The following is a 55,925-nucleotide window of genomic DNA, read 5'->3' as shown; positions in this document are numbered from 1 at the left end:
AGCGCACGACGGTCGCCTGGTCACCGGTCCCGGCCACCGGCTCCGACTTGGTGTTCTTGGCGCCGGTCACGGACCGGGCCTCCTGCACCTGGCTCGCGTAGTACGCCGCGGCCTGCTTCTCGCCGGAGCCGCGGTTGCTGTCCGAGTCGAAGCGGAGGAAGGCGATGTTGAGCCAGCGGAACTGGGAGCCCTTCACGCCGTTGTTGTCCAGGCTGCTCCAGGAGCAACTGCCCCGCGTGGCCACATCATCCGAAGCGCCCTTCTTGCCCGACTTCGCGCCCTTCGGCACGAGCGCGGTGAGCGTCTCCTTCGACAGCACCGCACACGGCTCCGGCAGCTTCCGGTACTTGGCCGCCTGAACGGTCGGCGAAGGCGCGGCCGCGGAGCCGGAGGGAGTGGTGGCCGGATTCGAGCCGCCGCCCGTCTCCTTCGCGGCACTGTCGGAGTCCGAGGAGCAGGCCGTCGCGAACAGCGCCACCGCGGGGACGGCGGCCGCACAGACGAGGCTGCGGCGCAGGCGCCCCGCCCGTCGCTGTGCGTTCCGTTCGTTCCGGGCACGCTGGTCGTCTCGCTGGACTGCTGCTCGCTGCATGGTTCCTTCACTCATACGCTCGGGGTTCCTGCGGTCGGATCGGGTCCGAGGGGCCACGGTACGCGGTGAGGGAGCTGTGCGGTTTCGGTTCGCGGGCTTTGCGGGCGGGGTGGAGAGGGCGTGCCCGGGCGCTCAGCTGTTGAGGTCCTCGGCCAGTCGGGCGGCCAGATTCTGGGCCCTGTCCTGCATTTCCTTGCTGTCCGGGACGGTCCCGGTGGCCATCGGCTGCTCCTCGTACTCGATGGTCACCACGACGTTGGACGTGCGGAACACCACAGTCACCGTGCGCTGTTCGGCCGTCGACCCCGAGCCGCTGAGCTGGTCGTCGAGATACGCCTCGTCGCCGAGATCGGTGAGGGTGCGGGGCTGCAGGTCGGCCGGGGCGGTCGAGGGCGAGGCCGAGGTGGACGACGACGTCGACGCCGAGCCGGAGGGGCCGGTGGATCCCGAGGGCGACGTGGACGAGGAGGCGGACGGTGACGGCGTCCCGGACGCCGACCCCGAGGGCGACTCCGACACGGTCGCGCTCGGGGGCGCGGACTCGGGGATGTCGGCCGCCGACTCCCTCTGCGTGTAGATCGTCTGCGCCTCGTTGTCGTCGCTGACCGCGTTGTCGTAGGACACCACGCGCTCGAAGTCGACGGACAGCCGGTCCGTGGCGTCGGTGGACTCGACCTTCCAGTGGCAGCCGACCTTGCGGTCCGTGTCGTAGGTGAGCGTGGCCTCGCCCTCGTACGCCTTGTCGCGCTGATCCTGGTCGGTGATCTGGGCGATGCCGGGGAGCAGGGAGTCGAGGGTGTCGTGACTGACCGCGCCGCAGGGCTCGGGGAGGGTGCGGTACTTGCCGGGCTGGGCCGCGACGGTGGAGGTGCCGGTGTCCGCGTTCTTGTCGGTGATGTCGTCCCCACCGCTGGAACCGCTCGTGCAGCCGGCCAGCAGGGCCGCGAGGAGGGCGGCGGTGCCGGTTACGTACGCCTTCCGCTGCACGGGCAGGCTCCTTTCCGTTCACTGGGTCGCTCGGTCCTGCTCCAGTGTCCCCGCTGGTTAATCGCTTGCCGCGGCGGGGCGTCCCCTGGAGACAATGTGTATCGCACGCACTGCGGTGAACGCCGGTTCCATGTCTGATTTGGTGCCCTTGGTGACGCATTTGCGTTCTGCTGGAATTAAGTATTTTTGTCCTTTTTGTTTTGTCGTTCACGGGGGAATGAGGAAGTCATGTCGTACGTGGAGATGCCGGGCGCGAAGGTGCCGATCCGGATGTGGACCGACCCGGCGGCCGTCGAGGACGTGGCGCTCCAGCAGCTGCGCAATGTCGCGACCCTGCCGTGGATCAAGGGCCTGGCGGTCATGCCGGACGTCCACTACGGGAAGGGTGCGACGGTCGGGTCGGTCATCGCCATGCAGGGGGCCGTGTGCCCGGCTGCGGTCGGCGTCGACATCGGCTGCGGGATGTCGGCGGTGAGGACGTCACTGACGGCCAACGACCTGCCGGGGGATCTGTCGCGGCTGCGGTCGAAGATCGAGCAGGCGATTCCGGTGGGGCGGGGGATGCACGCGGATCCGGTGGAGCCGGGGGACTTCCACGGGCTGGCGACGGCCGGGTGGGGGGAGTTCTGGGGGCGGTTCGACGGGGTCGCGGAAGCGGTGAAGTTCCGTGAGGGGCGGGCGCATCAGCAGATGGGAACGCTTGGCAGCGGCAACCACATGATCGAGTTGTGTCTCGATCAGTCGGATTCGGTCTGGCTCATGCTGCACTCCGGTTCCCGGAACATCGGCAAGGAACTCGCCGAGTACCACATCGGCGTGGCCCAGAAGCTTCCGCACAACCAGGGGCTGGTCGACCGTGACCTGGCGGTGTTCGTCTCGGACACCCCGCAGATGGCGGCCTACAGGAATGATCTCTACTGGGCGCAGGAGTACGCCAAGTACAACCGTGCGCTCATGATGGCACTCCTGAAGGACGTGGTCCGCAAGGAATTCAAGAAGGCGAAGCCGACCTTCGAGCAGGAGATCTCCTGTCATCACAACTACGTCTCGGAAGAGCGGTACGAAGGCATGGACCTGCTCGTGACCCGAAAGGGCGCGATCCGGGCCGGCTCCGGTGAGTTCGGGATCATCCCGGGTTCGATGGGCACCAGCTCGTACATCGTGAAGGGGCTCGGAAACGAGAAGGCCTTCAACTCCGCGTCCCATGGCGCGGGTCGGCGTATGAGCCGTAACGCGGCGAAGCGTCGCTTCACGACCAAGGATCTGGAGGACCAGACGCGGGGTGTGGAGTGCCGCAAGGACTCCGGGGTACTGGACGAGATTCCGGGCGCCTACAAGAACATCGACCAGGTCATGGACGAGCAGCGGGACCTCGTGGAGGTCGTGGCGAAGCTGAAGCAGTTCGTCTGTGTGAAGGGCTGACAGGCGAGTCCTCAGATGTTCGGGTGGCGATCGGGTGGTCGACGAGGTTCGCCGTGTGGATTACCCGTCGCTCACTTCGCGTGCCGGACCGCGTAGATCATCACGAACGCGAGGACGTGGATGCCGAAGAGGAAGTAGGCCAGGAAGTACCAGACCTGGCGTTCGTTCCTGGTCTCCTGCTTCAGGCGGCGTTCTTCCAGTTGCCTCTCCAGGGCGGCCGCCGGGTCCTCTTCCGGACGGTCGGGCATCACAGTTCCCGGTGGACCTTGGAGTTGGAGGCCTGGGCGCGGGGGCGCACCACCAGGAGGTCGATGTTGACGTGGCTGGGGCGGGTCACCGTCCAGGTGATGGTGTCCGCCACGTCGTCGGCGGTGAGGGGCTCGGCGACGCCCTGGTAGACCTTCGCCGCCTTCTCCTCGTCGCCGCCGAAGCGGGTCAGCGCGAACTCGTCCGTCTTCACCATGCCGGGGGCGATCTCGATGACCCGGACCGGCTTGCCGACGATCTCCAGGCGGAGCGTCTCGGCGAGGACATGGGCGCCGTGCTTGGCGGCGACGTAGCCGGCGCCGCCCTCGTAGGTGCCGTGGCCCGCGGTGGACGAGACGACGACCACCGTGCCGTCGCCGCTCGCCTCCAGCCCGGGCAGCAGGGCCTGGGTGATGTTGAGGGTGCCGATGACGTTCGTCTCGTACATCGTGCGCCAGTCGGCCGGGTCGCCGGTGGCCACCGGGTCGGCGCCGAGGGCTCCGCCGGCGTTGTTCACCAGGACGGCGACCGTCTTGAAGGCGGTCGCGAACTCGTCCACCGCCGCGCGGTCCGTCACGTCCAGCGGGTAGGCGGTCGCCTGGTGGCCGGCCTCGTTGATCTCCTTGGCCAGCGCCTCGATGCGGTCCTCTCGGCGGGCGGTGAGGACCACGCGGTAGCCGGCCTCGGCGAGCCTGCGGGCGGTGGCGGCGCCGATTCCGCTGCTTGCGCCGGTGACGACCGCGATGGGGGAGGGGGCCATGGGGATGTGCTCCTCGGCGGGTTTCGGTGTGCGGGCCTGTAGTGGCAAGGATAAGTGGGGTGAGGATTCGGGGCCGCGCCGTCAGTTTCTGGGTGCCCACATGATCACCGCCATGCCCACCAGGCAGATCGCCGCGCCCGTGAGGTCCCAGCGGTCCGGGCGGTAGCCGTCGGCCACGACGCCCCACAGGATCGAGCCGGCGACGAAGATTCCGCCGTACGCCGCCAGGATGCGGCCGAAGTGGGCGTCCGGCTGGAACGTGGCGACGAAGCCGTAGGCGCCGAGGGAGAGGATGCCGCCGGCGATCCAGAGCCAGCCCCGGTGCTCCCGTACGCCCTGCCAGACCAGCCAGGCGCCGCCGATCTCGAAGAAGGCGGCGACGACGAACAGGGCGGCGGAGCGGAGGATCAGCATGCCCGCAGCCTGCCACGAGGTCCGGCTGTCACCTGTTGGAGGGCGCCTGGGGCGGGGTTCGGGTGGCATACATCCGTACGAACGCCGGAGACGGACGGGACGGACGGGACGGACGGGACGGGTGGCATGGCGATGCGTCGTTGCGGGCTTGCGGTGGTCGGGGCGGTGGCGGTGGGCGCGCTGGTGGTCGGGGCGGGGGGTGCCGCGTGGGCCGGGGACGCCGATCTCGAGGTGCACGGGTCGGCCGTGATGATCGGGGATCTGGTGGAGGTCCGGGTGACCCCGCGCGATCTCGGGCCGGAACCCGTGTCCGACGCCACGGTGCGGCTGAGCTGGTCGGCGGCGCTGGCCGACGCGCAGCAGCTGCCCGCCGCGTGCGCCCGCACCGGCGACCGGGAGGTGGTGTGCGGCACCGGGGCGCTCGCCGTCGACATGCCGGGCGAGCAGCTGGTGGTTCCGGTACGGCTGCGGGAGCGGCCGTCGGAGGTGACGCTGGCGGTCGACGTGGCGTGGGGCGGGGGCGCGTTGGACCACGGCCGTACGAACGACGAGCAGCGGGTTCTGGTGCTGGCGACCGGGGACCCGTACGCCTTCTGACGGGAACGGCTGGGGGGCTCGCGCGCCGGAGGACCGCGCACGGCGGTTCGCAGCCGCTCTCCTCGCCGCCGGAAGGGAGCTGGTGACAGATACGGCCGCGGTGGGTGGTGGTGCCGCGGCGGGCCGCTCGGCCGGAGGTGCGGCCGACTGGGCACGGGCCAGCAGGACGCCGATCACTACGGCGAGGCAGGTCACGAGCACGGCGGAGGCGAGGACGACGGATCTCGCCTGCCGGCGTCGGCGTCGGCTGCGGTCGCGGCTGCGGCTGCGGGACAACCGGCTTTGTGGCATGTCGGAAGGCTCCTGTCTGCTCCCCTGGCGGTGGCTTCTTGAGGGGGGACCGGAGCGGTTGGTGCCGGACAACCGAAACGTCAGAGGTCGGCCGCGTAAGCCGTCGGTGGGACGCCGACCGTCGCCTTGAAGTCTCGGATCAGGTGGGCCTGGTCGGCGTAGCCGAGTTCGGCGGCCAGGGCCGCCCAGTCGACGTCTCCTTCCTTTCCTTCCCTCCCCGCCCGTTCCAGGGCCTCGTGGATCCGGTGGCGGAGGATGGCCCACTTCGGGGTGATGCCGACGTACGAGGAGAACAGGCGTTGCAGGGCTCGGGTCGACAGGCCCTGGCTCTCGGCGAAGTCGGCGACCCGGCTGACCGTGCGGTCGGAGCGGATGCGGTCGGCCAGGGCCATGGCCCGGTCGGCCTGGGGGTCGGGCGCCGGTGCGCGGGCGAGGAGGAAGGCGTCCAGGGCGGCCACCCGGTCACGGTCGTCGGCCGGGGTGACGATGTCCCGGGCCGTGGCCGCCGTGGCCTGTGGAAACACCTCGTCGGCCCGGACCGCCCGGCCCGTCCAGTGGGAGACCGGGTGGGCCGGGGCGTACGGCCGGAAGCCGCCCGGGCGGAACTTCGCGCCGCACACCCGGCCGCGGCCGGTCAGCTTGCGGGCGTAGAGGCCGAGCGCGACGCCGGTCAGTTCGGCGTAGGGCGGTGCGTCGTCCCTGTCGGCCCCGTCCCAGTGGAAGGTGAGGTTGACGGACGGATGCGGGACCACGTGGGAGACGTACGGCTCGGGCAGGTCCCAGTCGATGAACCAGTACGTCTCGATGTGCCGGCGCAGCGGTTCGGCGGGCCGGTGGCGGCGGAACCGTACGCGGGACAGGAGTCCGGCGGGGTCGACGATCCCGCGGGTGTCGTGGACGGAGGCGGCGGCCATGGCCGGATCGTACGTCCGGACGCGGCGCGTCGCGTTTGTTCAAGAGGGGCACCGGTGCGCGTTCGTACGGTCGTCGCCATGGAGACGAACACGAACAGTGCGAAGCAGTACGGCATCGGTGAGCTGCTGGGGAGGGCGGTGGACGGGGCCCTGCCGGTGGTGCGGGGCGTCCCGGACGGGGCGCTCGCGGGGCCCACGCCCTGTGCCGAGTACGACGTGAAGGCCCTGGTCAATCATCTCTTCCACGTGGTCGTGGAGTTCCGGAAGCTGGCCGAGAAGGGGTCGGTGGACTTCACGCGGACACCCGATCGGGTCGGGGAGGGCGCGGACTGGCGGCAGCGGTTCGCGGAGGCGGCGGAGCGGCTGGTGACGGCCTGGTCCGCGCCCGGGGCGGAGGACGGTACCGCGGGGGCGATGGACATGCCCGCGCGGACGCTGGGCTCGATGGCGCTGCTCGATGTGATCGTGCACGGATGGGAACTGGCGCGGGCCACCGGGCAGCGGGAGCCGTCGGCCGACCCGGCGGTGGTGGCGGAACTGGCGGGGCAGGTCGCGGGGCTGGCGCCGACCGCGCGGGCGATGGGCATGTTCGGGGAGCCGGTGGCGGTGTCGGAGGGGGCGCCGGCGTTCGAGCGGCTGCTGGGGGTGACCGGGCGGGACCCGGGTTGGAAGGCGTGAGGAACGGGGGTGGGGAATACCGGTGGGTGGGGTCTCGTTCTCCGGGTATAGTTGAATCGTAAACAACCTGGAGGGTGAGCGAGCATGCAGTTCGGGATCTTCACGGTCGGCGATGTCACGCCGGACCCCACGACCGGTCGGACGCCGAGCGAGCGGGAGCGCATCAAGGCGATGGTCGCGATCGCGCTGAAGGCCGAGGAGGTCGGGCTCGACGTCTTCGCGACCGGTGAGCACCACAACCCGCCGTTCGTGCCGTCGTCGCCGACGACCATGCTCGGTTACGTCGCCGCGCGGACCGAGAGGCTGATCCTCTCCACCTCCACCACCCTGATCACCACCAACGACCCGGTGAAGATCGCCGAGGACTTCGCGATGCTCCAGCACCTGGCCGACGGCCGGGTCGACCTGATGATGGGCCGCGGCAACACCGGCCCGGTCTACCCCTGGTTCGGCCAGGACATCCGGCAGGGCCTCAACCTCGCCATCGAGAACTACGCCCTGCTCCACCGGCTGTGGCGCGAGGACGTCGTCGACTGGGAGGGCAAGTTCCGCACCCCGCTGCAGGGCTTCACCTCCACACCGAGGCCGTTGGACGGGATCGCCCCGTTCGTCTGGCACGGCTCGATCCGCTCGCCGGAGATAGCCGAGCAGGCCGCCTACTACGGCGACGGCTTCTTCCACAACAACATCTTCTGGCCCGCCGACCACACCAAGCGGATGGTCGAGCTGTACCGGGCCCGGTACGCCCACTACGGGCACGGCACGCCCGAGCAGGCGATCGTCGGCCTGGGCGGCCAGGTGTTCATGCGCCGCAACTCGCAGGACGCGGTGCGCGAGTTCCGGCCGTACTTCGACAACGCGCCGGTCTACGGCCACGGGCCCTCCCTGGAGGACTTCACCGACCAGACCCCGCTGACCGTCGGCACGCCCGAGCAGGTCGTCGAGAAGACGCTGGCCTTCCGGGAGTACGCCGGTGACTACCAGCGCCAGCTGTTCCTGCTCGACCACGCGGGGCTGCCGCTGAAGACGGTCCTCGAGCAGATCGACATGCTGGGCGAGGAGGTCGTACCGGTGCTGCGCAAGGAGTTCGCGAACGGCCGTCCGGCGGACGTCCCGGAGGCGCCCACGCACGCCTCGCTGCTCGCCGCTGCCGCCGTGGAGTCGGAGAAGAAGGAGGTCGGGGCATGAAGCTGGTCGTCGTCTCGGCGGGACTGAGCGTTCCGTCGTCCACGCGGCTGCTGGCCGACCGGCTGGCGGCCGCGGTGGGCCGGCAGGCCGCCGGTGTCGAGGTCGAGGTGGTGGAGCTGCGCGACCTCGCCGTCGAGATCGCTCACAACTTCACGAACGGCTTCCCGGGGCGCAGGCTGGCGGCCGCGCTGGAGGCGGTGACGGAGGCGGACGGCGTGATCGCGGTGACGCCGGTGTTCACGGCCTCGTACAGCGGCCTGTTCAAGTCGTTCTTCGACGTGCTGGACAAGGAGGCGCTGGTGGGCAAGCCGGTGCTGATCGCGGCGACCGGGGGTACGGCCCGCCACTCGCTGGTGCTGGAACACGCGCTGCGGCCGATGTTCGCGTACCTGCGGGCGGTGGTCGCACCGACGGGCGTGTACGCGGCGTCGGAGGACTGGGGCGCGGAGGGCCTGGAGGACCGGACCGAACGGGCGGCGGGGGAGCTCGCGGCGCTGATGGCGGGGCTGAGCGGTGCGAAGCGGGAGGCTCCGCCGGTGGTGGTGCCGTTCGAGGAGCAGCTGGCGAGGCTGGCGGCGAGCTGAGGTGGGGCTGGGGCGGCGGGGTCTCGCTTACCGGCGCCGGCAGGTGCCGCCTGCGCCCTGGCAAGTGTGCCCGCGCTGTAGCGACCCTTTTGGGGGCGCGGGGTCGTATCGATGTGCGGCTACGGCCGCGTGGGCGCGACCAGCCCCCACCGGCCCCGCACCTGAAATGCGACGCGCCCGGTTGCCTCTGTGACGGTGAGAGGCAGGTAAAAAGGGTGATCGTAGGCCCGCTCACCCCGGCCGAACCGTCGGCGGCCTTGGCAGACTGGGTGGGTGCCCCAGACTGTGCTGCTCGCCGAAGACGACCGCGCCATCCGACACGCCCTGGAGCGGGCCCTCTCCCTGGAGGGATATGAGGTGACGGCGGTCGCGGACGGTGTGGAAGCCCTGGCGCATGCCCACCGTGACCAGCCCGACGTCCTCCTCCTGGACGTGATGATGCCCGGCATCGACGGCCTCCAGGTCTGCCGCGTCCTGCGCGCCGAGGGCGACCGCACCCCCATCCTGATGCTGACCGCGCTGGTCGAGACCGCCGACCGGATCGCGGGACTGGACGCCGGCGCCGACGACTACGTCGTCAAGCCCTTCGACGTGGAAGAGGTCTTCGCCCGGCTGCGGGCCCTGCTGCGGCGGACCACCCCGGTGACCACCGGCGGCGGCTCGGGCGGCACCGCCCCCGACCCCGGCCGTGAACCCCTGATCTCCGACCGGCAGGTAGAGGCCGCCGGCCTGCGGATGGACCTCCAGGCCCGCCGGGTCTGGCGCGGCGGGCGCGAACTGGAGCTGACCCGCACCGAGTTCGAGCTCCTGGAGCTGCTTGCCCGCAACGCAGGGATCGTCCTCGACCACTCCACGATCTACGACCGTATCTGGGGCTACGACTTCGGCCCCGGTTCGAAGAACCTCGCCGTCTACGTCGGCTACCTGCGCCGCAAGCTCGACGAGCCGGGCGCCCCGCAGCTGATCCACACCGTCCGGGGCGTGGGTTACGTGCTGCGGGAGGACTGAGTGGGCCGTCTCCAGCGGCTCCGGCGGGTGCTGGTCAGACGTCGGCCCAGGCTCGTCTCCCTGCGCACCACGTTCGTCGTCTCCTTCGCGGCCGTCACCGCCACCGTCACCATCGTCGTCGGCATCCTGTCGTACAACGCCGCCGCCCGGCTGGTCCGCGTGGACGAGCAGTCGGTGTTCACCCAGGTCGTCTCCGACGTCCAGGACGAGGTCAAGCAGCACCGGATGGTCCCGGAGGACTTCTTCTCCTCCCGACCGGGACATGACCTGGTCCGGCCGCCCCGCACCGATGTCCAGGTGCTCGGCGAGCACGGCGAGACCGTCGACCGCGGCAGCCCCGTGCTGCCCGTCACCGACGCGGACCGGGCGGCCGCCATGGCCAAGAACGCCGGGACGACCGCCCAGCACAAGGACGTCCGGGTCGGGGACGACCTGTACCGGATCGCCACGGTGGCGCTCGGCGACGGCCGGGGCGCGGTGCAGGTGGCGCAGGAGTTCAGCGACACGGAGGACCTGTTGCGCGATCTCCAGCAGCGGACGCTGGCGCTGATGGCGGCGGTGGTCGTGGCCGCGGGGCTGTTCGGCTGGTGGCTGGCCCGCCGGATCACCCGGCGGCTGGTGATCCTCACCTCGGCCGCGGAGGACGTGGCCCGTACCCGGCAGCTCGGCATCCAGGTCCCGGTGACGGGACTCGACGAGGTGGGCCGCCTGGGCAGGGCCTTCGACCGGATGCTGGGGCGGCTGGCCCAGTCCGAGGAGGACCAGCGACGCCTGGTCCAGGACGCCGGCCACGAACTCCGTACCCCGCTGACCTCCCTCCGTACGAACATCTCCCTGCTCCGCCGTATCGACGAACTCCCGCCCGCGACCCGCGACGAACTGGTCGCGGACCTGGGCCAGGAGGCGCGCGAGCTGACCGACCTGGTCAACGAGCTGGTCGACCTCGCGGCCGGGCAGTCCGACTCGGAGCCGCCGCAGCGCGTGGACCTGGCCGACATCGCGGAGGACGTCGCCGGGCTGGCCCGCCGCCGTACCGGCCGCGAGATCCTGCTCCACGCCAGCGGCGACACCACCACCGACGGCCGCCCCGGCATGCTCCAGCGGGCCGTCTCCAACCTCATCGAGAACGCGGCCAAGTTCGACCGGGACGGCAAGGCCCCCATCGAGATCAACGTCACCGGCCCCGCCCGGCCGGGCACGGTCCGCGTCGAGGTCCTCGACCGCGGCCCCGGTATCGCCGAGGGCGACCTGATCCGCATCTTCGACCGCTTCTACCGCGCCGCCGACGCCCGCTCCCTCCCCGGCTCCGGCCTCGGCCTCTCCATCGTCCGCGAGGTCGCGATGGCCCATGGCGGAGCCCCCTTCGCCTTCCGCCGAGAGGGCGGCGGCGCGGTGATCGGCTTCACGGTGGGCGGGGGGGTCGCGGGGGGCGGAGCGCCGCGCGCGTGAACCACCTGCGGTGGGCCGGCGGCCGCCCACCGCCCGTCGCTTCCGCTCCCGCGATGGCTCGAAGGCCGCCGTGGCAGCCCCCGGCCCTCTCCGGCCGTGACCGGATCGCCGTGGCTGGGGAGCCGGCGGCCGCGCCGCCCCTCATACGGGAGGTCGGTGGGGGTCGACCAGCCGAAGTCGTCCGAGTCGCCCTCCCGTCGAGTCCCCCGCCTGGTCATGACCCCCAGGGAATCGTGAGGAACCCCTCCGCCCGGGCGCTCGCCAGGCCGATCTGCGGGATGTCGCTGCTTCGCGCGAACAGCAGGTAGCGCGGTTCCCACACCGGGCGGTACTTCGCGTTCGCCCGGTACAGGGACTCGATCTGCCACCAGCGGGAGAAGAAGGTCAGGATCGCGTGCCAGAGGCGGAGGACCGGGCCGGCGCCGAGGCGGGAGCCGCGTTCGAAGACCGCGCGGAACATCGCGAAGTTCAGGGAGACCCGGTCCACCTTCAACTCGGCGGCCCTGAGCAGGAGTTCCACGACCATGAACTCCATCAGGCCGTTCTCGGAGTCGCGGTCGCGGCGCATCAGGTCAAGGGAGAGGCCCTGTTCGCCCCAGGGGACGAAGCTGAGGAGGGCGCGGGGCACGTCGTCGGCGTCCCGGCACTCCAGCATCACGCAGCGGCCGTCCGCCGGGTCGCCGAGGCGGCCCAGGGCCATCGAGAAGCCGCGTTCCGTGGTGCCGTCGCGCCAGTGGTCGGCCCGGTCGATCAGAAGGGACATCTCCTCGGGCGGGATGTCCTCGTGACGGCGGATGCGGACGGTGTAGCCGGCTCGGCGGACGCGGTTGTGGGCCTGGCGGACCACCCGCATCGCACGGCCTTCGAGGGTGAAGTCGGCGATGTCCACGATCGCCTCGTCGCCCAGTTCCAGGGCGTCCAGGCCATGGCGGGCGTAAATGGTCCCCGCCTCCTCGCTCGCGCCCATGACCGCGGGCGTCCACGCGTGTTGCCGCGCCTCCGTCAGCCACGCGTCGATCGCGCCGGGCCACGCCTCCGGGTCGCCGATCGGATCGCCGGAGGCCAGGCTGACGCCGCCCACGACCCGGTACGTGACCGCCGCCTTGCCGGTGGGCGAGAAGATCGCCGCCTTGTCGCGGCGCAGGGCGAAGTAGCCGAGGGAGTCGCGGGCGCCGTGCTTGTCCAGCAGGCACCGCAGCTTCGACTCGTCCTCCGCGCTGAGCAGGCGGCGGCCCCGCGGGGAGCGGAAGCCGGCGTACAGGACGAGGCAGAAGGCCGCCGCGAGGAGGACGTTGATGATGATGTCGGTCCAGCGGGGGGCGTGGACCGCGGTGACGTGGTCGGCGAGCGGGCCGACGCTGATGCCTCTCAGGAGCGTGTAGGCGATCTCGTCGAAGAGCGTGGCGCCCGGGAACTTGTTCGTCGCGTGGACCAGGAGCGTGCCCAGGACGCCCGTGACGGTGACGCCGCCCACGCCCACCGCCAGCGCCAGCCTCGGGTTCGACGGGTCGCCCACCGCGTTGAACTCCCGGCGGCTGATCAGCAGCGCGGCCACGAAGAGGCCGGTGAGGGCGGCCGAGACCCAGTTGAAGACGTGGGCGCGGTACTCGTGCTGGGTGAGGGCGAGGACGTAGAGGGCGAAGAGCGGGGTGGACAGCAGTACGTTGACCACCCACGCCGCTCGCTTACGGCGGCGCATCACCAGGACGAAGAAGATCGCCAGGGCGGCCGAGACCAGGCCCGCCGTGGCCAGGTACGGCGTGAAGAACTGGCCGGAGTGGTGCGCGTGATGCCGGTGGAGGGTGATGCGGCCGTTGTTGTGTTCGTCGACCTCCTGGCGGAACGGGAGCGACATCACCGCCACTATGTTCAGCACGGCGATCAGGCGCAGGTACCAGACGGTGGCGTCGGCGGCCCGTCTGCGCAGGGCCCCGCCGGACGCGGCGGCGGCGCGGCGGTCGGAGGACGCGCGCGCGGGGATCAGGGTCGACAGCTGTGGGGGCATGGGGGCCGGTCACCTTGGGGACGGGGAATGATGACGAAGGGGCTGACCCTACGGTCAGTAGGGTAACTGTGGGGGGCGGGGGAGAAGCCTGCCGCGGTACGGAAAACGGTGTGAAACGGGGGCGTGGCCCTTACGGGAAACCGGCGCTCGGCTTACGGACACTCCCGCTCGGCCCGCCACCGGGCCACCAGCACCCACGCCAGGTTCCCGATCGCCGCCCCCGCCGCGACGGCCGCGACGATCACTCCGCCCGTCGCCAGCCCGTCGCTGAACAGGTGCGGGCGCCGGTCGAGGCTGTGCAGGCCGAAGCCGGACAGCTCGTACACGCCCACGGCGGCGATCAGCAGGCTCGCCACCAGCACCGCCACCGTGGGGGTGAGGCTGCGCCGTGCCTCCTGTGTGTCCGTGCCCTGCATGAGTACCCCCGATGAGCTGACGAGCCGCCGTGGCCGTTGGGGAACCTACAATACGTAGGGTCTGGATAACCTCAGGACGTGCGTATTTACATCAGCGTGGACATGGAAGGCATCACCGGGCTCGTCGACCGGGACGATGTGCAGCCCGACGGCCGGGACTACGAACGCGGCCGGTCGATGATGGCAGAGGATGTGAACGCCGCCGTACGCGGCGCGGTCGCCGCCGGGGCGACGGAGGTTCTCGTCAACGACGCCCACGGTCCCATGCGGAACCTGCTCCCCGAGGCCCTGCACCCCGCCGCCCGCCTGGTGCGCGGCAAGCCGAAGCGGATGAGCATGCTGGAGGGGCTCACCGACCGGCACGACGCCGCGATATGTGTCGGCTATCACGCCAGGGCCGGCGCCCTCGGTGTCCTCAGCCACAGCTTCATGGGGCACGAGATCGAGGACATCTGGCTGGACGGGAGGCCGGCCGGCGAGATCGGGCTCGCGCACGCCACCGCCGCCGCGTTCGGGGTCCCCGTCGTGGCCCTCACGGGTGACGACGCGGCGTGCGCCGAGATGACGGCATGGGACGAATCGGTCGCCACCGTCCCGGTGAAGTACGCCCGGGACCGGTTCGCCGCCGAGCTGCGTCCGGCCGAGGAGGCCCGCCGGGCGATCGAGGAGACCGTTGCCGAGGCCCTCTCGCCCGCGCCCGAGCGGCCGGCCCCGCCGGACGGCGACGTCACCCTCGCCGTCCGCTGGCAGTCCGCCTCGGTCCCCGCCGTTCTCCTCGGCATCCCGGGCGTCACGGCCACGGACAGCCGTACCGTCCAGGCCCGTGGCCCACTGCCCGCGCTCTACCGGCAGTTCGGCGTCTGGATGCGGGTGGCCGCCTCGCTCACCAACCAACCCCCGTACTGCTGAGCCGGCTCAGCCGAACCGGCCCGCCACGTAGTCCGCCGTCCGCTGGTCCTGCGGGGAGTTGAAGACGGCCTCCGTGGCGCCGTGCTCGACGATGCCGCCCGGTGTGCCCTGCTCGGCCAGGAAGAACGCGCACTGCTGGGAGACACGCGCCGCCTGCTGCATGTTGTGGGTGACGATCACGATGGTCACCTGGCCGGCCAGGTCCTTGATGGTCTCCTCCACACGGCGGGTGGAGGTGGGGTCCAGGGCCGAGCACGGCTCGTCCATCAGCAGCACCCGGGGGCGGACCGCCAGCGCCCGCGCGATGCACAGTCGCTGCTGCTGGCCGCCGGAGAGGGCGCCGCCCGGCTGCCGGAGCCGGTCGCGGACCTCCTTCCACAGGCCCGCGCGGGTCAGGGACTCCTCGACCAGCTCGTCCTTCTCCCGGCGGTTCACCTTCGTGCCGGTCAGCTTAAGACCGGCCACCACGTTGTCGTAGATCGACATCGCCGGGAACGGGTTCGGCTTCTGGAAGACCATGCCGATCCTGCGGCGCGCGTCGGTCAGGCGCCACGACGGGTTGTAGATGTCCTCGCCCTCGAAGAGCACCTCACCGCCGAACTGCGCCGAGGGGATCATCTCGTGCATCCGGTTGAGGGTGCGCAGGAACGTCGACTTGCCGCAGCCGGACGGCCCGATGAGCGCGGTGACCTCGCCCGCGGGCATGGTCAGCGACACCCGGCTGAGCACCTGGTGGGAGCCGAACCAGGCGGAGACGGCACGGGCTTCGAGGGTGGCGGGGGCGGGGCCGTCCACCACCGGGACGGCGGCGGGCAGTACGGCGGTGTCGGTCGTCGCGGTGTCGGTCACGGCGGTGTCGGTCGCGGCAGTTTCGGTCGTCGCGGTCTCGGTCATCTCATTCACCTGGTTCACAGCAGATTCGGCAGCAGTTCGGTGGTCCGCGTCGCGACCTGGAGGCCGAGCACCGCGACGACCGGGGCGAAGACGATCCACGTCTGGTGGCGGCCCCAGCGGTGCCAGGTCCAGACGGCGGCCACGGCGGTGAGCAGCAGCGCCTGCAGCCACATCACCAGCGGCCACGGCACCCCGGAGGGGCGGGCGAGGGGTTCCTCGGAGGCCGGCAGGGTGCCGGCGCGGATCACGGCCGAGGGGGTCTGGAACGCCTCGGAGACCAGGTCGGCGTCGACGCGCAGGATGCCCGAGGGGGCGAACTTCGGGCCCGTCGCCGTGATCAGTACGAGGCGGCTCTTGCCGGCGGCGAGCGCGGTCGGTGCCGGGTCGCCGGCCCGTCGTACGTCGATGACCTGGTAGTTCGCCTTGCCCTGGCCGGTGACCACGGTGAAGGTGTCGCCGCTGGTCAGCTCGGAGAGCCTGCCGAACGGGCCGCCGTACGCCGCCGCCCGGCCCATCAGCACGCTGGTGCCGGCCTGGCCGGGCATCGGGGTGTCCCGGCGGTGCCCGGGGCCGTCGGTCAGCACGGAGGAGTCGGTGCCCTCCAGGACGACCTGGCTCAGACCCAGCTTCGGGATGTCGATGAGCGCGAGCGGTGTGCCGGGTGCCAGCAGCTTGCCGTCCTGGCCGGTCTGGGCCACCGGGGCGGTGCCGAGGGCGAGTTCCTCGCGCAGCTGGTCGAAGTCGGCGTGCTGCGCGGAGTGTTGCTGGGCGCCGCTGACCACCAGCAGCTGCACGGTGATGCCGAGCAGCAGGGCGGCGAGGCTGAGCAGTCCGCCGCGCGAGAGGTGGCGGACGAAGGTGAGGCTGCGGACGGGCCTGCGCGGCACGGCCGCAGCCAGAGCTTTCGGTGTCGTTACGGCGACGGTCACGGGGCCCGCCTCCTTCGGAAGACGCGTGCGGGGCCGCCGGGAGCCGCGAGGCTCCCGGCGGGCCCGTCAGGGGGTTACTTGGAGGTGATGCTGAAGTTGGCGCCGGTCTTCGAGTTCACGGTCGAGGAACCGACGTAGAAGGCGTGCAGGGTGTGCTTGCCCTTGGCCAGCTTCGGCAGGGTGACGGTGACATGGCCGCCGCTCAGGGTGCCGGTCGCGATGACCTTGGAGCCCTGGTAGATGCGGACGGTGCCGCCCGGGGTGGTGCCGGTGGCGGTGACCTTGACGGTGACCTTGCCCCGGGCGGTGTGGCTCACCGAGGTCGGGTGCGAGGTGGAGACCGACGCCGACGCCTTGGTGATCTTCAGCGAGACGAGCGTGGAGGACGCGTTCAGCTTGGAGGTGCCCGCGTAGGAGACCGACAGCGAGTGCGTGGCGACCTTCAGGTGGTTCGACAGGCCGATGGTGACCTTGCCGGACGAGTCCAGGGTGCCGGTGCCGAGGACCGTGGTGCCGTCCTTGACGGTGACCTTGCCGGTCGGCTTGACGCTGTGCGAGCCGGTGACGGTGACGGCGACCTTCGGCGTCTTGCCGTAGGCGGTGGTGGCGGTGGTGGCCTTGGTGGTGCTGGCGTACTTGACGGCACCGGTCCAGGTGGCCGCGGCGCCCGTGCCGTTGAGGTTGTTGGCGGTGACGGTGGCGGTGTAGGTGCCGGTGGCGAGACCGGTGAAGGAGGACGACGTGGTGGTGGCCGCGACGTCCTTGACGGCGACGACACCGCCGTCCGCGTCGGTCAGCGTGATCCGGTAGTCGGTGACCGGCAGCGCGGGGGCGGCCGGCGCGGTCCAGGACAGCTTCAGGCTCGCGTCGCCGACGGTGGACTTCAGGGTGGGCTTGGCCGGCACCGAGGCGTCGACACCGGACTCCTCCAGGCCGCCGAGCTTGGCGTGCTTGGCGACGGAGATCGAGCCGTTGTAGGACTCGTTGACGAAGCCGAAAGCGGAGATGACCTTCTCCGCGTTGTCCGACGCCATCTCGGCGGTGTGGCTGCCGCTGGTGACGAAGACGTCGTACAGGTCCTTGTCGAAGAAGATGCTGGCGGTGTCGATCGCCCGGCTCGGCACGACGTTGTACACGTCACGGCCGAAGGTCGAGTTCTCGTAGTAGGCGGTGACCGGGGCCAGCTTGCCGTTCACCGTGGTGAGCGGGCTGGTGGCGCCGGTGTCGCCGGGCAGCTGGACCGAGGCCAGGTGACCGCCGGCGGCGGCCGCCGCCTTGCTGTAGTCGGGGGAGACGCCGTTGATCTGGGCGATCCAGGAGCCGACGGAGAACGGGACGAGCGCGCCGTCCTCGGTCAGGGCCGCGTCGGCCTGGTTCTCCTGGACGGTGGTGACGTTCGGGGAGAGCGTCGCGTCGGTCAGGCCGATCGCCGCGAGGAAGAACTTGCGGGTGCCGGAACCCGACTGCGGGATCCGCGGGTGCACGGTCTGACCGTTCACCTCGGTCAGCGTGCCCGAGTAGATGTCGTGCAGCTGGTCCACCGTCAGCGTGTCCAGGGCCGAGCCCTTGACCGCGACACCGACCGCGTCACGCGCCATCGGGATGTAGGTGAGCGCGGTGCCGGAGACGGACGGGCCGCCGGAGGAACGGGCGAAGTCGACCTGGCCGCTGATGGAGACACCGGCGCTGGTCGGGTACTTGTCGCCGGTCAGCGCCTCGCTGAGGGCGAGTCGGCCGTTGCCGGAGCCGTTCGGGCGCAGGAAGGACGGGCCGTCGGAGCGGGTGACGATGGTGGAAGTGGTGGAGCCGGTGCCGGGCTGGATCGCGTCGTAGGACGCGATGCCCGCGCCGTCCGTCGACTTCACGGCGGTGGCGGAGTAGCTGGTGCCGTTGACGCTGTCGCCGGCCAGGGCGTTCAGGACGTCCTGGGTGGTGTCCGAGCCCACGCCGACCAGCTGGCGGAAGGCACCGGCGTTGGGGTCGGCGATCGCAGGGGTGGCGAGGGCCAGGCCACCGGCCACCACGGCGGCGGCTACGAACGCCGCCTGAGAGCGCAGTCTGCGCATCGAGAGTCTCCTGACGAGAGCTAGCTAGCTGGGGTGTTGCCAGAGGATCTGGCAGGGTGGTACGGGCCGTCCGCCCCGACTGCCTTTCGGGGCGGGCGGCCGTCTGTGGGAACACCGGGTGGTGTTCCGGTCCGTGGGGAGCGCGCGAGGCGCTCGGGGTTACGGGAGCAGTCGGCGCAGTCGCCGCGACAGCTCCGGTAGTTCGGGTACGACGGTCACGGTCCGCCCGCCGGGCAGCGGGAGGCGCAGCGGCAGCCGCAGCCGGTTGCCGCCCGCGAAGGGCGCCCCGACTCCGGCGACCGCGCCGAGCGCGGCCCCGACCGGGACGGCGTAGCGCAGCGGGTTGGCCGGGTCGGCCGGGGTGTTGCCGGCCGCGGTGGTCTCCAGCGCCTTGCCGCCGTCGAACGACGGCTTGTCGCTCGGCGTGGCACTGGAACCGGAACCATCGGTCGGCGTGCCCGTGCCGGCGCCGCCCGCCGCGCCGCCCGCGACCCCGTCGGTGCCGGAGGGGGCGCCGGTCGAGGTGTCGGTGCCGCCGCCGTCGGCCGAGCCGTCGCCGGTGGAGGTCGGCCCGGTGTAGTCGAGCAGGGCGTCGGCCGCCTTGACGGTCTGGGCGCGCAGCTTCGTGGAGAGCGGGGCGTAGCCCTCGGGCAGCCTGCCCGGGTCGGCGCCCGGCGTCTGGCCGGTGGCGGAGACGTAGCGCAGCAGGGCCGCGTAGTCCCAGCGGGCGGCCTTGCTCACCTTGCCGGGCCGGACCGCCGCGTACACCAGCTCGGCCAGCGGGTAGGCGCCCTTCGCCGTGGCGTTCGCCGGGGTGATCTCGGCGACGCCGCTGCCGGACACGCCGGTGGCGGCCGCGGTCAGGCTCGTCGTGCTCGGGGCGACGTACTTGCCGGCGGTGTTCTTCAGCTGGGCGGTCTGCAGGCCGTACCGGACGGCGGAGGCCGCGTCCGTGACCGTGATGATGAAGCGCGCCCCGACCGTCTGCGGGCCCGGGCTCTTGTACGCCTGCGGGCTGGCGAGCGCGTCCCAGGTGGACTTCCACAGGGTGTCCGCGCGACGGGTGTGCAGGGCGCCGGAGTGCATGTCGTCCACGTAGGGGTGGAAGTCGGTCATGCACTGTGTGGCCGTGGACGGCGCGTCCGAGCCGGGCGGCACCGTGCACCACGGGTCGCTCTTCGGGTAGTCGTCGGTGTTCGACGGATCGAAGGCCACACCGGTCGGGTTCAGGTCCGTGTTGGTGCTGTAGTACGGGTTGACCCGCATGCCGTCGTCGTCGGGCACACCGGCCAGGAACTGACGCGCGTCCTTGTCGGCGAGGATCCACTGCCACACCGCGCGGGCGGTGTCGGAGTGGCCGAGCGAGGTGATCAGGTCGGTGTCGGTGGCCGGGGTCTCGGCTACCGACAGGTACGCGAACTCCGGGTTCAGCGCGATGAACTCGGGGTCGGAGGCGATACCGGCCGGGTTGCCCTTCGCCCAGCCGTACCCCTTGGCGGTCGTGCCGCTCAGGACCGAGCCCCAGGTGGAGTTGCGGTACGACTCGGTGAGCAGCTTGGCGACCAGGCGGGCGTTGAGCTTGATGGACTCGACCTTGGTGCCGGCGAGTTTCTTGACGCTGTCCGGCGCACCGGACTTGGGTCTGCGTTCGATGGTGAAGCCGATGACGGCTCCGGAGAGTGCGACCGGTGCGTAGGTCGTCGTACCCGATGGCGCTGTGGTGCCGGTGTCCGCGCCCAGTTTGCGGGTGGTGAAGGCCAGGCCGGTGGAGGAGGCGTCCGAGATCAGCCGGGACCGGGTGTCCGGCTCACCGAGCTCGGTGTAGCCGTACACCTTGCCGACCGAGCACAGCTGGGACTGCCAGCTGGTCATCGCGTCCGCCGCCAGCTCGCTGCCCGTGGTCGGGCGTTCGTCGGAGCCGAGGGCGCAGTTGTTGCCGACGCTGTTGAAATCCAGCTTGACCGCGATCCGGTTCTTCCAGTTGGTGGAGGAGACGGGGGAGCCCGCGTTGACCTGGCTCTTGTCCGCGTACGGCTGCCCGTCCAGGTCCAGATGGCCCTGCGGGACGATCACCAGCCAGCAGGAGCGGGGCTTGGTGACGCCGTTCGTGCTGACCGGTTCGCCGCAGCCCAGGTGGGGTGCCTCGTTGGCGGTCTGGACCTCGAAGTACTCCTTGCCGGTGCCGTCGGCGCCGGTGCGGGCGAAGTCGATCTCGTTGGTGGTGTTGTAGTTGAACAGGGCGTTGTTCTGGGTGTTCGTGGTGATCGTGGTGCCGTCGACCGACGTGAAGGGGACCTCGCCGCCGGCGTTCGGGTTGGCCGCGCCGTACCGGTTGTCCTGGCCGTAGTTGGTGGGGTCGGCGCTGTAGAAGACCTGCCGGGTGTCGTCCAGGCCGTTGCCCGGCCAGCTGGTGCGGTTGGTGGTCGGCGAGGCGCCGAACTGGCACTGGGTGCGCGACGGGCCCGGGTTGGAGGGGACCGTGCCGTCGTCGTCGCCCCAGCACTGCATGATCTGCACGAAGTCGGTGTTGAACTGCGTGCCCGCGAAGGTGGTCGAGGTACCGCCGGTCCAGCTGACCGTGACCGCCTGGCTGGTGAGGTGGCTGGTCTGGCTGACCGTGAACTTCATGTCCTTGAACTCACCGCGCCCCGAGACCGTCACCGCGCTGTCGGTGGCCGCGCTGGCGGAGGGGGCGGCCTGGGCCACGGCGAGACCGGCGAGGGCGCCGACCGTGGCGCCGGCGAGGAGCCGTATCAGTGCGTTGCGTATCCGGGTGCGTCTCATCGCGAACTCCCGTCTCCGGAACGTCCGTTGCTCTTGCTGCCGACCAGGCGGGAGACCACCGAGGGCAGCAGGAGCAGGCCGAACACCAGCAGCGCGGCCAGCACCATCAGCGTCTGGGTGCCGGTCCAGCCGTGCGCGGTGGCCACGGCGACGGGCTGGGCGAGGGCCACCGTGCCGTCGGCGGCCGTGCCGGAGCCGCCGGAGCCGGAGCCGGAGCCGGAGTCCGTGGAGCCGTCGGGGGAGATGGTCTGGCCGGTGTCGGGGTCGACGGAGGGCGTGGCACTGCTTCCTCCGGAGGAGCCGCCGCTGTCGGCCGAGGTGCCGCCGGTGGAGCCGGTGCCGTTGCCCGTGCCGCCGTTGCCGTTGGAGGAGCTGTTGTTGCCGGAGCCGGCCTTGGTACCGCCGGTGCCCGTGGTGCAGGGCGCGGCACCCTTCTTGTCACAGGCGGCCGGATAGGGCGCGGTCTGCGCCAGCCTGTTCTGGCCGCTGGCCGTGAAGGTCGGGTTGTTGCAGTTCTTGATGTTGATGTTCTGCGTCTTCACACCCGGGATCCGGCGGATCTGGTCGAAGCCGGCTTGGACGAGGTTGATCGGCAGTGGCGAGTAGCCGAGTTTTGGAGCCTGTTGCTGTCCTTGACACATGAAGTAGTAGGAGAAGGCGCCGAGCGTCTTGCCCTTGTCCTTGGTGAAGGTGCCCTGCACCTTCAGCGGCAGGATCATGTACGAGTAGCTGGACAGCGGGTAGTTGCGCTTGTCGGAGTCGTTGTAGACGCCGTCGAGCTGCTGGGTGAGGTAGTCCGCCGAGCTCTTGTTGGTGTTGATCTTCGCCTTGAGGAGCGAGACCGCCACGTTCTGCGGGGTGGGCTCGGTGTAGTAGCCCGCGTGGTTCAGGACCTTGGCGACCGGGTAGTGCGCGTTGAGCGCGTACGAGTAGTTGACGTACCCGATCGCGCCCTCGCCGTAGTTCTGGGCGACGTAACCGGCGACACCGAGGTCACCGGACTGGGCGATCATGCCGGAGACGGTCGGGTAGTACGACGTCTGCCCGCACGCCCCCGAGCGGCCGACCTTGGCGCAGTAGGCGTTCCACAGCGACTTGTGCTGGTTCGCCATCCACATCGTGAACTGGGCGGTCGAGCCGGAGCCGTCGGAGCGGACCACCGGGACGATCGTGCGGTGCGGGAGCTGGAGACCGGGGTTGTCGGCCTTGATGACCGGGTCGTCCCAGGTCTTGATGGCCCCGGTGAAGATCTTGGTGACCACGTCTCCGGAGAGGCGGAGGTCGGTGACCTGCTTGCCGTTGACGGTGAGGTGGTACATGAAGACGGTGCCGCCGGCGACGATCGGCATGTAGGCGTAGGAGCCGCTCGCGGGGCGTTCGGCCGCGCTGCCGTCGGTGGGGTTCGTCTGGAACGGGATGTCGGAGACGGCGAAGTCGACGGTGCCGGAGAGGAACTGGCGGCGGCCGTCCGAAGAACCGGTGCCGGCGTAGCTGATCCGCATGCCGTACTGGTTGACGGCGCGGCGCCATTCGTCGACGGCGTTCTCGGCCCAGGTGGAACCGGCGCCGGCGATGGGGGTGTAGCTGTCGGCGGACGCGCTCTGCGTGAGGCCGATGACGGTGAGTGGGCTCAGGATGCTGAGCAGCGCGGCCAGGATGCCCAGCCGTCTCAGGGTGTTGATGACAGGGCTGGACATCAGTGCGCGTCTCCTGCGGGGGACGGGGGCTCTTCGCCGTCGTTGGGTGCGGGTTCGTCATGGCCGGGCGCGCAGTTCCCCGCGCCCCCAGGGGGGTTGGTCTCGTCGTCGGCTGCGGAAGGACCGGTCTCGAACAACTCCAGTCCGGGTGTGCGCAGTTCCGCGAATCTCTGCGCGTCCCTGCGTGAAGCCCGCGCCGCCCGCTTCGCCTGGCGCTTGTTCTGGTGGCCGGGACCGCGACCGCCGATCACCCGGGCGATCGCGAAGAGCACCAGGACCAGCGCCATCAGTACCGCCGCCGAGCCGAAGCCGCGGGCGATCATCGTCGGTTCGGGGGACTTGACGAAGTTGAAGACGGCCAGGGGGAGGGAGACCATCGGGCCTTGGGTCGGGTCGGCGTTGAGCGCCGCCGTGAAGCCCGCCGTGAGCAGGACCGGGGAGGTCTCGCCGATGCCGCGGGCCGTGCCGAGGATGACGGCGGTGGCGAGGCCCGACCGGGCCGTCGGCAGGACCACGTGCCACACCGTCCGCCAGCGCGGGGCGCCAAGCGCTTCCGACGCCTCAGTGAGGGTCCCCGGTACCAGGCGCAGCACCACGTCCGCCGCGCGGATCACGATCGGCAGCATCATCACGCTGATCGCGAAGCCCGCCGCCAGACCCGACTTCTGCATGCCGAGGCCGAGGATCCAGACCGCGTACACCATCAGGCCGGCCACGATCGACGGCAGCGCGGTCATCGCCTCGACGATCGTCCGGACGAACCGGGAGAAGCGGCCGCGGATCTGGTTGAGGTACACCGCACAGGCCAGGCCCAGCGGGACCGTGATCGCCAGCGCGATGGTGATCATTATGAGCGTGCCGAGCATGGCGTGCGCGATGCCGCCGTGGGTCAGCGGGTCGAGGGGGCCCGCCGCCTGCATGTCCTGGGTGAAGAAGTTGCCGTGCGGCAGGGCCTCCCGGCCGCGCCAGGCGGTGAAGCCGACGACCATCGTGAGCGCGCAGAACATCAGCCCGCCCGCGGTCCACAGGACGATGGTCATCACCCGGTCCCGTACGGCCTGCCCGTCCTCCTCAAGGCCTGTCAACACCGCGTAGATACCTAGGAACGAAAGGTAGGCGGTGACGAAGAACCCCAGTGCCCCGGAGAACGGGGCGAGTTCGCCGAAGAGCAGGACGGCGGTGCACAGCCCGGAGGCGGCGGCGCCGAGCAGCGACAGCACCCCGGAGCGGGTGAGCCCGCCGATCCGGCGCGGTGTGTCCGGGAGTTCGGCGACGATGTCGTTCGCGGTGCCGTCCGCGGGTACGTCCCGGGGGGCGTCGTGCGGGACGTTCTTCTCAAGGTCTACGACGGTCATCGTCACGCCTCGCTCTGCGCGCCGGACCGTGACCGGGCCACGATCGAGGAGGCGGTGAAGTTGACCGCCAGGGTGAGCAGGAACAGCGCCAGGCCCGCGGCCATCAGCGCCGACATGCCGAAGGTGGAGGCATCGCCGTAGTGCAGGGCGATGAGGGAGGAGACCGAGTTGGAGCCGGTCTGCAGGATGTGCGGCTGGATGGCGAAGACCGGGGAGATGATCAGGTAGACCGCGATGGTCTCGCCGAGCGCCCGGCCGAGGCCCAGCATGGTGCCGCCGATGATCCCGCCCATGCCGTACGGCAGTACGACCGAGCGGATCATCCCCCAGCGGGTGGCGCCGAGCGCGTAGGCGCCCTCGCGTTCACCGGCCGGTGCCTGGGCGAAGACCTCGCGCATCACCGAGCACTGGATCGGCGCGACCATCAGGGCGACGACGATTCCGGCGACGAAGGTGGAGGCGGTGTAGACGCTCTGGGAGGCGAGGGGTTCGCCGGGCTGGGTGCCGTCGACGTGCAGGAACGGGATCCAACCGAACCAGTCCGACAGCCAGCGGGACAGCCCGATCACATGCTGCTGGAGGAAGAACAGCCCCCACAGGCCGTAGACCACGGACGGTACGGCGGCCATCAGGTCCACCATCGTGACGAGCGTGCGGCGCAGTGGCCGGGGCGCTACGTCCGAGATGAACAGGGCGGTGCCGAGGGCCAGCGGCACGCTGATGGTGACGGCGACGGCGGCGATGAGCAGCGTGCCGGTGAGCACGGCCGCGATGCCGAACCTGTGCACGTCCGGTTGCCACTCGGCGGTCGTGAGGAAGGCCCAGACGCCTCTGGCCCGCAGCGCCTGCCCGGCCCGGAGCAGCAGGAACAGCCCTACGGCGGCCATGATGGCGAGGACGATGCCACCCGTGGCCGTCAACTGGTACCGGAACATCCGGTCCCCGAGCCCTCGGGCGGCGGACAGCCGCCTGGGCACGGGTCTTTCGGATTCCGCCCCGGCGGAACCCTCGATCGCGGACACCACTGTGCCCCCCTATACGGAAACGGTTCTCCCCTACACGGCCCCGTATGGGGTGCCGCGCGGTGAGAGTCAATGGCCGGTTCCTTGCGCACCAACACGTTGAATGTGGAGAACAGGTGAACCGTTCATGCCATTTCAGTGGGGGAGATGTGGGGTCCTGTGTACTGGAGGGTCAGGCGGGACGGGGCCGAGGGGGCGGTGTGCGGGTGCGAAGGTGTGTGTGGGTGGGCGTGAAGGCGCCTGCGAGCGGGTGTGAAGGGGCTTGTGAGCGGGTGAGTTCGGCAAGGGGCCGGGCGCGGAGGCTGCGGCCGGGTGACGGGTGAGTTAAGGCAAGTGCTGGATCGGGGAGTCGAGCCGCGGTCCGGGCGGAGGAGTCCGGCCACGGGCGGGGGAGCGAGTTGAGCCGGGAGCCGGGCGAGCTGGTTCGGCCGCGAGCGGGGCCGCTCGTGGCCGGTTCGGGCGCGGGTCGGACGAGGCCGGTTCGGTGGCGGGTCGGGTCCGGCTGGTTCGGGCGTGGGTCGGACGAGGTCGGTTCGGCGGTGGGCCGGTCGTGGTCGGTTCGGGCGCCGGCCGCTCGTGGTCGGTTCGGACGTGGGTCGGACGAGGTCGGTTCGGGCGCGGCCCGGTCGTGGTCGGGTCGGTGGCGGGTCGGGTCCGGCTGGTTCGGGCGTGGGTCGGACGAGGTCGGTTCGGCGGTGGGCCGGTCGTGGTCGGTTCGGGTGCCGGCCGCTCGTGGTCGGTTCGGACGTGGGTCGGACGAGGTCGGTTCGGGCGCGGCCCGGTCGTGGTCGGGTCGGTGGCGGGTCGGGTACGGCTGGTTCGGGCGTGGGTCGGACGAGGCCGGTTCGGTGGTGGGCCGCTCGTGGTCGGGTCAGGTGCGGCTGGTTCGGGCGCGGCCCGGTCGTGGTCGGTTCGGTGGCGGGTCGGGTGCGGCTGGTTCGGGCGTGGGTCGCGCGAGGTCGGTTCGGTGGTCGGCCCGGCGAGGCCGGTTCGATGGTGGGGCGGTGCGGCCGTGGCCGGACCGTGTGGGTCGGCCGTCTCCCCGGTTCAGTCGCGGCTTGCGCCGTCGAGGGCGCGTTGGACGGCCTGCTCGTTCTGGCCGAGCAGCGCCTTCTCCATGCTGTGGTCGGCGTGCCGGGAGAACCGTTCGCCCTCGGCGACGTCCTCCTTGCTCAGTACACGTCCGCACCACTCGCCCTGGTCGCCGGTGTGGTCGTCGAAGGGCACGGCCCCGCCCTCGCCGAGGACCACCCAGGCGCCCTCGCGCCATCGCAGGGCGAGCAGATAGGTGTGGCCGACCTGGAGCCGGGGCGCGTCGGTGGCCATCTGCGCGACGCGGGTGCCGCTGGACCGGTAGACCTCCCAGCCGGGGGCGACCACGTCGAAGTCCGACCCGATGGCGTGCCGCGGTGAGGTGCGGGACCACAGCCGGCTGTCGGTGCGGAAACTCACCAGCCGGTCCATCGCATACGCGATCGCCCCCTTGCTGTAGTTCCGCCGGTTGGTCTCCTGCTCCCGGGTCGGGCTGGCGACGACGACATGGTCGGCGTACGAGACCCAGTCCTTCGCGGTCTGCGACGGATAGAAGTCCCCCGACATCCCGCACCCGGCCACCGACTCCAGCCCCGGTCTGCCGACCAGCACCCCGGCGGCGACCCCGACGGCGGCCAGAACAGCGGCGACGGGCCGCGTCGGCACACGCCGAGGCATGACAGATCGTTCCCCCATGATGAAGACGCCCCCCAGTGCGTGAAACAAGTCCCTGCGGAGTCGGACCCGGTCAAGATTCGTAAACCGCGGTGATCACCCTAGGCACGATCCGACGAAAGTGGACAAGGACCACCTCGGCCCGGCACGGAACTGTGACGCGGGCGTCACGCCAGGCGTGTCGCACGCAACCCCGATGCGAGGGCCGGGCCGGCCGGGTATAGCGTCGCGCAGTGGGTCTGGCCTGACCCGTTTCGTCCCGGACCGAAGGACCCAAGGAGGGTGAGCTGGATGGCCGAGCTGACCGCGGGCCGGCTGCTGACGTCTTGGCAGCTGGACGTACCGGCGCTGCTGCTGGTCGTGGTTCTGGGCGGGCTGTACGGCTGGGGCGTGCTGCGGGTACGCGTGAAGGGCGAGTCCTGGTCGCCTGCCCGCACCGTCGCCTTCACGGTCCTGGGCCTGGGCGCGCTGGTGGTGGCGACGATGTCGGCCCTCGCCGTCTACGACCATGTGCTGTTCTGGCCGGCTGCCGTCCAGAACATCCTGCTCGACCTCCTCGCGCCCCTCGGCCTGGCGCTGGGCGATCCGCTCCGGCTCGCGGCGGAGGCGCTGCCGGAGCCCGCGGCGGCACGGCTGCGCCGCACGATGGCCGGCCGTGTGGTCCGCCTCCTGACGTTCCCCCTGGTCAGTACGGCGCTGGTGCTCGCCACCGAGCTGACCATCTACTTCACCCCGTACTTCGGTACCGCGCTGCGGGTGGGCTGGCTGCACGAGCTGATGTATCTGCACCTGCTGGCGGCGGGCTGTCTGTTCGTCGTACCGGTGCTGACCCGGGAGGAGACGCTCCCCGCCTGGTGCACCCACCCGGTCCGGGCGGCCCTCGTCTTCATGGACGGTGTGATCGACGCGATCCCTGGCGTGGTCGTCATGACGCACGGCACGCTGATCGCCGGCGCCTGGTATCTGCACCACCATCCGTCCTGGTCCCCGGACGTCCGGCACGACCAGCAGATCGGCGGCGGCGCGATGCTGAGCATCGCCGAGCTGGTCGCGTTGCCGTTCCTGCTGACGATCCTGTTCCAGTGGGCGCGGGCCGAACGGGTGCAGACGGCGGCGCTGGACCGCCACCTGGACGAGCAGCAGGCCGCCATGGTCCCCGCCCCCACTCCGTCCATCCCGTCTGCCCCGTCCGCTCCGTCCGCCGAACGGGTCCGCCCCTGGTGGGAGACGGAGAAGAACGAGGTGGCCGCGAGAATCCGCCGCCAGCACGGCGACCAGTGACTGTCTCTCCGTATGGCCGGCTCTGCATGGCTGGCTCTGTGCGTCCCGGAAGGCGCCCGGGGTCCGGCCGGTCGCGCGGGTGAAGAACTTGCCGAAGTCGGTGGGTTCGGAGAAGCCGAGGCGATGGCTGACGGCGGCGACGAGCAGGTCGGTGTGGACCAGCAGCCGTTTGGCCTATGTGCAGCAGGGTCCCCGCCGGTACGGAGTCACGCACACGGCGTCGGGCCGTTCGCAGACGGACGGCCCGACGACCCCCTCCGACCGGGACCGGACGGAGGCCAGCCGCGCGCTGGTGGCGGGGTTCGCGGAGAAGGCGCTGGTCGGCGCCGACTACTCGGTCCTGACCGACTACATCTCCACCGACACCTACCGCCAGCACAACCCGGAGGCCGCCGACGGCCTGGACGGCTTCGGCGCGTCCAACGGTTTGTTCTGATGATCGGAGCCATGCTGGGGCCGCCGGGCACGACGGAGCGGCGCCGGCAGACGGGCGCGGTGGCCGTGGGCGTGCTGGTCCTGCTCATCGCCTGGAACTTCGTCTACTTCTTCCCGATCTGCACCGGGCAGACCATCCCGTACTCCGGCCGGCAGGCCAGGACGTGGCTCGACAGCTGGATCTGAGAGCCGGAGGTGGCTCGGCCTGGGCCTACGGCGCGGCCGGCCTGCTCGGCGGTTCCCAGCCGTGGGTGAGGATGTCGAAGACCGTCTCGACGGCGGCCCGGCGGTCCTGCCGGCCGCGGGCGAGGGCCGGGATGTCGAGGACGAACCGGGCGAGAGCCGCGCATGCGAGGTTGTCGTGCTCCACGCCGAACTCGTCGGCGATGGCCGCGCTGAGGCTGTCGGTGTACCGGGTCCACATGCGTTCGGAGTACGCGCGCAGTACCGGCGTGGAGTTCACCAGGTCGGTGAACTCGGCCGCCTGAGGGTGTCCGGCGATCGCCGGCCAGGTGTCCAGGACGTGCTGCCGGAGGGCGTCGGGGACGCTCTGACCGGAGGGCCGCTGCCGTACCACGGCGACCAGTTCTGCCTCCCGGTCCTCGTCCTGGTCGAACACCAGCGCCTCCTTGCCGCTGAAGTGCTTGAACACCGTGGCGGTCGACACGTCGGCGGCGTCGGCGATGTCACGGATGCTCACCTGGTCGTAGCCGTGCTCCAGGAAGAGTTGCAGTGCGGCGTCGGCGATGGCCTGCCGGGTGGCCGCCTTCTTGCGGTCGCGGCGGCTGGCAGAGGGCGTGGTCATGGGTAGAGCGTACCCGATAGTCGAATCACTCTCTAAGTTGAGTCATTGCACTTTTCGACTCGCTCTGTTTTCATCGGTGTTGTGAGGACCCGGAGCGGTACCTCCTCGCCCCCACTTCGCCGATGGAAGGAAACGACCATGAACTCCCCTGCACCCACCCGCGCCCGCATCAGCATCATCGGCGCCGGGCCCGGCGGGCTGACCTGCGCCCGCATCCTCCAGCGCCGCGGCATAACGGTCACCGTCTACGAACGTGACCCGGGCCCCGACGCGCGCAACCAGGGCGGCACCCTCGACCTGCACGCCGACAACGGCCAGATCGCCCTGCGTGAAGCCGGCCTGCTCGACGAGTTCTTCGCGCTGGCCCGTCCCGAAGGCCAGGAAATGCGCCAGATGGACCCGACCGGCACGATCACGTCCCATCAAGTCCCGCAGCCCGACGAGCTGTTCAAGCCGGAAATCGACCGGGGTCAGCTGCGCAGGCTGCTGCTCGACTCCGTACAGCCGGGAACCGTGCAGTGGGGCCGCGGCCTCGACAAGATCAGCGGCCCCGCCGACGGGCCACGGCGGTTGCACTTCACCGACGGCACCAGCGTCGAGACCGATCTGGTCATCGGCGCCGACGGCGCCTCCTCCCGGGTGCGCCCGGCCGTGTCCCCCGCCGTCCCCGGGTACACCGGGGTGAGTTTCCTGGAGGCCTGGTTCACCGACGTCGACAACCGGCACCCGGACATCGCCGAACTCGTCGGCCAGGGCAGCGCCCACGCGGCCGACGGCGAGCGCGCCCTGTTCGCCCAGCGCAACAGCGGAAACCACATCCGCGTCTACATCATCCAGCGGGTCCCGGTCGACTGGATCGGCGCGAGTGGCCTGACCACCGAGGACACCGACGGCATCCGCGCCCTGCTCCTCGGCGAGTACGCCCACTGGTCACCCCGCATGCGCCGGATGATCACCGAGAACGACGGCCCCTACGTCGACCGCCCGATCTTCGCCCTCCCGGTCCCGCACACCTGGGAACACAATCCGACGGTGACCCTGCTCGGCGACGCCGCCCATCTCATGCCCCCGCTCGGCGTCGGCGTCAACCTCGCCATGCTCGACGCCGGCGAACTCGCCCTCGCCCTCGCGAACGCCGCCACCGTCGCCGACGCGGTCCGTACCTACGAGAAGACCATGCTCGCCCGCTCCATCGAGACGGCCAGGGCCCTCGAAGGCCGCGCCGAAGACCTGCTGTCCGCCGAAGTACCCGACTTCGGCGGCGACGACGCCCAGCCCCAAGGGCCGGGAACCGAGTGACGTAAGTGCCTGCCGATGAAGGAAGCCGAAGCAGAAACCGAAGCCGAAGCCCGAAGCCGAAGCAGAAGCCCTACGCGGCAGTGCACGGCCGACGGCCCGGCGGCCGGGCGCTACGGCGGCCCGCTCGACCCACTCCCTCAGCGGGCCGTCGCGACGAGTCGCCGTAGGGCGGCGCGGGCCGGCGGGCCCCAGCTGGGCTTGCCGCCGGGGAGGCCGTGGACACCGGCGTTACCGATGAGGATCCCGCCGAGGGCCTGCCGCACGGCCCAGCCGCGGGCCCGGCGCAGGGTCGCGGTGTCCGGGGCCGGCCGGTAGGCGTCGAGGAAGCGGTCGGCGGCGCCGTCCGGCAGCAGGGTCCAGGGGGCGGCGAGGTCGCGGGCCGGATCGCCCGCGCAGAGGTCACCGAAGTCGATCACGCCGCAGAGGGAGCCGTCCGTGGTGAGGACGTTGGCCGGATGCAGATCGCCATGGAGCCACACGGCCGGACCCGTCCACGCGGGCGCGGCGACGGCGTCCTCCCAGACCGCGCGGACGGCGTCCGGGTCGGGGACCAGCCCCAGCTCCACGGCCGAGGCGAGGCCCGCGGCGAACCCCTCGGCGAGGGGTGCCAGCGGCCCGCCGTTGCCATCGCGGCCGGCGGCCACCCCGTCAGGGGCGCGCCGGTGAAGGGCAGTCAGGAACGCGGCCAGGGCGTCGGCCGCCTCCGCGGCACGCGTGACCGGGGCGCGGTCGGCGGGCGCGCCCGGCACCCACGTGGTGACGATCCACGGCCGCGGAAACCGCTCGGAGGGCTCGCCGAGGCGCTGCGGGACGGGGACCGGCAGGGGAAGCCGCGGGGCGAGGCCCGGCAGCCAGGCGTACTCCTTGCGCAGCAGGTCGTCCGCGGCCGGCGTCGCCCACGGCAACCGGACCGCGAGATCGTCGCCGAGCCGCCACAGCTGGTTGTCCCAGCCACGCGCACCGAGCCGCACGGGACGATCGGCCAGATCGGGATGCTGCTCCCACAACAACTCCCGGACCAGGTCCGCGGTGATCTCAGTCTCGGCGAGGGTCATACGGGGCGACGCTAGCGGCCCCTCTCCGGCACCAAAAGGGGCGAGGCCCGAAGGCCCCATCTCCTCGGCGACGTCACGATCGACCGGCGGTCAGCACGTCGGCAAGTTCCCGCAGGTCCCGGGCGCTGTAGCTGGGCCGGGTCATCGTCTGCGGGTACAGGCAGGCGCCGCGCCGCAGCCAGGCGCCGGCCAACCCGGCGCGCCGGGCTCCGTCGATGTCCCAGGGGTGCACGGCCACCAGTACGGCCTGGTCGGGCCGTACGCCGGCTCGCTCGACGGCGTGGTGGTAGGCGGCCGGGGCGGGTTTCCAGCAGCGGGGGCCTCGTACGTCCCACAGGGCCTCGAAGCGGTCCAGTACTCCGGCCCTGTCCAGCAGCCGCTCGGTCAGGTCTGCGCTGCCGTTGGTCATCGCCGTCAGCCGGTAGCCCGCGTCGCTCAACTTGCGCACCCCGTCGGGCACATCAGGATGCACGTCCAGCTCGCCGAAGGCGTCCAGCACATGCTGGACGGCGCCCTCCTCGTCTCCCGACCAGCCGTCCAGCTCGGAGAGCACCGCCCGCATGCCGTCCTGAGCGACGTCCGCGAAGTCCGCGTACCCACCGGCAGCCGTCAGCGCGAACCCGTCCCGCAGCACCCCGGCGAACCAGCCCGGCATCAGATACCCGGGTACACCGATCTCCTCGAAGCGTTTGCCCAGCGAGCCGAGATCGCTGAGCGTCTCATTGACGTCGAAGACGATGACCTGGTGCTGCCGCTCGTCAGACATGCTCTCCTCCGCTTCACTCTCTCGATGCCGTATCCGTCCCACCCGGGTACGGCATACAGAGGTAGCCGTACGCCGATGTCAGTCACGACGCCCATCAAGCTGCGAGTACCCGCCCGGCGTCCGATTCTCGGCCGCGGTGGTGTTCCAGCGTGCGGGCCGGGTCCTCACGGCAGTTGAGAGCCGGATCCCCCGGCGAAACCCCTGTGCCCTCAATGGGGGAGAGGCGGGGTGCTGACCTGGGGTTTCTCGGCGAATGTACGTTGACCTGCGGAAACTCCGCCCGATCGGCTTTCCCGGTGGCCTCGCGAGGTCGGCTGTCGGCCGACGAGGAACGTGATCGCCGGGTCGCTTGTCAGCCGGCGAACAAGCCCCCTACCTGCGGCTCTCCGCTGGTAGGGGGCTCGTCGTCGTGGTCGTCGGCCGACGGCACGGCCGCCGACCGGGCGCTCAGAAGGAGAGGGTGACGCCGACCTGGTGGTACTGACCGACGGCGCCCAGGGCGGCGTCCTTGGCCGCGTCGAGCTGGGCCAGGACGTCCGAGCTGGTGATCGCCGTGGGACCGGCGACGACGCCGAGCTGCGGGCTCAGGCCGCCGGAGACGGTGTCGAGCTCGGCGTCGGCGATCTCAAGGGTCTGAACCTGGGGAGCGGAGTTCATGAGGAAACTGCCCTTCGCATGGATGATTCGGGGAGCGGATCCGTTGGGGACAAACGGCGGACCGCGACCGCAGGCATATGCCATCCGTTTCCGGACGCGATGGCGCGAACCCTGCGGCGCGAGGGATCAAATCACGGAGTGCGGCGGGCATCCAGTCGATCGGTGCCCACGGCAGGGCAGTTGAACGCTCCGGCTACTCATCCGTGTTGTTGTGCACACTGATTGGGGGCAGCTTCTCCACATGAGGCGCAGCACGGCAGGCTGACAGGTATTGACGCAGCGGATCCGAACACGGCAACTCCGCCCCACCAGGGCCGTGGCGTCGCAGTTGCGCATTCGCTGTGCAGATTCGGTCACCGGCGCTCGGGCAGGTGCCTCGACCAGAAAGACGACACGCCGCCGGGCGAGCACCGGTGGACGCCGACCTCCCGGATCTCGTCGGTGACGAAGCGGAAGACCTCCTCGTCAGGCCCGGTCCACACGAAGCCGCCGTCCGGCTCGATGACGTAGCCGTCGAGCGAGACGCCCATCGAATAGGTCACCCTGCGCATGAAGCCCCTTCGTTACGGCACCGGGCGTGCCCGCGCCCTGCGCTGCTCAAGTCGCCCTCTGTCCAAGGCAGATGAGATGACGAGTACGATCACCGCGAACTCGCTCTGTACTTCTCACCGGCGCGATGGAGTTGCGATGACGACCAATCCTCAGCCGTCTCCGTCGATCGACACCAGCAGGGCACACCCTGCGCGGGTCTACGACTGGCTGCTCGGCGGCAAGGACAACTACCCGGTCGACGAGGCGGTCGGTGAGAAGCTGCCGCCCGAGGCGAGGGACGCCGCCCGGCAGAACCGTCAGTTCATGCACCGGGCCGCCGCGTGGCTCGCCAGCCAGGGCGTCGACCAGTTCCTGGACATAGGCACCGGAATTCCCACCGAGCCGAATCTCCACCAGATCGTGCAGAACGTCGTGCCGTCGGCCAAGGTCGTCTACACCGACAACGACCCCATCGTCCTGCGGCACGCGGAGGCGCTGCTGATCAGCCGCCCCGAGGGGACGACCGACTACATCCAGGCGGATGTGCGCGACCCGGAGGCGATCGTCCACCACGCCCGGCACGTCCTGGATTTCGACCGCCCCGTCGCGCTGTCGCTCATCGCGCTGATGCACTTCATCAGTGACGAGCAGGACGCCCACGGCATAGTCCGTTCCCTGGTCGACACGCTGCCGTCGGACAGCCACCTGATCCTGTCGCACGCCGCGTCCGACCTGTTCCCGGACCTTGTCGAACAGGTCGTCGCCGAGTACGCCAAGGGCGGCATCCGACTCGCCTTCCGTACCCGCCCGGAAGTGGAACGGTTCTTCGAGGGCATGGATCTCGTGTCACCGGGCCTGGTCACGGCGACGGAGTGGTTCCCCGCCACCCCGGCCCCGGCCCCCGAGGGCAGCGGTATCTACGCGGGCGTGGCCCGCATCCGCTGAACCGGCGCATGGACGACCGCCTCGGACACACGAAAAGGGCGGGGTTCGAAAACCCCGCCCACAGGAATGTACCGGGGGACGTTTATGGCGCTTACGAGCGACTTGTGTGCGCCGGGTTCGACAGCCGCCTGGTCGCGATCTGTTCACCACTCAGTCCCGAAGGTCCTTGACCATGCTCGTACTGGGTCGGCGTCAGGAAGTGCGGTAGTGGGGACTGGTGGGTGTGGTTACGGCGTTGAGGAAGGCGCCGAGACTGTCCGGGTCGCGGGTGCCCAGGTAGAGGCGGGCGGTGAGGTTCGTGGTTGCGGGGATCCGGCCGGCGTCGGTCCCAGCGGCGGCGTGGTGGGAGTGGTTGGTCGAGAGGGATACGGGACTGGGCGGCTCGGCGGCGCGGGCTGTGGGAGCGAGGGCGGCGGCCATTGTGGCCACGGTTGCCGCGGTGGCGAAAGCGCGGCGTATGTGATGAGGGCGCATGGGAGCGCAGGCTTCCTTCGAGAGGGACAGGTGGGCGTCTTTGGGGGCGGGGTGTGGCGTATCGCGGGGTGTTGGGGGCTGCGTGTTGCTTCAGGTGCGGATCATTCGCCCGCGGTGCAGTCGCCCAGGCACTCCGGTGAATTCCAGGTCCAGCCCGATGCCGTCGCGTTCGGCGTGGATGTGCAGGTGCGGCTCGGTGGTGTTTCCGGTGTTGCCGACCTCACCGAGGAGTTGGCCCGCGCGGACGATGTCGCCCTTGGCCACCGTCACCGTGCCGGGGCGTAGATGCGCCAGCTTGACGATTTCCCTGCCGGTGTCGAGGAACACGTGGTTGCCGTAGGGCGGTTGGTAACGGATTTCACCCGGCTGCTGGTCCTGGACCGTGTCGGCGGCAGAGATCACGCGGCCGTCGCAGGGAGAGCGGACGGGGCGCCCATAGGCGGCGTATGCGGTCCGGTCACGGCCCGGCCGAGTACGGGTGCCTCGCGGGCCGAGCGCTACCAGGTCGAGGGCGCCGCGCTGTTCTGGTACCTGAGCATGGTGGTTCAGCATGCGGCCGCCACCCTGCACGACGTACCACGTGCCCTCCAGCGGGAACAGCAGCGGCTGGGACAGCGGAGCCTTCCAGCGGTGCCGCCGGGCGGCGGCGACCAGCCACACGGCTCCCGCCAGGAGGGCGACGCCGCCGGCGAGGCTCAGGATGCCGTGGCCCGTAGGCAGACCGGGCAGTCGGCATGCGGAGGCGAGGGCTGCGACGGCGGCGGCTTCGACCGTGCGGCGCAGCAGACGGGGTTGCTGCGCAGGCGCGCCGCATCCCTCGACGACCACATAGAAGGCGGCCAGGGTCGCCATGTCGCCGAGCCAGGCGGTGCGGTCTGTGGCTGTCCAGACGGTCAGGATGTTCCAGAGGGTGACCAGGGTCAGATACCCCGCCCAGGTCAGGGGCGCGGGCAGACGCCAGCGGCGCCGGGGTGGCGTGTAGCGGGCGCCTTCGATGCGCAGTGCCGTGAGTTCGCCATCGGGTGCCACTTGGGCCCAGGCGCGTACCTGGCCGTTGCTGCCGGAAACGATCAGTCCGTCGGGGCTGTCTGTCACGGTGCGGAGCTCTCCGATGCGGGCGGTGGTGGCGCGGACGATCCGCTCCAGGGTGTCCGCTCCGACCTCCTCCGTCACGCGCGGTGCGAGGCGGGGCCACTCGTCCCGGCCCGCGGTGAGGAACCGCGACAAAGCTCGTGCTTCCGGCAGTTGGGCCGGGAACTGCGGCTCGGGCGTCAGATCGCGCACGTGTGCTCCCACGGCCCGGGGATGCGGTGCCGATTGTGGGCGATCAGTCTGTAGATCGCGTCGGCTGCATGCCGTACGCCCGGCAGGGTGAGTGTCCGGCCGATCAGCCGGGCGGCGGGGACGCCCGTCGCGAACCATGCGGCGAACGCCTGTGCTCCGCCGTGGCGCCGGCCGTCGCACACCAGCCACATGCGCTCGTGCGCATCCTGCTCGGTCAACCCGTATAAGGCCAGATCCACGGCCTGATACGGCAACAAGCGTCCAGTCAGGCGCAGACGGCGGGTACGCGCGAGACGCGTCACCGTGGCGCGGCAGAATCCACAGGCGCCGTCGAAGACGACCAGAGGCTCAGACATGATCGTGGACTCCCTTCCGAAGAGGTGTACCCGGCATTCGGGGTGCGGAGCCGCCTATCGGGAACGCGCGCAGGCGCCCTGCCTCCCCCGGCCAGTTGGCTGCCATCCGGGCACGGCCTGCCTGCAGGCTTCGCCACAGAGACCGGTAGTCCTCGTCACGCAGGCAGACACAATCCGCGCCGATCATCAGCAGTCCGAAGCAGACGAGGCCCATGAAGGCCGCGATGCCCAGATGCATCGCCTCCAGCGCGAGGGTGTTGGCCTTGCGCAGCCAGGCCCGCGACGACAGCAGGGCAAACGGGAAGGCCAGCTCGATGGCGATCGTCGCGTACGAGACTGCCGTGCCCAGATAGGCGTTGCCCATGACGTGGGCAAACCTGGCCGACATGTGGAACTCGGTCTCGCGGCTGACGTAGTACATCGCGACACCGTCCTGCCAGACCTTGCCGAAGATCTTCCAGTAGCCGGCCGCGAAGTACAGGACGGCGGTCTGGAAGACGATGAGATACGTGGCGAGGTTGTGCAGCACGGTGGAAACGGCTGGCGTCCGGTCGGGGGCGAGGAGCTCTTCACGCCGCTTCTTGGCGCCGGGGGCGAAGTAGGCGTTGGAGACGGTGAAGGCCAGGAAGATCATGAGGATCTGCGCGAGGTTGTCGCCGCCTTCCAGAAGGTCCTGGTTGCGGTAGTGCAGTGACCACATCAGCACCGCCTGTACGACCGTGAGCACACGGCCGCCGAAAACCATGAACGTGGCGGAGGCCAGGATCGTCGCGTGGAAGAGGAGTTCGAACCACGCCTGCGAGTACCTCAACCAGCCCTCGATCATCCAGGGTTGGATCCGCATCTTCCATGACGCCGGCCTGGAAGTGTCGACGATCGAGAGCATCCTCGGCATGGCCGTGGAGGACGGGCTGCTGCCGAAGAACCCCTGCAAGGCGAAGTCGGTCAAGCTGCCGACGGCTACCCAGAAGAAGATCATCCCTTCCCGGCAAGCTTGCCTTCGGCTGTGGCCTCCGCCAGGGCGAGGTGTTCGGCTTCGCTGTCGAGGACATCGACTTCAAGGGCGGCTGGATCCAAGTCAACCGCCAGGTGCGGCTCGTCGGCACGAAGCCCGTCTTCGCCCTCCCCAAGGGCAACAAGATCCGGTCGGTGCCCCTACCGGCCCAGCTTGCCGTCGCCGTCAAGGCCCACATGAAGGAGTTCCCGGCGGTCGAGGTCACCCTTCCCTGGGCCAAGCCGGAGGGTGCGCCGAAGACCTTCCGGCTCCTCTTCGTCGACAAGAAGAAGCGGGCCTACAACCGCAGCGTCTTCAATATGGGCGACCGGAAGCGCGCCTTGGCCGCCGCGGGCGTGATCCCTCCCCTCGAGCGCGGTGCGCGCTACCTCCAGGCGGCCCCCGAAGATGGCATGCACGCCCTCCGGCACGCCTACGCCTTCGTGCTCCTGGACGCGGGGGAGAGCATCAAGGCGCTCTCGGAGTACCTCGGGCACTCGGACCCCGGCTTCACGCTACGGACGTACCCGCACCTGCTGCCGTCCAGCGAGACTCGCACGCGCAAGGCGATCGACGACGCCGAGGCGGAAGACGAGGGCGACCGGCCCGGTACCCAGGGCACATCAGCGCCACCAGCGAAACCAAAGTGCCCTCAATGTGCCCTGGCCGCCTGACGGCCCCTCCCCGGCACCGAAAAGGGCGAGGCCCGAAGACCCCGCCCGCTACCACCCAAACCCCAGCTCAAGGCCACACAAGGCAATAAGGCTGATGCCCCGCCTCATGCAGCCGGTGGCTGAAGTCCTGCCACTCGTGCAGCAGCTGGTACACGTTGAACGCGTCTCTCGGGCCGCCCCGGTCCGGGACCGTCGACCAGATGAAGGCTGCCGCGCCCACCGCTTCCTCGCCGATGCCGCGCAGGGGGTCGACGACCGTCATGGGGAGCTTGACCACCGCGTAGTCCGGGTGCAGGACGACCAGCTCCAGTGGTGGCACCTTGTGCAGAGGTACGCCTTCGATGCCCGTCAGCACCATCGCGGCCATGGTCTCCGGCTTGATCTTCGTGAACATGCCGTTCATGCCGAGCTCGTCGCCGCCGAGTTCCTCGGGTCGCATCGAGATCGGGACACGGGCCGCGGTCGCGCCGTCCGGTGCGCCGAAGTATTTGTACGTCACCCCCACCCGACCACCATTCCTGCTCCCGGTCTGCAGCCGGTCGATCCTTCGATCGATCCGCTGACCCCTCTGGTCCCACTGATCGATACGTCGGTCGCGCCGCTCGGACTCACTCGGTACGCCGCCCTGTTCCTGACGTGCTGCCTCAGCCGCTTCCTCCGCGTCGCGTCGGTGCCTTCCCCGCCGGGCACGTCGAGGACCCAGGTCATCAGTCCCCTCGCCCAGTCCGCCACCGCGATGCATATCTCCACCCGACTGCTTTTCTAGGACGCGTGGCCCCCGCCGCGCAACCCGATCATCGTGTCAGTGACCTCCCCCACGGCCGCCCGCCGAAACGTGCGTCGAATCATCAGTCCGCAGGATCTTTACAGCCTCCGGTCGGCTACGTACCGGATGAGCTGGGTGTATCCGGTCACAGTCTCGCAGATGCCCCGGGTACCGCGCGGGCACCGCCGTCCTCCGCTGCGAGAAGACCACCGTCCTCCGCCTACCCTGAGGAGGTCACCCAGCAACCGGAGTCCGAGAAGCCGGAGAAGCCGCACGTCATGAGCGCCCAGAGCGAAACGCCCTATCCCTACGACGCGCCCGTCTCACAGGCGCTCTTCGACCGCGCCTCCGCGGTCACGCCCGGCGGCGTGAACTCCCCGGTGCGCGCCTTCCGTGCCGTCGGCGGCACCCCCCGCTTCATGGTCTCCGGCAAGGGGGCCTACCTCACCGACGCCGACGGCCGCGAGTACGTCGACCTTGTCTGCTCCTGGGGACCGATGATCCTCGGGCACTCCCACCCCGAGGTCATCGCCGCCGTCCAGGACGCCGTCTCCCGCGGTACCTCCTTCGGTACGCCCGGTGAGGGCGAGGTCGCCCTCGCGGAGGAGATGGTCGCCCGGATCGATCCCCTGGAGCAGGTGCGGCTCGTCAGCAGTGGCACCGAGGCCACCATGAGCGCCATCCGGCTGGCCCGCGGGTTCACCCGGCGCACCAAGGTGATCAAGTTCGCCGGGTGTTACCACGGTCACGTCGACTCCCTGCTCGCTTCGGCGGGGTCAGGGGTGGCGACCTTCGCGCTGCCCGACACCCCCGGGGTCACCGGTGCCCAGGCCGGGGACACGATCGTGCTGCCGTACAACGACCTCGAAGCCGTGCAGGAGGCCTTCCACCGGCACCCCGGGGAGATCGCCTGCGTGATCACCGAGGCCTCGCCGGGCAACATGGGCGTCGTGCCGCCCGGCCCCGGGTTCAACCAGGGGCTCAAGGACTCCTGCTCCCGCAACGGCGCCCTCTACATCTCCGACGAGGTCATGACCGGGTTCCGGACCAGCCGCAGCGGGTGGTTCGGGATCGACGGGGTCGTGCCCGACCTCATGACGTTCGGGAAGGTGATGGGAGGCGGATTCCCCGCCGCCGCCTTCGGCGGGCGTGCCGACGTCATGGCGCACCTCGCCCCCGTCGGGCCCGTCTACCAGGCCGGCACCCTCTCCGGGAACCCCGTCGCCACCGCCGCCGGGCTCGCCCAGCTGCGGCTGCTCGACGACGCCGCGTACGAGAAGGTCGACGCCGTCTCCGCGCAGATCCAGGCCCTGGTCACCGAGGCGCTGAGCAAGGAAGGCGTCGCGCACCAGCTGCAGACCGCCTCCAACATGTTCTCCGTCTTCTTCACCAACCGGCCGGTGCGGAACTACGAGGACGCCAAGCGCCAGGAGTCGTTCCGGTTCACGGCCTTCTTCCACTCCCTTCTCTCCAACGGCGTCTACCTGCCGCCGTCGTCCTTCGAGTCCTGGTTCGTCTCCACGGCCCACGACGAGCGGGCCATCCAGAAGATCGCCGACGCCCTCCCGGCGGCGGCCCGAGCGGCCGCGGAGGCCACGGCAGAATGAGTGAGCAGCAGGACATCACCGTCGTCCATGTGATGCGGCACGGCGAGGTCGCCAATCCCGACGGGTTGCTGTACGGCAGACTCCCGGGCTACCACCTCTCCGAGCTCGGCCGGCAGATGGCCGACCGGGTCGCCGAGCACCTCTCCTCGCGGGACGTGACATACGTCGCCGCCTCCCCGCTGGAGCGGGCGCAGGAGACCGCCACCCCGATCGCCAAGGCGCACGGGCTCGACCTCGCCACCGACGAGCGGCTCATCGAGGCGGAGAACATCTTCCAGGGCAGGACCTTCGGCGTCGGCGACGGGGCGCTGAAGAAGCCCGCCAACTGGAAGTACCTCGTCAACCCGTTCCGGCCGTCCTGGGGCGAGCCGTACGTCGACCAGGTCGCCCGGATGCGGGGCGCGCTGGACGCGGCCAAGGACCAGGCGCGCGGTCATGAGGCCGTGCTGGTCAGCCACCAGCTGCCGATCTGGATCCTGCGGTCGTACGTCGAGAAGCGCCGGCTCTGGCACGACCCGCGCAAGCGGCAGTGCACCCTCGCCTCCCTGACGACTTTCACATACCAGGGGGACAGGATCATCTCCGTCGGCTACAGCGAGCCGGCCATCGACCTCGTCCCGGCCCACCTCCGCGCCGGCGCCAAGCCGGTGAAGGGGAAGGACAAGGCCTTCGGGGCGTAGGGCTCAGGGGTGTACGGCTCAGGGGCGTAAGTCTCCCGTGACGTACGGCACTTGACCGTACCTTTGTCACATTCGACGTAAGACAGCGAAGAAGGTGAAGGAACCCGTTCGTTCGTCACGCCCTCTGACTGGGTGACCACCAGAGGACGTGACGAACGAATCGGGGATCCATGCGGACCTTCACCCGAAGGGGAATACTCGGCGTCGGCGCGGGCGCCGCGGCGGGCCTCGGCCTCGCCGGCTGCGGCACTCACACACCGTCGGACGGGACGACCCATGCCGGCGGTTCCAGCAAGGAGCCCTCCGGCAAGCCCAAGCCCACCGCCCGCCCCCTCGGCGACGGCTCCACCTCGAACACCGGCAAGCAGCCCCACCAGCCCGGCGCCCCCGAGCCGCTGGAGCCGGGCCAGACCCCGCCGCAGTTCGTGATCTTCTCCTGGGACGGCGCCGGCGAGGTCGGCAACGGCCTCTTCCCGCGCTTCCTCGACCTCGCCAAGGAACACGGCGCGTCGATGACCTTCTTCCTCTCGGGCCTCTATCTCCTCCCCGAGTCGAAGAAGAGGCTCTACAACCCGCCGAACAACCCGGTCGGCGCCTCCGACATCGGCTACCTCACCGACGAGCACATCAAGGCGACGCTCACCAACGTCCGCCGCGCCTGGCTCGAAGGGCACGAGATAGGCACCCACTTCAACGGCCACTTCTGCTCCGGCCACGGCACCGTCGGCAACTGGACGCCCAAGCAGTGGCGCAGCGAGATAGACCAGGCCAAGGCGTTCGTGAAGGAGTGGCGGACCAACAGCGGCTGGACCGACCTGCCGTCCCTCCCCTTCGACTACGACAAGGAGCTGGTCGGCGGCCGCACCCCCTGCCTCCTCGGCCAGAACAACCTGCTGCCCACCGCCCGGGAGCTGGGCTGGCGTTACGACGCCTCCTCGCCCGGCGGCCGCCAGGTCTGGCCCGAGAAGAAGCTGGGTGTCTGGGACCTGCCGTTGCAGCAGATACCGTTCCCCGGCCACTCTTTCGAGGTCCTGTCCATGGACTACAACATGCTCGCCAACCAGTCGGTCAACTCGACGAAGGCCCCGGCCTACAACTACCCGGGCTGGCGGCGGCAGTCGGCACAGTCGTACATAGCCGGGTTCGAGCGGGCATACACGACAAACCGGGCGCCGTTCTTCATAGGCAACCACTTCGAACACTGGAACGGCGGCATCTACATGGACTCCGTCGAGGAGGCCTTCAAGCACATCGCCCACGAGAAGGAGAAGGGCGCCGACGTACGCATGGTCTCCTTCCGCCAGTTCGTGGACTGGATGGACGTACAGAAGCCCGAGGTGCTTGCGAAGCTCCGCACGCTGGACGTGGGACAGCAGCCGGCCGGTGGCTGGACGACGTTCCTCAAGCAGGGGGCCGCGGCCTGAAAAGGGATGTCTCCCGGACCGAGGGGGGTGCGCAAGATCCTCAGAACGGGCATGCGAAACTTTTCACATGAGTACCCGTAGCCGCGCCGTCCTGCTCGGCGCCATGGCCGCCGCGGCGGCCCTGACCCTGTCCGCGTGCGGCAACGGCGGCACCTCCGGCGGAGGCGGCAACACCAACTTCGTCACCGGCAAGGACGGCATCGACACGGTCGCCAAGGGCCACCGCGCGGTGGCCCCCGACCTGTCGGGCAAGACGATCGACGGCAAGACGCTGGACGTCGCGGACTACAAGGGCAAGGTCGTCGTACTCAACGTGTGGGGCTCCTGGTGCAGCCCGTGCCGCGCCGAGGCGCCCTACTTCGCCTCCGTCTCCAAGGAGTACGCGAGCAAGGGCGTCCAGTTCGTCGGCATCAACACCCGCGACACCAGCACCGGTTCCGCGGTCGCCTTCGAGAAGCAGAACGGCATCGGCTACCCGAGCCTGTACGACCCGACGGGCAAGCTGATGCTGCGCTTCAAGAAGGGCACGCTCAATCCGCAGGCCATCCCCTCCACCCTGGTCCTCGACCGGCAGGGCAAGATCGCGGCGCGCTCGCTGGCGGCGCTCAGCGAGGAGAACCTGCTGAAGATGATCAAGCCCGTCGTCGCGGAGAAGTGACGTGACCGACACCCTGATGCTCGCCGCCGCGACGGGCACCAACGGCACGGTCATGAACGGCGCCCTGCTGATCGCCCTGCCGATCGCGCTGCTCGGCGGACTGGTCTCCTTCTTCTCGCCGTGCGTGCTGCCCCTTGTGCCCGGATACCTGTCCTACGTCACCGGGGTCGCCGGCACCGACCTGGCCGACGCCAGACGCGGTCGGATGGTGGTCGGCGCCTCCCTCTTCGTGCTCGGCTTCACCGTCGTGTTCGTGTCGGGCGGGGCGCTGTTCGGCTACTTCGGTCAGAACCTCCAAGAGCACTCCGGCACCCTCAGCAAGGTGCTCGGTGTGCTCATGATCGTCATGGGTGTGTTCTTCATGGGGCTGATGCCCTGGCTCACCCAGCGGGAGTTCCGCTTCCACCGGCGGCCGGTGGCCGGTCTGATAGGGGCACCGGTGCTCGGCGCGCTGTTCGGCATCGGCTGGACCCCGTGCATCGGCCCGACCCTGGCCTCCGTCACGGCCCTGTCCTTCAACCAGGCGAGCGCGGGACGCGGCGCCATACTGACGGTCGCGTACTGCGTCGGCCTCGGCGTGCCCTTCGTGCTCGCCGCGGTCGCCTTCCGCAAGGCGCTCGGTGCCTTCGGCTGGGTCAAGCGCCACTATGTCTGGGTGATGCGCATCGGCGGCACGATGATGATCGTGACCGGTGTGCTGCTGCTGACCGGGGCCTGGGACAGCCTCGTACAGGAGATGCAGGGCTGGTCCGACGGCTTCACTGTAGGGATCTGATCGATGAGCACGACTTCCACGAACGCCTCCGACGATCAGGACCTCGGCGCGGCCGGCTCCCAGCTCTCCACCGCGCCCTCCCAGGACGAGCCGCCGATCCTCCCCGGGATCGGTGTCGTCGGCTGGGCCCGCTGGTTCTGGCGGCAGCTGACCTCCATGCGGGTCGCGCTGCTGCTGCTCCTGCTGCTGTCGCTGGGCGCGATCCCCGGCTCGCTGATCCCGCAGTCCGGGGCCGACATCTCCAAGGTCGACGACTTCCGCAAGGCCCACAAGACGCTGTCGCCGATCTACGACAAGCTCGGCCTGTTCCACGTCTACAGCTCGGTGTGGTTCTCGGCGATCTACATCCTGCTGTTCGTCTCCCTCGTCGGCTGCATCATCCCGCGCGCCTGGCAGTTCGTGGGCCAGCTGCGCGGCCGTCCGCCGGGCGCGCCCAGGCGGCTGGACCGGCTGCCGGCGTACACGACCTGGCGGACCGAGGCGAAGCCCGAGGAGGTCCGTGAGGCGGCGCTGAAGCTGCTGAAGAGGCGGCGCTTCCGCGCCCACCTCGTCGGGGAAGCGGTCGCCGCGGAGAAGGGCTATGTCCGCGAGTTCGGCAACCTCGCCTTCCACATCGCGCTGATCGTGCTGCTCATCTCCTTCGCCTCCGGCCAGATGTACAAGTCGGACGGCACCAAGCTGGTCGTCGAGGGCGACGGGTTCGCCAACTCGATCCTCCAGTACGACGACTTCAAGTCCGGCTCCCTGTTCAGCACCGACGACCTGGTGCCGTTCAGCTTCGACCTGAAGAACTTCCACGCCGTCTACCAGACCAGCGGCCCCAGCAAGGGCACCGCGACTTCCTTCGCGGCGGACATCACCTACAACGAGGGCGCGTACGGCAAGACGAAGAAGACCACCATCAAGGTCAACGAGCCGCTGCACATCAGCGACTCGAAGGTCTACCTCGTCAGCCACGGCTACGCCCCGGTCATCACGGTCCGCGACGGCAAGGGCAACGTCGTCTACCACGACGCCGTCCCGCTGCTCCCGCTCGACGCCAACGTCACCTCCCAGGGCGTGGTCAAGGTGATGGACGGCTACAAGAACGCCAAGGGCGTCAGCGAGCAGCTCGGCATCTCGGCGTTCTTCCTGCCGACCTACGGCGGTGGCTCCTCCGTCCTGTCCACGTTCCCGGCGCTGAACAACCCGGTGCTGAACCTGATGCCGTACCACGGTGATCTCGGCGTCGACTCGGGCATCCCGCAGAGCGTGTACCAGCTCGACAAGACCCACATGACGGAGTTCAAGGACTCCAGCGGGCAGCAGCTGCGCGACAACCTCAGGCCCGGGCAGACCATGCAGCTGCCGAACGGCGCCGGTTCCGTGACGTTCGAGAAGGACGTCAAGGAATGGGCCGGCTTCGAGATCGTCCAGGAGCCCGGCAGCGGCTGGGCGCTGGGCGGTGCCCTCACCGCGATCTTCGGCCTCGCCGCCTCGCTGTTCATCCAGCGCCGCCGCGTCTGGGTGCGGGCCGTGCCGGGCCCCGACGGCGTCACCGTCGTCGAGATGGCCGGCCTCGGCCGCAGCGAGTCGGCGAAGGTGCCCGAGGAGCTGGGCGACCTCGCGGGAATCCTCTACGACCAGGCTCCGGGGGCTCCCGACCCCGACGAAGACGACCGTTCCGCAGAATCCCCCGTACCTGCCGAAGGGGCTGAGAAGCGATGACTTCCGCCGCCGCAACCACGCTCGCCGCCGCGACCAACGAACATCTCGCGAGTATGAGCAACACGCTCATCTACTCCTCGATGGCCGTCTACACGCTGGCCTTCTTCGCCTACATCTTCGAGTGGCTGCTGGGCAGCCGCAGCCGGGTCGCCCGTACGGCCAACGCGCTCACCACCGAGGGCACGGCGAAGAAGACCCCGGCCGTGACGGTCAAGAAGGCCGGCGGCACCGCCGTACTCGAACGCCCGAAGATCGTCGTCCGCTCCGCGGCGGGCTCCCGTGACGTGCCGGACGGCCCCGGCGCCCACGGCGGCGACGAGCAGGGCGACCTCTACGGCCGGATCGCGATCTCCCTCACGGTCCTCGCCTTCCTCGTGGAGCTCGCGGGCGTGATCACCCGCGCGGCCTCCGTGCAGCGGGCGCCGTGGGGCAACATGTACGAGTTCAACATCACCTTCTCCACGGTCGCCGTGGCCATCTACCTCTCGCTGCTGGCCCTGAGGAAGAACGTCCGCTGGATGGGGCTCTTCCTCATCACCACGGTCCTGCTCGACCTCGGTCTCGCGGTCACCGTCCTCTACACGGCGAGCGAGCCGCTGGTCCCGGCCCTGCACTCGTACTGGCTGTACATCCACGTCTCCACCGCCATCTTCTGCGGCGCGGTCTTCTACGTGGGCGCGGTGGCCACGATCCTCTACCTGTTCAAGGACTCCTACGAGGACAAGCTGGAGACCGGCGGCACCCCCGGCCGTTTCGCCACCTCGGTCCTGGAACGCCTCCCGGCGTCGGCCTCGCTGGACAAGTTCGCGTACCGCGTGAACGCGGCGGTCTTCCCGCTCTGGACCTTCACGATCATCGCGGGCGCGATCTGGGCGGGCAGTGCCTGGGGCCGCTACTGGAACTGGGACCCCAAGGAGACCTGGTCCTTCATCACCTGGGTCGCCTACGCCTGCTACCTGCACGCCCGCGCCACCGCCGGCTGGAAGGGCCGCAAGGCCGCCTACCTGGCGATGCTCGCCTTCGGCTGCTGGCTCTTCAACTACTACGGCGTCAACATCTTCGTCACCGGCAAGCACTCCTACGCCGGCGTGTAAGACCCCTTGGGGGGAGCGTCCGTGAGGACCCTGGGGTGCGGATCGCCGGGCCCCGGGTCAGTCTGGTGTCATGACCGGTTCCATCGCGCAGGGCACCAGTCAGACCCACGGGAACACGCACATCCTCCACTTCCTGGTACGACTGCCCAGGCCGGCGGACCAGGTCTGGCCGAGCCTCTCCACCCAGGAGGGCCTGGCCGCCTGGTTCACCCCGGTCGACGTCCTGCAACCGAGACTGGGCGGCACGGTCACCCTCGGTGACCTGGGCACCGGCAAGGTGACGGCCTGGGATGTCGACCGGGTCGCCGAGTACACGGTGGAGGGCGGCGGCAGGATCCGCTTCCACCTGGAGCGGGACGGGGACGGCGGCACCGCCCTGCGCTTCACCCACGAGTTCAAGGGCGAGGTGGAGACGGAGCAGGCGTGGCGCGACAGACTCGAACGCCTGATCGATGTCCTGAGCTGACTGTCACCCCGCACCCGCCTACGACGGCGGCAGGCACTCCGCCTTGGGCGGCTTTCCCTCCGGCCAGGCGATCGTCACGAACCGCGATCCACCCTCCGGCCGCAGCTCGACGATCGGCACCGCTTTGTCGTACGGATTGCCATGCACATCAAGGCAGATCCACCCACTCGCCCCGTCCACCCGCAGCGACCCCTTCACCTGGGGCCACTGCAACCCCACATCGGCGAGCCTCGGCACCGACTTGCCCTCCGGCACCGCCTCGCGGATCCCGTGCACCGCGAGCCGTATCGCGTCGTAGGCGATGATCAGCTGCCCGTCCTCCAGGGCCACCGGCCCGATCGGCCCCACCGGTGACTTCTCCGCACTCTTCAGCAGCCGCGTCAGCGTCTCCGTGTCGGCCGCCGAACCCCCCGTCCTCGGGCTGTCCTTCAGCCACGCGTCCGGATGGGCGAGGGCGGTGTACCGGACCGACAGATTGTGCCGGAGTGCGTCCCGGTCCAGGTCCTTCTCGCCGGTGAGGTACGACCCCTCGTCCCCGGTCAGGACCGTGAACTTCCGGTCCTGGCAGCCTCGTCCGCCCAGCGCGTTGATGAACTGCCGCAACTGTGTGTGCCGGCCGGCGAACAGGATCGTGTCGGTCGACCGTGAGGTGTCGCAGATCAGGTTGGTGATCTGCCGGAACGTGTTCGCGGTCGTCCCCTCCTTGCTGCGGTCGGCCGGCGGTGTGAACGGCTGGGGTTCGTAGGGCGAGCCCTTGATCAGCGCGGCGAACGACGTCTGGAGGGTCCGTGTGTACGGGTCGCCGGGCTTGTCGTAGACCAGCAGCGCCTGGCCGGCGCCGACCCTGGCGAAGGAGGCGAGCGCCCGGGCCTCGTCGGTGTTGGTCGGGGACACCCGCGCCAGACCGGGGTAAGGGTCCTTCCCGCTCTGCCCGTTGGCGAGGTCGTCGGCGGTGATCGACGAGCCCACCACCGGAATCCCCAGCCGGGTCAGCTCCTTGACGGCCTTCTTGTTGTCGTCGGTGCTCTGCCCGATCCCGGCCACCGCCCGCAGCCGGTCCGTGCCGCCGGTCATGCCCGCCAGCCGGGTGACCGTCTCCTTCCAGTACTGGCTGGTCGCGCCGGGATTGGCCAGCACCAGCCGGATCGCCGGGGACTCCCCGTTGGAGTCGTGGTTCGCCTGGTACTGGGCCAGATAGGCGCCTTGGAGCTCGTGCTGGATGTCGGCGAGGCTCGCAGCCGCCGTCGCGGTGTACGGCAGCATCACCGCCACCGTCACATAGCTCCCCGCCTTCAGGCGGGCGTTCTCGCGGGCGATCGCCCGAACCGTGTCCCTCAGCTGCGGATGCCCGAAGTCGAACGCCGTCGTCGCCACGCCCACGCACTCGTCGCTGCCCTCGGGCCGGGCCACACCCGGCGCGCAGGACCGGTCGTCGTGGACGGCCGCCCGCACCCCGACGACCAGGCCGGCGATCAGCACCGCCGTGACCAGCAGGGCGAGATAGCGGCGCAGCGGGATCTCCCACACGCCTTCGCGCAACCACGTGCCCACGCCCCGCCGCGCCATCACGCCACCCCGCTCCGCTCGTCGTCGCCCTCGTCGTCCTCCGGGTCGGCCGGGGGCCGCCCGGCCAGCGCGGCCGCGGGCCAGTCCCGGGAGGCCCGCCACAGCAGCGCGTTGCCGGCCGGCCGCAGGTTGGACAGCTGCTCCAGTTCGAAGCGGAGCCGGTCGCCGACCTTCGGGTCGGGCAGCACCAGCGGATCGGTCAGATGCCACACCGCGTGCAGCAACCGCCGTATCCGCAGGTGCAGTACGGGATCCACACCGTCCGGCACCTGCTGTCCGGCGTCCGTGCGGCCCAGCGCCACGGCCGCCCGCCGGTCGCCGTGTCCGGCGGAGTCGCGGCCCTCGGGATCATGGGCGTGGAAGTAGGGGGCCGAGGCGACGAACCGCAGGGTGTGCAGCCAGGCACGGGTGTCCAGGACCGGGAAGGTGTCCCGGAGGTGGGCGACCGCCGACTCGGTGCGTCCCAGGGCCAGTTGGTGGTGGAGCCGGAACCGGTCCTGCCCGTCCGGGCGGTCCTGCGTGTAGTACGCGGCCAGCGTCTCGTGGGCGGTGCGCCAGCCGTCGTGGTCGGGGTCCCGCAGATGCAGGCGGAGCAGCAGCAGGGTCCGTACGAACGGGTCGCCGACGAACTGCCCGGGCACGACCGGCAGCCCCTCGCCGGCCAGCCGGCTCTGCAACGCCCGTACGTCCGCCGGGCCGAAGTCGTCCGGGAGCAGCGCGGCGGCCAGGGCGCACGCCGAGTCGTGGTCGTGGGCGGCGGCGAGGACGGTCAGTTCGTCGAGCCGGTCCTCGGGGACCAGCCGGTCGAGGAGTTCGCGGTAGACCGGGGCGGCCGGCCCGTCCTCCGTGCGGCGCACCTCGGCCGTGAGCAGCTCGCCCAGCGCGCCGGCCCGGTCCGGGTGCTGGGCCGCGGCCTCCGCGAGCACGGCGATGCCCAGCGGGTTGCCGCCGGTCAACCGGTGCACGGCGTGTGGGAGTTGGGGAGCGGCCGGGGTGGCGACGAGGTGCAGGGTGTCGTCGGGGGAGAGCGGCGGTAACGCGACCAGCAGCGCCCGTGAGGACGGTGCGGCCGCGTCCGGTGCCCACTCGGAGCGCCGGGCGACCTCGGCCAGCTCCCGTCGTACGCCGTTGCGCAGCAGCTCCCGGCCGTCGCCGCGCAGTCCGGCGACGAACGCCACCTGGTCGGCGGCCCCGTCGGCGCGGTCGCGCAGCACGGCGTCCAGCAGGCCGGGTCCCGGCCCGGTCTGCGCGTTGTCGACCAGCACCAGTGGGCGGCCCAGTCGCTGCATCCGGGGCAGCACGCCCGCGTACGCCTCCGTCAGGTCGGCGAGCAGGGCCCGTACGAGATACCGTTCCGCGTGCTCCCGGGAGGTGCCGCCGGCCCGGAAGTGCCCGGACAGCAGGATCAGTCCGCGCTGTGCGTGGCCGCCCGCGTTGGGATACGTGCGGTACCAGACCGACGCCTTCTGGTGCCGGCGGCTGGCGAAGCCCTCCGCGATCGACTCCAGGGTGGCCTCGATGGCGCCGGAGACCAGCGGCCCGGTGCCGGTCGCGGCGGCGACGACCTTCGCGGCCACCTTCCCGGCCCACCGCCCCGCGAAGCCGCTGATCCAGGAGCCGTTCTCGTTCAGCAGCAGGATCCGCTCGACCTCGCGCCGGATCCGCTCCGAGTCGGCGTCGCCCCAGCCTCCGGCGGCCACCGCGACCAGCCCGGACATGAGACGCGGGAAGGTGATCCGCCCGGCGCCTGTCACCGGTTCCGCGAGCTGCTCGGCGACGACCAGCAGCACCTGTGCGACCGGCGACCAGGACTCGGCGGGCCGCTCCGCGGGCGGGGCCGTGAACTGCGCCTCCGCACAGTCGACGAGCGCGACCGGAGTGTGCCTCTGGTAGGCGTCCCGCAACTCCCCGAGTACCGCGCTCTTGCCGAGCCCCCGCGCCCCGGTCAGCACCACGAACGGCAGCTCACCGGGGTGTTCGAGGGGATGGGCACGGTGCTGGTACGGCCGTAGCCCGACGATTCTCGGTATGAGCCCGGCCGGCTCGACGTCGAACAGCGCCCCACGCCCGTGCAACCGTCTGTGCAAGGCACCTCCCCCTTAACACCAGTGTAGAAAGGGGGAGTTGCTTCGTACCAGAGCCAGTGATGTCCGTCTGGTTACGAAACCGGCACCGGCAGTGACACCGAGGTGATCACATCGCGCAGCCGTTCGACGTAGAGCCGCAGGTTCTTGTGGGCGACGTCGGTGTCCGGGTAGCGGCTCGCGAACCACAGGCCCTCGTGCAGCCGTTGCACCCAGGCGCACAGCTGGTCGCCGTACGACACCCGGATCAGGCCGTACGTCTTCAGCTCGGACCAGCGTTCGGAGCCGGGAACGCCCCGGGTGTCGACGTACGAGACGATCGAGTACAGGTCGGGTGAGGTGGGCCGGAAGTCGGTACCGAGCAGTTGCAGCACCCGGGCCAGCGGTATCCGGGCGAGCGGCCGGGCCGCCTGCAGTTCGGCACGTACCGCCCGCAGGGCGCCCGGAAGGTCGGCGGCCACCGGGACCTCGATGGGCGCCCCGCCGACGTACCAGCCGACCGACTCCGACCAACGGGACCTCGCCCGGGTGTGGAACGGCACGACCGTGCGGTACACGGACTGCCCGCCGAGCTCGCCGACGATGAGGCTGGTGGCGGCGAGCAGCCCGACGAGGCTGCCGCCGTGGGGCCGGCAGTACGCCTCGAAGGCGGCGGCAGCGGCCGCGTCGACCAGCGGCTCGCACAGCATCTTCTGCGCCGGCAGTGCGCCGCCGGGCGGCAGGCCGAGGTCGACGGGGAAGCGCGGCAGAGTGCCGTCGCAGCGCCGGATGAAGTCCCGCCAGCGGGCGACGACGTCATGGCCGTCGTCGATCCGGTCCGCGTCCGCCCGCTCGATCTCGCAGAAGTCGATGTAGCTGGCGGCGGGCCGGCCCACCGCCCCCGCACCGGCCGTGTACAGCTCGTGGATCTCGGCGGGCAGCGCCTGGAGGGAGTAGGCGTCGACGTTGCTGTGGTCGAAGGCCAGGTAGACGCTGGTGGAGTCGGACCGCAGGACCGCCGCGTAGATGAGGTTCGGCCAGCGCAGGGCGTCGGCCGTGACGTCGAAGCGCTGCTGGAGATGGCGGACCAGGGTGTCCGCGTCGGTGAAGTCGCCGACCACCTCACGGCGCAGGGACACGGCACCGGCGTCGAGGGTGAACCGGCGCAGTTCGTTTCCCGAGGGGCCCGCCCAGCGGAAGCCGCTGCGCAGCGTCTCGTGCCGTACGGTCCAGGCGCGCAGCGCCTCCTGGAGGGTGTCGAGGTCGGCCCGGCCGGGGAGGTCGAAGGCGGTACCGATCCAGGTCGGCACGAACAGCCCGTCCTCGCGCACGGATCTGGCGGTGCGGATGTGCGACTCCTGGATGTAGGCCGGGGGCCGGGAGTCCTCCGGCAGCGCCCGTGCCGTCTCGACGGCCGCCGGGCTGAGCGTCCACTCGACGAGCCGTCCGGGCCGGACCTCGCAGCGCTGGATGTCGGTGATGCGCACGCCGTCTCCGATCGCGGTAAGGGGCCCCGGGAGTTCCAGGGCACCTTAGGGGAAGGACCGGCGTCCGGCCGGGACACGCCGTGTCCGCGCTTTTCAGCGGATCGGATGGCTCCTCAAACAGGGATGCGATCACTTTCCGGACGGTCACTCGACCGTGATGGAGTCCAGCTTCTCCCGCAGATAGACGTGCGAGTCGACCGGCGGGTACGCCACCCGTCCGACCGGCGCCGGTACGGACTCGACGACCGTGCCCGGGGTGCACTCGCCGAAGTAGACCAGGGACATCAGCTCCTCGCCCGGCGCGTCCGTCGGCGGCGGCAGCACCCGGTGCCGCCCCGACCGCCACCGGTCGCCGGTCCAACGCGCCATCAGGTCACCGATGTTGATGGTGAAGGCGGCCGGGTCGTACGGCGCGTCCTCCCAGCCGCCCTCGTCGGTGTACACCTGGAGCCCGCCCCGGCCCGCCTGCCGGTCCAGGACGGTCACCGTCCCGAAGTCGGTGTGCGGCCCGATGCGGAACTGCCCCGGCTCGGGCTCGCCGACGACCTCGGTCCCCGGATACCAGTTGATGTTGAAGCCGTACGTCGGATGGTCCATGTGCCGGGAGAAGAAGTCCTGTTCGAGCCCGAGCGCGTACCCCAGCAGCTCCAGCAGCTCCTTCTCCAGCTCGGCCATCCGCTCCAGGTACTCCTCGCAGACCGCCCGCAGCTCCGGCACCTCGGCCGGCCACACGTTGGGCGCGTACCACTCCGCGTTGGTCACCGGGTCCTCGAAGGGCTCGTGGGTCGCGAAGGTCAGCGACTCCTTGAGGTCCGGCGGGGTCTCGGTGCCCTCCGAGTAGCCGTTGGCCTCCGCGCCGGGCCCGAGCCAGCCGCGCCCGCCGACCTTCGCCGCGTAGGCCGCCTTCACCTCCGCCGGCAGCGCGAAGAAGGCCCGCGCGGCCTCCCGTACCCGGTCCCGCAGACGGTCCTCGACGCCATGCCCGGTGACGAGCAGGAAGCCGGCGGTCCGCAGGGCCGCGTCGACGGTCCGGGCGATCTCCCGCCGGGTGGCCTCGTCGCCGTCGAGCCAGGGCCGCAGATCGATGGTGGGGATACGGGGGCCGGGGCCGGTCGTGTCACTCATCGCCGATGTCCTCGTTCCACAGGGCCGGATGGTTCTTGATGAAGGCGCGCATCACGTCGACGCACTCCGGGTCGTCCAGCAGGACGATCTCCACGCCGTGCTCGGCGAGCCAGTCGTGTCCGCCGTGAAAGGTGGTCGCCTCGCCGATCACGACCCGGGAGATCCCGAACTGGCGGACCAGACCCGAGCAGTACCAGCACGGCGACAGGGTCGTCACCATGGTGGTGCCCCGGTACGACCGCTGCCGTCCCGCCGCGCGGAAGGCGGCGGTCTCGGCGTGCAGGGAGGGGTCGCCGTCCTGCACCCGCCGGTTGTGCCCGCGTCCGAGCAGGGTGCCGTCGGCGCCGTAGAGCGCGGCGCCGATCGGGATGCCCCCCTCGGCGAGCCCGGCCCGGGCCTCGGCGACGGCGGTGGCGAGCCAGGTCCGTGCTTGCAGCTGATCCATGCCTTCACTCTCCTGTGGCCGAAACACGAGGGCAACGTGCGGAAAGTACCCTCCGGGCAACCCGCGGCCGGACGAAATGTCAGCGCCCGTGCTCGTCCCCTGGAGGTCCCCGTGCCCGCACTCACCCTCCGCGAAGTCCTGGCCCTCGACCCGGTGCGGGCGGCCGGCCCCGAGTTGCTCGCCGGTGCGGACGCCCTGGACCGGCCGGTCCGCTGGGTGCACTCCAGCGAGGTCTACGAGGGCGCCAGCTTCCTCGACGGCGGCGAGCTGCTGCTCACCAACGGCTTCGGGCTGACCGACGCCGGTGACGAGGTCCGCCGCCGTTACGTCCGTGAGCTGGCCGCGCGCGGTGCCGCCGGGCTCGCGGTGGAGGTCGGCCGTTCGCTGCCGAGCATGCCGCCCGAGGTGGCCGACGAGGCCCGCGCCCGTGGCCTGCCCCTGCTGGCCCTGCACCGGGTGGTGCCCTTCGTGCGGATCGCGGAGGCCGCCAACCGGGCGATCGTGGCCCGGGGTCTGGCCGGCCGGCGTACGGTCGTCCGGCCCTGGGGGCCCTGGGAGGAGGACCATGCGGCCGCGCTGCTCGCCGACCTCGCCGACGGGCAGGCCCTCAACCAGCCCGAGGTGGAGGCACGGGCCGCGCTCGCCGGGTTCCACCCCGGCCCCGGCGCCCGCCTCATCGGCGTCTCGCTGCACGGAACCCGGGGAGTGGGCGCCGTGGACCGGGCGGTACGGGCGCTGGGCGGGGCCGGGGTGCTGCGGGCCGCGTTCCCGGGAGACGTCCTCGCCCTCCTCGCCGTACCGGCCTCGGTCCCGGGCGACCCCGTCCGGGCCGTGCAGCAGGCGTTCCGTACGGCCGCCGAGCCGGGCGCGACGGCCGCCGTGGGCCATGCGGTCGGGGCGGGCGGCGGCTGGCTGCACTGGAGCGAGACGCTGCGTGCGGCGCGTACGACCCTGGAGCTGGCGCTGACCGTGCCGCCCGCGGAACGGGCCCCGGCGGAAGGCCCGTTGGTGACCTCCGCCCGCGCCCTCGCCCTGGAACGCGAGCTGACCCGGGGCGGGATCGCCGCCAACCGCGAACGCCTCACCGCGCTCGTCCAGCACACTCTCGGTCCGCTGCTGGCCTGGGAGGCGGCCCACGCCAGCGACCTGGTCCGCACCCTGGAGACACATCTTCGCCACGGCTGCTCCCCGACTCGCACGGCGGCTCTGCTCCACATCGGCCGCCAGTCCCTCTACCAGCGCCTGGAACGCATCGAGACCCTCCTCGGCCTGGAGATCGACGATCCCGACCTGCTGGGGGAGTTGCTGACGGCGGCCTGCGCACACCGGCTGGTGCGGGGGACCGGGGCGGCGGCGGGCGGGCTGCGCACGGTGGCGTGAACGATCGGGGCTCTCACCCTGACGACGGTGTCGGTGCGGACGGGGATCCCGGGCCAGGCCCTGTCGTGACATTCCCGAGGCCGCCCTCCGGGCGACGACGGGAATGTGACGACAGGACCTAGACGAGTCTTTCCGAATGCTTGCGGGCGCGGGGAGAGGGTGTCCATGATCGTTTGTGACGACGAACCTGGACACCCTCGTGACCGCACTCT

Annotated in this window: 50 protein-coding genes and 4 pseudogenes (1 of these 54 running past the window's edge); 22 read left to right on the top strand and 32 right to left on the bottom strand. The window is 70.6% G+C overall.

The features are described from left to right. Both ABTY98_RS34500 and ABTY98_RS34495 read right to left on the bottom strand, forming a co-directional pair. Positions 1-592, bottom strand: partial view of a DUF3558 family protein gene (locus ABTY98_RS34500; protein ID WP_352225043.1) — the 5' portion only. Its footprint begins 296 nt before the window's first position; only the first 592 of its 888 coding nucleotides appear in the window; the start codon lies at positions 590-592; its stop codon lies off the left edge, out of view. Between the two features lie 132 nt (positions 593-724). After that, positions 725-1,579, bottom strand: coding sequence for a DUF3558 domain-containing protein (locus ABTY98_RS34495; RefSeq protein ID WP_352225042.1), 855 nt, complete (start codon positions 1,577-1,579; stop codon positions 725-727). Positions 1,580-1,807: 228 nt separating this feature from the next. Here ABTY98_RS34495 and ABTY98_RS34490 point away from each other — a divergent pair, with 228 nt between their 5' ends. Next, positions 1,808-3,001 carry an RtcB family protein gene (locus ABTY98_RS34490; protein WP_352225041.1) on the top strand — a complete coding sequence of 398 codons (1,194 nt, stop codon included), beginning with the start codon at positions 1,808-1,810 and terminating at the stop codon, positions 2,999-3,001. Positions 3,002-3,072: 71 nt separating this feature from the next. Here the strand turns inward: ABTY98_RS34490 and ABTY98_RS34485 are convergent, their stop codons facing one another. From ABTY98_RS34485 to ABTY98_RS34475, 3 genes are all read right to left on the bottom strand, one after another. Then, positions 3,073-3,249, bottom strand: coding sequence for a hypothetical protein (locus tag ABTY98_RS34485; RefSeq protein WP_352225040.1), 177 nt, complete (start codon positions 3,247-3,249; stop codon positions 3,073-3,075). After that, positions 3,249-4,007 (bottom strand): SDR family NAD(P)-dependent oxidoreductase, encoded by a 759-nt coding sequence (locus ABTY98_RS34480; RefSeq protein ID WP_352225039.1) that lies wholly within the window; start codon positions 4,005-4,007, stop codon positions 3,249-3,251. The genes ABTY98_RS34485 and ABTY98_RS34480 overlap by 1 nt, the downstream gene beginning before the upstream one ends. A gap of 81 nt (positions 4,008-4,088) precedes the next feature. Beyond that, positions 4,089-4,421 (bottom strand): YnfA family protein, encoded by a 333-nt coding sequence (locus ABTY98_RS34475; protein ID WP_352225038.1) that lies wholly within the window; start codon positions 4,419-4,421, stop codon positions 4,089-4,091. Positions 4,422-4,547: 126 nt separating this feature from the next. On the opposite strand from ABTY98_RS34475, the gene ABTY98_RS34470 reads away from it, so the two are divergent. Then, entirely contained in the window at positions 4,548-5,018 is a 471-nt protein-coding gene (locus tag ABTY98_RS34470; RefSeq protein ID WP_352225037.1) for a hypothetical protein, read from the top strand. A 371-nt stretch (positions 5,019-5,389) separates the two neighbouring features. Here the strand turns inward: ABTY98_RS34470 and ABTY98_RS34465 are convergent, their stop codons facing one another. Continuing rightward, the gene (locus ABTY98_RS34465; RefSeq protein WP_352225036.1) at positions 5,390-6,223 is read right to left on the bottom strand and encodes a DUF6597 domain-containing transcriptional factor; all 834 of its coding nucleotides are present in this window, start codon (positions 6,221-6,223) and stop codon (positions 5,390-5,392) included. Positions 6,224-6,301: 78 nt separating this feature from the next. Here ABTY98_RS34465 and ABTY98_RS34460 point away from each other — a divergent pair, with 78 nt between their 5' ends. From ABTY98_RS34460 to ABTY98_RS34440, 5 genes are all read left to right on the top strand, one after another. Next, the gene (locus tag ABTY98_RS34460; RefSeq protein ID WP_352225035.1) at positions 6,302-6,901 is read left to right on the top strand and encodes a TIGR03086 family metal-binding protein; all 600 of its coding nucleotides are present in this window, start codon (positions 6,302-6,304) and stop codon (positions 6,899-6,901) included. 84 nt (positions 6,902-6,985) lie between these two features. Beyond that, entirely contained in the window at positions 6,986-8,089 is a 1,104-nt protein-coding gene (locus ABTY98_RS34455) for an LLM class flavin-dependent oxidoreductase (protein ID WP_352225034.1), read from the top strand. Continuing rightward, positions 8,086-8,673, top strand: a complete 588-nt coding sequence (locus ABTY98_RS34450) for an FMN reductase (protein WP_352225033.1) — start codon at positions 8,086-8,088, stop codon at positions 8,671-8,673. The genes ABTY98_RS34455 and ABTY98_RS34450 overlap by 4 nt, the downstream gene beginning before the upstream one ends. A gap of 273 nt (positions 8,674-8,946) precedes the next feature. Next, positions 8,947-9,681, top strand: coding sequence for a response regulator transcription factor (locus ABTY98_RS34445; protein WP_352225032.1), 735 nt, complete (start codon positions 8,947-8,949; stop codon positions 9,679-9,681). Next, the gene (locus ABTY98_RS34440) at positions 9,682-11,130 is read left to right on the top strand and encodes a sensor histidine kinase (RefSeq protein ID WP_352225031.1); all 1,449 of its coding nucleotides are present in this window, start codon (positions 9,682-9,684) and stop codon (positions 11,128-11,130) included. It abuts the gene before it with no gap. Between the two features lie 214 nt (positions 11,131-11,344). On the opposite strand, the gene ABTY98_RS34435 is transcribed toward ABTY98_RS34440, so the two are convergent. Beyond that, positions 11,345-13,135, bottom strand: coding sequence for a phosphatidylglycerol lysyltransferase domain-containing protein (locus ABTY98_RS34435; RefSeq protein WP_352225030.1), 1,791 nt, complete (start codon positions 13,133-13,135; stop codon positions 11,345-11,347). A gap of 152 nt (positions 13,136-13,287) precedes the next feature. Next, complete coding sequence (locus ABTY98_RS34430; protein WP_352225029.1) at positions 13,288-13,551, bottom strand: hypothetical protein; 264 nt, start codon at positions 13,549-13,551, stop codon at positions 13,288-13,290. Between the two features lie 78 nt (positions 13,552-13,629). Between ABTY98_RS34430 and ABTY98_RS34425 the strand changes: the two genes are divergently transcribed. Continuing rightward, a complete protein-coding gene (locus ABTY98_RS34425; RefSeq protein WP_352225028.1) occupies positions 13,630-14,460 on the top strand; it encodes a M55 family metallopeptidase in 831 nt (276 codons plus the stop codon). A 6-nt stretch (positions 14,461-14,466) separates the two neighbouring features. Here the strand turns inward: ABTY98_RS34425 and pstB are convergent, their stop codons facing one another. From pstB to ABTY98_RS34385, 8 genes are all read right to left on the bottom strand, one after another. Further along, on the bottom strand, positions 14,467-15,354 hold the full coding sequence (gene pstB / locus ABTY98_RS34420; RefSeq protein WP_352225027.1) for a phosphate ABC transporter ATP-binding protein PstB: 888 nt from the start codon (positions 15,352-15,354) through the stop codon (positions 14,467-14,469). Between the two features lie 14 nt (positions 15,355-15,368). After that, the gene (locus ABTY98_RS34415; RefSeq protein ID WP_352225026.1) at positions 15,369-16,283 is read right to left on the bottom strand and encodes a sortase; all 915 of its coding nucleotides are present in this window, start codon (positions 16,281-16,283) and stop codon (positions 15,369-15,371) included. 74 nt (positions 16,284-16,357) lie between these two features. Further along, a complete protein-coding gene (locus ABTY98_RS34410) occupies positions 16,358-18,349 on the bottom strand; it encodes an Ig-like domain repeat protein (protein ID WP_352225025.1) in 1,992 nt (663 codons plus the stop codon). A 159-nt stretch (positions 18,350-18,508) separates the two neighbouring features. Further along, entirely contained in the window at positions 18,509-21,133 is a 2,625-nt protein-coding gene (locus ABTY98_RS34405; RefSeq protein ID WP_352225024.1) for a hypothetical protein, read from the bottom strand. Beyond that, the gene (gene pstS, locus ABTY98_RS34400; RefSeq protein WP_352225023.1) at positions 21,130-22,830 is read right to left on the bottom strand and encodes a phosphate ABC transporter substrate-binding protein PstS; all 1,701 of its coding nucleotides are present in this window, start codon (positions 22,828-22,830) and stop codon (positions 21,130-21,132) included. The genes ABTY98_RS34405 and pstS overlap by 4 nt, the downstream gene beginning before the upstream one ends. Beyond that, positions 22,830-24,185: a phosphate ABC transporter permease PstA gene (pstA, locus tag ABTY98_RS34395; protein ID WP_352225022.1), complete on the bottom strand. Its 1,356-nt coding sequence runs from the start codon at positions 24,183-24,185 to the stop codon at positions 22,830-22,832. Before pstA ends, pstS begins: the two co-directional genes overlap by 1 nt. A 2-nt stretch (positions 24,186-24,187) precedes the next feature. Next, on the bottom strand, positions 24,188-25,162 hold the full coding sequence (gene pstC, locus ABTY98_RS34390; protein ID WP_352225021.1) for a phosphate ABC transporter permease subunit PstC: 975 nt from the start codon (positions 25,160-25,162) through the stop codon (positions 24,188-24,190). A 1,092-nt stretch (positions 25,163-26,254) separates the two neighbouring features. Continuing rightward, entirely contained in the window at positions 26,255-26,905 is a 651-nt protein-coding gene (locus ABTY98_RS34385; protein ID WP_352225020.1) for a hypothetical protein, read from the bottom strand. Between the two features lie 300 nt (positions 26,906-27,205). Between ABTY98_RS34385 and ABTY98_RS34380 the strand changes: the two genes are divergently transcribed. Then, on the top strand, positions 27,206-28,195 hold the full coding sequence (locus ABTY98_RS34380; protein ID WP_352225019.1) for a cytochrome c oxidase assembly protein: 990 nt from the start codon (positions 27,206-27,208) through the stop codon (positions 28,193-28,195). Positions 28,196-28,237: 42 nt separating this feature from the next. Here ABTY98_RS34380 and ABTY98_RS34375 read toward each other — a convergent pair. Beyond that, positions 28,238-28,369 (bottom strand): annotated as a pseudogene (locus ABTY98_RS34375) (helix-turn-helix domain-containing protein); the annotation flags it as partial. Between the two features lie 258 nt (positions 28,370-28,627). Between ABTY98_RS34375 and ABTY98_RS34370 the strand changes: the two are divergent. Further along, positions 28,628-28,816, top strand: a pseudogene (locus ABTY98_RS34370) (phospholipid carrier-dependent glycosyltransferase); the annotation flags it as partial. Positions 28,817-28,841: 25 nt separating this feature from the next. Here ABTY98_RS34370 and ABTY98_RS34365 read toward each other — a convergent pair. Beyond that, complete coding sequence (locus tag ABTY98_RS34365; RefSeq protein WP_352225018.1) at positions 28,842-29,435, bottom strand: TetR/AcrR family transcriptional regulator; 594 nt, start codon at positions 29,433-29,435, stop codon at positions 28,842-28,844. A 138-nt stretch (positions 29,436-29,573) separates the two neighbouring features. On the opposite strand from ABTY98_RS34365, the gene ABTY98_RS34360 reads away from it, so the two are divergent. Continuing rightward, a complete protein-coding gene (locus tag ABTY98_RS34360; protein WP_352225017.1) occupies positions 29,574-30,734 on the top strand; it encodes an FAD-dependent oxidoreductase in 1,161 nt (386 codons plus the stop codon). 137 nt (positions 30,735-30,871) lie between these two features. Here ABTY98_RS34360 and ABTY98_RS34355 read toward each other — a convergent pair whose 3' ends face one another. The 4 genes and pseudogenes from ABTY98_RS34355 to ABTY98_RS34340 form a co-directional block, all read right to left on the bottom strand. Beyond that, the gene (locus ABTY98_RS34355; protein WP_352225016.1) at positions 30,872-31,789 is read right to left on the bottom strand and encodes an aminoglycoside phosphotransferase family protein; all 918 of its coding nucleotides are present in this window, start codon (positions 31,787-31,789) and stop codon (positions 30,872-30,874) included. A gap of 73 nt (positions 31,790-31,862) precedes the next feature. After that, positions 31,863-32,555, bottom strand: coding sequence for a haloacid dehalogenase type II (locus ABTY98_RS34350; RefSeq protein ID WP_352225015.1), 693 nt, complete (start codon positions 32,553-32,555; stop codon positions 31,863-31,865). 447 nt (positions 32,556-33,002) lie between these two features. Beyond that, positions 33,003-33,212, bottom strand: a complete 210-nt coding sequence (locus ABTY98_RS34345; RefSeq protein WP_352225014.1) for a hypothetical protein — start codon at positions 33,210-33,212, stop codon at positions 33,003-33,005. Positions 33,213-33,625: 413 nt separating this feature from the next. Then, a pseudogene (locus ABTY98_RS34340) lies at positions 33,626-33,763 on the bottom strand (dihydrofolate reductase family protein); the annotation flags it as partial. A 136-nt stretch (positions 33,764-33,899) separates the two neighbouring features. Between ABTY98_RS34340 and ABTY98_RS34335 the strand changes: the two are divergent. Further along, positions 33,900-34,688 carry an SAM-dependent methyltransferase gene (locus tag ABTY98_RS34335; protein ID WP_352225012.1) on the top strand — a complete coding sequence of 263 codons (789 nt, stop codon included), beginning with the start codon at positions 33,900-33,902 and terminating at the stop codon, positions 34,686-34,688. A 192-nt stretch (positions 34,689-34,880) separates the two neighbouring features. Here ABTY98_RS34335 and ABTY98_RS34330 read toward each other — a convergent pair whose 3' ends face one another. From ABTY98_RS34330 to ABTY98_RS34315, 4 genes are all read right to left on the bottom strand, one after another. Beyond that, the gene (locus ABTY98_RS34330; RefSeq protein ID WP_352225011.1) at positions 34,881-35,108 is read right to left on the bottom strand and encodes a hypothetical protein; all 228 of its coding nucleotides are present in this window, start codon (positions 35,106-35,108) and stop codon (positions 34,881-34,883) included. Positions 35,109-35,252: 144 nt separating this feature from the next. Then, positions 35,253-36,446 carry a M23 family metallopeptidase gene (locus ABTY98_RS34325; protein ID WP_352225010.1) on the bottom strand — a complete coding sequence of 398 codons (1,194 nt, stop codon included), beginning with the start codon at positions 36,444-36,446 and terminating at the stop codon, positions 35,253-35,255. Further along, complete coding sequence (locus tag ABTY98_RS34320) at positions 36,434-36,802, bottom strand: thiol-disulfide oxidoreductase DCC family protein (RefSeq protein ID WP_352225009.1); 369 nt, start codon at positions 36,800-36,802, stop codon at positions 36,434-36,436. The genes ABTY98_RS34325 and ABTY98_RS34320 overlap by 13 nt, the downstream gene beginning before the upstream one ends. Then, on the bottom strand, positions 36,795-37,547 hold the full coding sequence (locus ABTY98_RS34315; RefSeq protein ID WP_352225008.1) for an HTTM domain-containing protein: 753 nt from the start codon (positions 37,545-37,547) through the stop codon (positions 36,795-36,797). Before ABTY98_RS34315 ends, ABTY98_RS34320 begins: the two co-directional genes overlap by 8 nt. Before the next feature lie 61 nt (positions 37,548-37,608). Between ABTY98_RS34315 and ABTY98_RS34310 the strand changes: the two are divergent. Beyond that, positions 37,609-38,470: pseudogene (locus ABTY98_RS34310) on the top strand (tyrosine-type recombinase/integrase); the annotation flags it as partial. A gap of 67 nt (positions 38,471-38,537) precedes the next feature. On the opposite strand, the gene ABTY98_RS34305 reads toward ABTY98_RS34310, so the two are convergent. After that, complete coding sequence (locus tag ABTY98_RS34305; protein ID WP_352225007.1) at positions 38,538-39,212, bottom strand: hypothetical protein; 675 nt, start codon at positions 39,210-39,212, stop codon at positions 38,538-38,540. Between the two features lie 302 nt (positions 39,213-39,514). Between ABTY98_RS34305 and hemL the strand changes: the two genes are divergently transcribed. From hemL to ABTY98_RS34265, 8 genes are all read left to right on the top strand, one after another. Next, positions 39,515-40,843, top strand: coding sequence for a glutamate-1-semialdehyde 2,1-aminomutase (gene hemL, locus ABTY98_RS34300; RefSeq protein ID WP_352225006.1), 1,329 nt, complete (start codon positions 39,515-39,517; stop codon positions 40,841-40,843). Next, a complete protein-coding gene (locus ABTY98_RS34295) occupies positions 40,840-41,523 on the top strand; it encodes a histidine phosphatase family protein (protein WP_352225005.1) in 684 nt (227 codons plus the stop codon). The genes hemL and ABTY98_RS34295 overlap by 4 nt, the downstream gene beginning before the upstream one ends. Before the next feature lie 170 nt (positions 41,524-41,693). Further along, on the top strand, positions 41,694-42,947 hold the full coding sequence (locus ABTY98_RS34290) for a polysaccharide deacetylase family protein (protein ID WP_352225004.1): 1,254 nt from the start codon (positions 41,694-41,696) through the stop codon (positions 42,945-42,947). Positions 42,948-43,014: 67 nt separating this feature from the next. Next, a complete protein-coding gene (locus tag ABTY98_RS34285) occupies positions 43,015-43,605 on the top strand; it encodes a TlpA family protein disulfide reductase (protein ID WP_352225003.1) in 591 nt (196 codons plus the stop codon). A gap of 16 nt (positions 43,606-43,621) precedes the next feature. After that, positions 43,622-44,380 (top strand): cytochrome c biogenesis CcdA family protein, encoded by a 759-nt coding sequence (locus tag ABTY98_RS34280; protein WP_352225067.1) that lies wholly within the window; start codon positions 43,622-43,624, stop codon positions 44,378-44,380. A gap of 3 nt (positions 44,381-44,383) precedes the next feature. Then, positions 44,384-46,087 (top strand): cytochrome c biogenesis protein ResB, encoded by a 1,704-nt coding sequence (resB, locus tag ABTY98_RS34275; RefSeq protein WP_352225001.1) that lies wholly within the window; start codon positions 44,384-44,386, stop codon positions 46,085-46,087. After that, on the top strand, positions 46,084-47,181 hold the full coding sequence (ccsB, locus tag ABTY98_RS34270; protein WP_352225000.1) for a c-type cytochrome biogenesis protein CcsB: 1,098 nt from the start codon (positions 46,084-46,086) through the stop codon (positions 47,179-47,181). The genes resB and ccsB overlap by 4 nt, the downstream gene beginning before the upstream one ends. Positions 47,182-47,251: 70 nt before the next feature. Next, positions 47,252-47,647: an SRPBCC domain-containing protein gene (locus tag ABTY98_RS34265; protein ID WP_352224998.1), complete on the top strand. Its 396-nt coding sequence runs from the start codon at positions 47,252-47,254 to the stop codon at positions 47,645-47,647. Between the two features lie 18 nt (positions 47,648-47,665). On the opposite strand, the gene ABTY98_RS34260 is transcribed toward ABTY98_RS34265, so the two are convergent. The 5 genes from ABTY98_RS34260 to ABTY98_RS34240 form a co-directional block, all read right to left on the bottom strand. Further along, a complete protein-coding gene (locus ABTY98_RS34260) occupies positions 47,666-49,213 on the bottom strand; it encodes a type 1 periplasmic-binding domain-containing protein (RefSeq protein ID WP_352224997.1) in 1,548 nt (515 codons plus the stop codon). Next, on the bottom strand, positions 49,213-51,300 hold the full coding sequence (locus tag ABTY98_RS34255; protein WP_352224995.1) for an amino acid adenylation domain-containing protein: 2,088 nt from the start codon (positions 51,298-51,300) through the stop codon (positions 49,213-49,215). The genes ABTY98_RS34260 and ABTY98_RS34255 overlap by 1 nt, the downstream gene beginning before the upstream one ends. Positions 51,301-51,371: 71 nt before the next feature. Then, positions 51,372-52,763, bottom strand: a complete 1,392-nt coding sequence (locus ABTY98_RS34250) for a condensation domain-containing protein (RefSeq protein WP_352224994.1) — start codon at positions 52,761-52,763, stop codon at positions 51,372-51,374. Between the two features lie 144 nt (positions 52,764-52,907). After that, positions 52,908-53,888, bottom strand: a complete 981-nt coding sequence (locus ABTY98_RS34245) for an isopenicillin N synthase family dioxygenase (protein ID WP_352224992.1) — start codon at positions 53,886-53,888, stop codon at positions 52,908-52,910. After that, the gene (locus ABTY98_RS34240) at positions 53,881-54,333 is read right to left on the bottom strand and encodes a nucleoside deaminase (RefSeq protein WP_352224991.1); all 453 of its coding nucleotides are present in this window, start codon (positions 54,331-54,333) and stop codon (positions 53,881-53,883) included. Before ABTY98_RS34240 ends, ABTY98_RS34245 begins: the two co-directional genes overlap by 8 nt. Positions 54,334-54,444: 111 nt before the next feature. Between ABTY98_RS34240 and ABTY98_RS34235 the strand changes: the two genes are divergently transcribed. Continuing rightward, positions 54,445-55,713, top strand: a complete 1,269-nt coding sequence (locus ABTY98_RS34235; protein ID WP_352224990.1) for a PucR family transcriptional regulator — start codon at positions 54,445-54,447, stop codon at positions 55,711-55,713. The last annotated feature ends 212 nt before the right edge of the window (positions 55,714-55,925 follow it).

The sequence above is a fragment of the Streptomyces sp. NPDC096040 genome, from assembly GCF_040303265.1.
Taxonomy (GTDB): Bacteria; Actinomycetota; Actinomycetes; order Streptomycetales; family Streptomycetaceae; genus Streptomyces.
The sequence above is the reverse complement of the archived record's forward strand: the minus strand, read 5'-3'. Positions and strand labels throughout refer to the sequence as shown.

What these genes read in the sequence shown, in the direction of transcription:
- ABTY98_RS34490 (WP_352225041.1), top strand. Translation starts at nt 1,808, where the DNA reads ATGTCGTACGTGGAGATGCCGGGCGCGAAGGTGCCGATCCGGATGTGG.
- ABTY98_RS34485 (WP_352225040.1), bottom strand. Translation starts at nt 3,249, where the DNA reads ATGCCCGACCGTCCGGAAGAGGACCCGGCGGCCGCCCTGGAGAGGCAA.
- ABTY98_RS34480 (WP_352225039.1), bottom strand. Translation starts at nt 4,007, where the DNA reads ATGGCCCCCTCCCCCATCGCGGTCGTCACCGGCGCAAGCAGCGGAATC.
- ABTY98_RS34475 (WP_352225038.1), bottom strand. Translation starts at nt 4,421, where the DNA reads ATGCTGATCCTCCGCTCCGCCGCCCTGTTCGTCGTCGCCGCCTTCTTC.
- ABTY98_RS34470 (WP_352225037.1), top strand. Translation starts at nt 4,548, where the DNA reads ATGGCGATGCGTCGTTGCGGGCTTGCGGTGGTCGGGGCGGTGGCGGTG.
- ABTY98_RS34465 (WP_352225036.1), bottom strand. Translation starts at nt 6,223, where the DNA reads ATGGCCGCCGCCTCCGTCCACGACACCCGCGGGATCGTCGACCCCGCC.
- ABTY98_RS34460 (WP_352225035.1), top strand. Translation starts at nt 6,302, where the DNA reads ATGGAGACGAACACGAACAGTGCGAAGCAGTACGGCATCGGTGAGCTG.
- ABTY98_RS34455 (WP_352225034.1), top strand. Translation starts at nt 6,986, where the DNA reads ATGCAGTTCGGGATCTTCACGGTCGGCGATGTCACGCCGGACCCCACG.
- ABTY98_RS34450 (WP_352225033.1), top strand. Translation starts at nt 8,086, where the DNA reads ATGAAGCTGGTCGTCGTCTCGGCGGGACTGAGCGTTCCGTCGTCCACG.
- ABTY98_RS34435 (WP_352225030.1), bottom strand. Translation starts at nt 13,135, where the DNA reads ATGCCCCCACAGCTGTCGACCCTGATCCCCGCGCGCGCGTCCTCCGAC.
- ABTY98_RS34430 (WP_352225029.1), bottom strand. Translation starts at nt 13,551, where the DNA reads ATGCAGGGCACGGACACACAGGAGGCACGGCGCAGCCTCACCCCCACG.
- pstB (WP_352225027.1), bottom strand. Translation starts at nt 15,354, where the DNA reads ATGACCGAGACCGCGACGACCGAAACTGCCGCGACCGACACCGCCGTG.
- ABTY98_RS34410 (WP_352225025.1), bottom strand. Translation starts at nt 18,349, where the DNA reads ATGCGCAGACTGCGCTCTCAGGCGGCGTTCGTAGCCGCCGCCGTGGTG.
- ABTY98_RS34405 (WP_352225024.1), bottom strand. Translation starts at nt 21,133, where the DNA reads ATGAGACGCACCCGGATACGCAACGCACTGATACGGCTCCTCGCCGGC.
- pstS (WP_352225023.1), bottom strand. Translation starts at nt 22,830, where the DNA reads ATGTCCAGCCCTGTCATCAACACCCTGAGACGGCTGGGCATCCTGGCC.
- pstA (WP_352225022.1), bottom strand. Translation starts at nt 24,185, where the DNA reads ATGACCGTCGTAGACCTTGAGAAGAACGTCCCGCACGACGCCCCCCGG.
- ABTY98_RS34380 (WP_352225019.1), top strand. Translation starts at nt 27,206, where the DNA reads ATGGCCGAGCTGACCGCGGGCCGGCTGCTGACGTCTTGGCAGCTGGAC.
- ABTY98_RS34365 (WP_352225018.1), bottom strand. Translation starts at nt 29,435, where the DNA reads ATGACCACGCCCTCTGCCAGCCGCCGCGACCGCAAGAAGGCGGCCACC.
- ABTY98_RS34360 (WP_352225017.1), top strand. Translation starts at nt 29,574, where the DNA reads ATGAACTCCCCTGCACCCACCCGCGCCCGCATCAGCATCATCGGCGCC.
- ABTY98_RS34355 (WP_352225016.1), bottom strand. Translation starts at nt 31,789, where the DNA reads ATGACCCTCGCCGAGACTGAGATCACCGCGGACCTGGTCCGGGAGTTG.
- ABTY98_RS34350 (WP_352225015.1), bottom strand. Translation starts at nt 32,555, where the DNA reads ATGTCTGACGAGCGGCAGCACCAGGTCATCGTCTTCGACGTCAATGAG.
- ABTY98_RS34345 (WP_352225014.1), bottom strand. Translation starts at nt 33,212, where the DNA reads ATGAACTCCGCTCCCCAGGTTCAGACCCTTGAGATCGCCGACGCCGAG.
- ABTY98_RS34335 (WP_352225012.1), top strand. Translation starts at nt 33,900, where the DNA reads ATGACGACCAATCCTCAGCCGTCTCCGTCGATCGACACCAGCAGGGCA.
- ABTY98_RS34330 (WP_352225011.1), bottom strand. Translation starts at nt 35,108, where the DNA reads ATGGCCGCCGCCCTCGCTCCCACAGCCCGCGCCGCCGAGCCGCCCAGT.
- ABTY98_RS34320 (WP_352225009.1), bottom strand. Translation starts at nt 36,802, where the DNA reads ATGTCTGAGCCTCTGGTCGTCTTCGACGGCGCCTGTGGATTCTGCCGC.
- ABTY98_RS34315 (WP_352225008.1), bottom strand. Translation starts at nt 37,547, where the DNA reads ATGGTTTTCGGCGGCCGTGTGCTCACGGTCGTACAGGCGGTGCTGATG.
- ABTY98_RS34305 (WP_352225007.1), bottom strand. Translation starts at nt 39,212, where the DNA reads ATGCATCGCGGTGGCGGACTGGGCGAGGGGACTGATGACCTGGGTCCT.
- hemL (WP_352225006.1), top strand. Translation starts at nt 39,515, where the DNA reads ATGAGCGCCCAGAGCGAAACGCCCTATCCCTACGACGCGCCCGTCTCA.
- ABTY98_RS34295 (WP_352225005.1), top strand. Translation starts at nt 40,840, where the DNA reads ATGAGTGAGCAGCAGGACATCACCGTCGTCCATGTGATGCGGCACGGC.
- ABTY98_RS34290 (WP_352225004.1), top strand. Translation starts at nt 41,694, where the DNA reads ATGCGGACCTTCACCCGAAGGGGAATACTCGGCGTCGGCGCGGGCGCC.
- ABTY98_RS34285 (WP_352225003.1), top strand. Translation starts at nt 43,015, where the DNA reads ATGAGTACCCGTAGCCGCGCCGTCCTGCTCGGCGCCATGGCCGCCGCG.
- ABTY98_RS34280 (WP_352225067.1), top strand. Translation starts at nt 43,622, where the DNA reads ATGCTCGCCGCCGCGACGGGCACCAACGGCACGGTCATGAACGGCGCC.
- resB (WP_352225001.1), top strand. Translation starts at nt 44,384, where the DNA reads ATGAGCACGACTTCCACGAACGCCTCCGACGATCAGGACCTCGGCGCG.
- ccsB (WP_352225000.1), top strand. Translation starts at nt 46,084, where the DNA reads ATGACTTCCGCCGCCGCAACCACGCTCGCCGCCGCGACCAACGAACAT.
- ABTY98_RS34265 (WP_352224998.1), top strand. Translation starts at nt 47,252, where the DNA reads ATGACCGGTTCCATCGCGCAGGGCACCAGTCAGACCCACGGGAACACG.
- ABTY98_RS34260 (WP_352224997.1), bottom strand. Translation starts at nt 49,213, where the DNA reads ATGGCGCGGCGGGGCGTGGGCACGTGGTTGCGCGAAGGCGTGTGGGAG.
- ABTY98_RS34245 (WP_352224992.1), bottom strand. Translation starts at nt 53,888, where the DNA reads ATGAGTGACACGACCGGCCCCGGCCCCCGTATCCCCACCATCGATCTG.
- ABTY98_RS34240 (WP_352224991.1), bottom strand. Translation starts at nt 54,333, where the DNA reads ATGGATCAGCTGCAAGCACGGACCTGGCTCGCCACCGCCGTCGCCGAG.